A 56,381-nucleotide genomic window follows, 5' to 3' on the forward strand; every position below is an offset into this window, starting at 1 on the left:
CCCGATTGACCCCCGTCGAGTACGAGACCATCATGACCCCACCCGCAGCTCTGGCTGCATAAACCCCGCTGTCACCAGATCATGCAGCAGTCCCATGCGGCGATCCGTGACGGCGACCAGTGTCTTGCCGCAGCCTTGTCCCTTGCTGCCGCCAACCTCTCCTTCGCTCCGCCGACGATCGCCGAAACGGGGCCGAGGGCATCGAGCTGGTCGGGGAAGGCGAGGACACGTAGGTTCTCACCGTCATCGAGGAGCCATCGCAGGATGCGAAGGTACGGCTCGCCATCCAGCGATTCAGGTGCGCAGACGACGCCCGGAGCCTCAAGCGGAGGGGCCGGCGGATGGAGAGCGTCGGCAAGAGGCTCGATCGCCTCCAGAAGACGTGCGGAGGTTTCGCGGGCTGCCTTCACGTCCTTCCGCTTTCCCGGCAGCGGCCATGCGTCGGGGCCAGGGAGTTCGGCGGTGATCCGCAGCTCCCGCGTCAGCGCGTCGACGAGGCTCGTCGACGCGGCGAGAGCGGAGTCGAACTCCGCGCGGGTGTCACGCGCGATGACCTCGGCGTACTGCGCCTCGGCTGCGTCTTCACGTCCAGCGGCTCTCGCCCTTGCAGCGCGGAGCGCGTGATACCCGGTCCATGCCTTGAGGGAGGACAAGAGGGCGTAGGCATCGAAGGCGATCGCCTCGGCGTTCGTCTGCAGATACTCACGGTGGTTGCGTGCGTCGGCCTGACCGATCTGCCTGACGTGGTCGCGGACGTTCTCCTGGTAGAGCTCAAGCTGCTTCTGCAGCAGCGCTCCACTGCCCGCGACGTCCTCCCACAAGGACGTCGGGACCGATTCGATCTCTCGCGCCTGGTCGACCGCGCGATCGATGGCGGCGACGAGCCCCGTCAGTTCGGCCCACTGATCCTTGCGGATGGCGGTAAGGACCTGACTCGTCACCGCGAGGTTGGTCCTGACGAGGCCCGAGACCTCACTCAACATCATCTGAAGGCCGACCATGGCCAGCGCAGGCCCGACCGAGGCCGCGGTCTGCGCCTTGCTCACCGCATTCACGGAGAAGAAGCGGGCCTGACGCAGGAAGCGGCCAGGAACCATCACCGCTCCGAGGTTCCCCCCGTCCTTGACGGCGAGCGTCGCGCCGCTGTTCAGCAGGGCCTGTGTCGTGGCGTCGATCCTGTAGAGACCCTGCACGCTGGCGAACGCGTTTCCGAGATTGCCGACCACGGTTGCCGCGTTCCCGATAGAGGCGAGGATCGCTGAGATCTGCTTGCGGTCTGCAGTCGGCACGATGCCGAAGTCGATCAGATCGGGTTTCAGCTCCAGTGGGACCTCACCGGCGACGACAGCCACCCCTGGGAGCACCTCCACAAGGACCGTCGACGCCGTCGTCGATTCGATGTCCGAGTCGGACGTCGAATCGTCCACAACAGGTGAATCGGCGGTATTGCCCCGGCCGTTCTCCTCAGGCTCGGCGATCTCCATCGAATCCGAAGGGTCCTGCATGCGTTCTCCTCCCCCGCAGGCGCGCGCAACGGCCGGACTTCGTCGGCGTTGGCTGCCGAAGTCTACGGCTCAACGCCCCACGATTCAGCCCGAATCCGACGGACTGATTCCGGACCGGATGGTGCCGGGCATGGGTGCACCCGACGGCGCAAGACCGCCCCCGGCGGCGCTTGTCGGTCGCCCCAAGAAGGGCTACCAGCAGCCGAAGCTTCTTCACTCGCTCATTGGCGGCAGATTGATGAGCTTTGAAAGCTGCGCGGGCAGCTGCCCGGGGGTGATCAGAACCGCCGAAACACGCCTCAGTCGAATGTCAGCCCGCACGCCCTCGGGGCCGTCCCTCACCGTCGCGCGGGCCGGATGAGAAACCTGCACCTGGGGGCCGCGCTGACAGGATCGGCACATGCTTATCACCCCTCGCCCCGGCGCAGAACGGAAGAACATCCGGCAGGTCCTCAGCGGCGTCCACAGCACCGCGATGAACCTGCAGCGGCCGTATCTCACCGCCTTCGAGGGGCTGTGGACGTATCTGGAGTGGGCCACGGAGTCCGCGCGAATGCTGCGCTCCCAGATCAGCGACCGGGACCTCGACGTTCTGAACGTCCGCATCGTCGAAATCGCCGGACTAATTGCTCGCTTGCAGGGACCCAGGGAGCTGACAGAGTGGCGCTCCGTTGCTGGCCAGAGCCTTGGAGGGAAGCATGTCGGCGTCCGAAATCGGGTATCGCGTGGTGCGTCATGGAGACAAGGCGCCGAAGGACGGGACGCTATGGCGTACCGAAGCGGAGTCACGCAGCAGGGTAGCGGCGGGCGATCGTCCAGCGCTCCAGGAGGTTCTGTTCTGCCTGCGTGCCGATCTCGTGGATAGCATCCGCGTGTCCAGGTGGGATGACCTGGGCGATCCGATCACCCGGGAGATGGTCCGCGACGAGATCCGGGATCACCGAGCAACACTGACCGTGGCCGGTGATGTCATCGAACCCGATCACCCTCTACGGAACACCGAGCGAGGTGTTCGCAACCAGGTTCAGGCTACCTGCGCTGCACTTCGGGCTCTTCTTCCTCGCCAACGAGGCAAGCAGGGCCAGTTGGACATCGGCCGCGGCCTGAGCAAGAACGAAGTGGTGCGGCTCGCACACAAGTTGCACGTCGGGTTTCAACTGACGCTGGCGCAGACTGCGGACCTCCTCAACCAAGCGGGCTACATGTGGAATGGCGTGCAGGGTGAGCGGGACTTCAACAAGCAGGTCGTTCACCGGCTCCTCCAAGACGCGTGCTGGGACGACGATGCCCCCCGGACGGTCGATGGCGAGCGGATCCGTACCAGTGGGAGGTCACATCAAGTTCTCCAGGAGTTCGAGGTGATGGCCGTCTACGGACCAGACGACGAACGAGATCACCTCACGCGATCGAGGGACGTCCAGAACATCGCGACGGCGCACGACCACCTCTTCGCCTTCTCCTTCACCCCGAGCACTCCGGACTTCGGGCTCACAGACCTTCTCCACCTCGTGACCACACCCGTGCCTGTCCGCACCCTCTACGTAGCCGACTCTTCCCTCTTTCCCAGCGAATTGGACCGGCTGGTCGCGTACAGGTGGGTCGAGCACTTCGGCGTCCAGGTTCTGGAGGCGGGCAAGTCGGTGAAGTCGACCGTTGAAGGTTCCGGACAAGAGCAAGTTCTGCGGGAGGTGATCAAGACGTTCGCTGCCCTTCGGATGCACGACAGCCACACCGTGATCGAGACCACCCGGTCCATCGATCACGCGAGGGCCGTCGCGAAGCGCCTGCGGAGCCAGGCGGGGTACTCGTATGAGGAGATCGCTCGTCACCTCAGGCTGGAAGCGATTCCCACGCGGAAGCGCAGCGGCGACTGGGGCAGAAGCGCTGTCATGGATCTAGTGTCCGGTGATGTCGCCTCATGAGCAACGCCCGACGTGATGCTCGTCGAGAGCGCGCGCTGACCCGACTTCGCACGCATGCAGGCGTCACGCTGAGCCGGCACGCCCTGTCCCGGGCGAAGGAGCTCGGTTTCGATGAGAGTGAAGTGCTGCGGTGCGTCATGTCTCCCGAGCAAACCTACGGAGGCGACCCGAAATACCCAGGTGCCCGGCGCGTCCACCAGCGTCGAGATTGCGCCTGCGTCATCGACACGGCGACCCGAACGGTGGTGACAGTGCTGCTACGCAATACGGGCCTATGGCAACACGGAACCCATACCAGGTGGGACATGCCTCGTGCTTGGTCAAGTTGAGCGCGGGTCATAGGCTCTCCGCCTCTTTCCAATGTGGAAAAGCACCCCGGGATCTGACTCGTACTCTGCCCGGGGCGCTGTCACGTCGTTTCCCGCCACCCCTGCCGCTCCAGTGCCCGCAGGTCGAACCGCTTCCGCAGGTCGGCCAGCCCTGGTGGCACTTCATCCATGCGGGCACCGGGGAGCGCCGTGTGACCCGTGATGAGAGCGATCCGAGGGTCCGACTCCTCGGCGACCACCTCGTCGTCCGTCTCAAGCGCTTCTTCGATGCGGCCAGGCAGAGACGGAGCCGAAGGGAGGTCGTCGTTGGTGTGCAGCCACTCCATGCCCATCAGCAGCGTCGAGGCGTACGAGTCCTGAGGATGCCCCGACCACACTGTCGGGCAGTGCACCAGGCACGACAGCGGCTTACTTTCGGCCAGTACGTCGCGGTAGCCGTTCTTACCCTTCACAATCAGCTCGTCGATCTGCTGGGCAGGGGCGATCGTGATGCCGAGCAGGGGCTGCTGTTGACACGGCTCAAGTCTCTTACACGGCCATGGCTCAGCCCGTTTACCCTGCAGGCAGTTGTAGAAGGCGTACAGCGGGACCGGCAGGACGTTACCGTTCCGGCCTTCCCGTCGCGCGGCCTCGACCAGCAACCGACTCTGCCAAATCCTGCCGTCTGATCCTCTCCGGATCTTGCGCTTGAGTTCCTCGTAGCGTTCGCCGGGGTGGTAGAGGCGCTTGGCCTGAATCCAGAGACGCACCCACGACAAGTCGCTCCGCTGGATCCACCACTCCCAGTCGGCGCCGTTCCTTCGCTCCTCGTGCGGCTTGAACCTAACCACCCGCCAGAAACGCGGGTCCACATGTGCAAGCTCCGTCAGAAGCAGGTCGGTGAGGGTCGTCTCGTACGCCTCGAACCCAACGGCACGTGCTCTCGCCATGCGGCGGTGCGTGGCACGAGCCTGTTTGGCCAGGGCCTTCGCCAGGTGGCACGCCTCCGGCCGCCCAGCCATCAAGTTCTCGATCACGTGGTGGATGTGCTTCACGGAACCTGTGCGGGATCCCGGTGGTGGAGAAATGGGGGGAAGTGGCGGCGACGTCAATGAATCTCCATGTTGCGGCTCCGCCTTGATCTCTGGACGCTCGCTCGGCGCTGTACTGACCCTGCGCACCTACCGTACGGTCACGACCTGTTCCACATCGACGAGTTGACGAGTCGGAAGGCGGCCAACTCGCGGACACTCGACGCTACGTCACGATATGCCCCAGGAACCACACTGTGAACGCCGACCAGGTGACCACGAAGGCCAGGTACCCAGGGCGAGTGCCTCTGTGGTCCGGTGCGATCAGTGGCCGAGCGCCGACCATGCGGCGTGTCCGAGAGCTGCGAGGCTGGCCAGTACTCCGACGGCCGGCAGGGGCCCAGCGGGTACGTTCCAGGGCAGTGACCCTGTCGCCGAGTTCCTCGACGGCCTTGTCTATCTGGTCGGATCGCTGTGCGATCGGGGCAAGTTGGCCGTTGATGCGCGCCAGCCCGACTTCGAGGGCGCGACGAAGCGCAGCCAGTTCAAGGGCGACCTCTCCGTCGGGCATAGCGTGGCTCCTACGGTCAGTTGGTCGTGGACGTGGATGCGGGGTCGGTTCTCGCCGGGAGCCAGGAGGCGGTCCCGGTACGGCCGAGAAGGGTGCCGACGGCACCCTTGGTGACGGCCAGGCCAGCGGGGATCGCGGCGGTGGCGGCGGACTGGAGAGTGGAGAGGCCCGCGTCGCAGGACAGCGTCACGTGATCCAAGATGCCGCTCAGCTTGCCCGCACCGTCCAGCCCAGTTCGTAGGCCCACGTGGCGAAGATCGCCATGACGGCCGCCTCGGCACGGACAAGCAGCCGGGCAGAACGCAGCGCCTCCTCCGACGAATGTGCGGCAGTCCGTGTGCCGCACTCATGTCGTCCTCCATCTCAACAGGCGCGCCGGCTGCGCGAGGGTGAGGCTGAGGGCCGCATGGTGCACTGACAACGGGCGCAGGTGCTCGCCCGGTTCGGTGCACGCGGCCGACATACGGACCGCGTAGAGCGTGCTCGTTCCTCACGACTGGATCCACTGTCAGAGAAGCCGAAACGACCGTGTTCGCTGTCAAACGCCTTGATTGGATGATAAAAGACACAGTTCGCCACAGGCAGACAGGGAAGATCCCGAAACGACTGGTCAGCAGCTGCGCAGCTATGTCAACCTGCAACACCTTGCAGGAGGACCTGGTCAACGAGGTGATGCCAGTGATCCTGGAGCCAGTGTTCCGCCCTACGAGCCCATGGAGGCGCCCCTGCTCCCGCACCACTCCAACGACCGCTCCCGACCGAACTTGCCGGACCCGGTCTACTGGGTCACCCCGCGTCATCTGGCCGGTGACGACGGTGTGCTCGCCGAGCGGATCGGCGACACCCTGTACGACCTCGGCTGGCGCATGTGGCCCACATCCCGTCGCACCCTTCTCTACGTAAGCCCGGATGGGCTGCGTGGGGCCGAGTGGATCCTCGCGGCCTATCCGTTCGAGCTGGGCGGTCTGCCCGTTGCCTGGCAGCTGAGCGCCCGCGGCCATGCTGCCTCTGCGATGCCGCAGTGGAACGCGTACTTCACCACGGGCGTCTCCTACGAGGCGCTTGCCGATCTCCTCGTGGCGATCGACGCCCGTGAGGCACCCGATGTCGGCTTCGAGGGGCCTGAGACGGTCCTCGATGCGCTGAGTGCCCGGGGTTGGATCCGCGATGTGGATCGCCCCCGCACCACTGCGACAGACCCCGGGTTCTCCGCCTGCCTCTCCCTGGAGACGCTGCCGCCGCTCATCGAGGACGCCGACCCGCGTCCTGACCTGGTGGGCTGGCAGGCGTGGGCGGACCCCGTTCCGGGCGCCCCGTACCTGTGGTGTGCCAGCTTCAGTGCCAGCGTCCCCCATGACCTGGTCGCCGCGTTCGCGTCCTCACTCGCCTCCCCGGTCCCGGTGCCTCGCCAAACTGTGCCCGAGAGCGCTGAGGGGCGGCTCACTGTCATCCGCCGCGACTGACAGCCCCTGCCCCAGAGGATCCGCTGCTGTGCGGCTCGTCGCCGATCTCCCCGAGTGGCAGCGGGTCAGACGTATGAGGCGTGGTCCCTGCGCCTGCCCGATGAGAGAAAAGGAGAAAAGTCGTGTTCTTTCGGCGCGCTCGCGAGGACCGTGCGTTCCGTGAAGCCCAGCGTGCGGGCTACGAGCTGCTCCGGCGGCTGCAGGCCGCCCAGCCGTGGCCCGGCTGCCTCGAGCCGACTCCACAGGCCCCTGCCGCAGAGGAAGTGGCGCTGCCCGTCCTGCCGCCGACGTTGCGGGTGTCGTCGCGCCATGAGGTGGCCGGGGTGATGATGCGCTGGCTGCAGCCGCTCGTCGTCGACGGCGAGGTCCGCACGTGCCCCGGGTGCGGCGCGTACCGGGACTGGATCGTCTTCTGCATGCGCGACGATTCGGTGTGGCTGCGTTGTCGGGCGGGCCACGAGACGAAGGAGCCCGGCCTGAATGCGACCTGGTTCAACCGCAACTCCGGTCCCGTCGACCGGTTCCACCCCACTCTCGAAGAGGGCCTGCGCCACCTCGGCCATTGACGGCCGTCCGCACCGGGACGGCGGTCGTCGTGGTCTCCGTTCCTAGAGCGCCAGATCCCCGCCCTGGTCGCGGAGATGCCTGACGTTCCCCACGGTGTAAGCCCCGTGACATGGGCGGGCTTCACCGCCCTCGCCCCTGGAAGCCGGAGCCAACAAGGCCGGCCGCCAGGGGCGCCGCCGTGTCAGGCCAGGGAGGTCAGGTTCTGGAGGAGCGAGCGGACTTCGGGTGTGAGGCCGTCGAGAATGTCCCGCCTGTAGGGGGTGTCGGGTCGGGCAGCGAGATCTTGGACCGTAGCCCAGTTCTCGGCGACTACCCGGAGAGCCTGCTGCGCTTGCTGGACGGCATTCCGCCGGTGGACGAGGAACTCTTCGGCGCGCTCGTGGGCCTGCTCCCAGGTAATGTCTCCCCGCTCGACGAGCTGGGCCAGGGGCGGGGCGGGATCGCCGTCGGAGAGGCGGAGAGCGTCCGTGTGCTGCACGGACTGCCGGAGCCGTTCTTCGTGTTGCCGCTGGTCGAGTGCCGCTATGGCGTCGTCGAGGGTGCGGAGGCCGTCCACGACCTGTTCGGCGAGGTCGGGGGCATGCTCGCGCAAGCGGCCGTGCTGGGCCTCGATCTCGGCGGAGCGGGCCTGGAGTTCGCGGACGGTGCTGTAGGCGACATCGAGGCTGAGCTTGCCGCTGCGGACCTTCTCGGCGAGGTGGGGGTGGTGCTTGAGGACCGTAGCCGCGTTGGAGAGGCGGGTCAGGCTGATGCTGTGGCCCTTGGCCTGGTGGCGCAGGGAGTGTTCCGAAAAGGAACGGGCCATCGCGACGATCATCGCCTGCTGGCCCTTGCTGATGTGCCGACGGCGCAGGTTATGGGCGAGTATCAGCCCCTTGGGGTCGCTGCCGGTGTAGGTGGTGAAGCGCGGCTCGACGCCGGCGATCTCGCAGGCGTCGAGACGGTTACGTCCGTCGAGGAGGACGCCGTCGGCGCTCAGGACGATGGCCTCGTGCTGTCCCTCAGTCTTGATGGACTCGGCCAGGTCGTGCAGCTCGTCGGCGCTGAGCATCGGGAACACGCCGGCGGTGGGGTGGGTCTGGATGATGTGCTCCTTGTCGGGTGGGGTGCAGGTGGCGCGCCGCAGATGTCCTGCGGCGTCGTAAGACCGGGGACAGGGCTGTTGTCGTTGATCGGTCGTCATCGTGCCTTCGGTGGCTCTCGGTAGCGGGTGCGAGGCGTGCGCGGCCGCTGCGTGAGGGGACTGGTGCTCACCGCGGCCGGTGAGTGCCCGATGGCTGTTGCACGGATGTGGGGGGTCTCGCGGCGGTGGCCCGCGCTGGGGACAGGACGTGGGGGATGTGGGGGCTACGGGCTTGTGCGGCTCGTGCACCTAGGCCGGGGGCGTGACGGTCGCCGAGGCGTTGGATGCGCCAGACGAGAACTTCGGATGCCGATTTGGCGTCGCTCAAGGAGCGTTGCTGGGCTGCCTGTCGGAGGACAGTTACGGGGCTGTGGCCTGCGGCTTCGGCGGTGGCGAGAGCAGCGGTGAGTGCGGGCCAGGCAGCCTCGGTGAGGATCTGTCCGGAGTGGGAGGGCAGAACCTCGTGCAGGGTGCGGGCATACCGGTGGACGGTGCTGTCGGAGGGGCGGCGCCCGGCGAGTACGGCGAGGCTGGTGGGGGCGAGCTGGTCGTAGGCGGCCTGGAGATGGATGAGCGTTTGGCGGGCGGCGGCCACCTGCCGGTCGTGGTGGTGCAGCGCGCTGCGGCGCTGGGCTGCGAGGACGACGAGAATGGCGACGTCCAGGAGCATGGCCAGGCCGGTGTGGTCCGCGGGCTGGTAGCGCATGGCTTTCAGAGCGCCGCGCAGGGCGCGGGCGTGCTGGTGGTCGGCGTGGGCACGGGTGTGGGCGGCGTGCTCGAAGGCGACGGCGGCGCGGTGGAGTTCGGCCTTGAGATGGACGGGGGCGTGGGCGGGCAAGGCGTAGAGAACTTCGCTGAAGACGGTCAGGTGGGCTTGTGCAGCGCTGTCGTCGGCGTGATCAAGGTGGTGGGGGATGCGTTCTGCGGCCGCGGTGGCCTGGTGCCAAGGGCTGCGGCGGTAGTGGCCGACTGGTGAGGCTGCAGTGGCGGTGTGCGCTTCGGCGGCGGCCAGACGCTGCTGGATCTGCGGAAGGGACAGGTCGGTGGCGAGGCTGGAGCCGGAGTACCAGATGGGTGTGCCGTCGTCAGGCAGGGCGACCTTGTAGCCGCCGAGGTCGCCGGAGGGCAGAGTGCGTGTTTCGACTTGAAGGCCGGCGTCGGCGAGCAGGTTGAAGAACTCTTCCAGGTCCTTCGCGTGGGAGAGCGCGGTGCGTACGGTGTGCCGAAGCTGCTCGCGAGCCGTCTTGTGGTGGCCCAGCCGTTTGGCCTTCTCCTGCTCGGCGCGGGTGGGGCGCTTCGTCGCCGGAGTGCCGGTGGCGGCGTCGGGGCCGCGCGGAACCTGGGTGAGGCCGAAGTCCTTCTCGATCTCGGCGAGTTCGGCCATGGCGCGGTGGTAGTCGTTCCAGTTCCGCGGCGGGCGCAGATCGCCGCGGACTTTGGTGGCGACGATGTGGATGTGGTCGTCCGCGTGGCGCACGGCCACCCACCGGCAGCCGTCCGGATCGCCCTCCGGTGCGATGCCGGTCGCATGGACCATGCGCTTGGCGATCGTCGCCCACTCGGCATCGGTCAGGAGGCGGTCCTCGGGCGCGGCGCGCACCGAGCAGTGCCACACGTGTCCCTCGGGTGCCTTGTCGCCAGCCTGCTCGACCCGCAGATCCAGGGCCTTGGTGAGCTGGCCGAGCCGCTGCTTGTGCCCAGGTCTGTCATACGGGCCTGGGTCAGGAACGAAGTCATCCCAGGAAGCGACGATGTGCTGGTCGGTGTGTTCGTTGGCGCGGCCCTTGTCGAAGAGGTACGCCAGGACGCCGTAGGTGTTGTTGCCCGGCTTGACGATGTTCGCGATCAACTCAGGCCGCCTGCCTTCTGCCCGGCTGCCCGGAAAGCCGCCTCGTCGATTGCCCGGACCGTGTCGTGGGCGGTGGCGAGCAGGCGCTCCGCCCGCTGAAGGATCGCGGCGTCCACAGGGTGTGGATCGCCGCCCGAGTTGAGGCGGCGGGCGATCTGGTTGACGTTGTTGCCGATCCGGGCGATCTGCGCCCGCTGGGTGGCGAGCTCGTCGACCGCATCGTCGTAGACGGTGCGAGGGGCGGCGACGGTGATCTCACCGCGGACGCGGGCCATGGTGGCGTCGGCGATGTAGCGGGCCATGGTCACGTGCTCGGCTTTCGCCGCCGACTGGATGTCGTGCTTCTCGTGCGGCGCGAAGCGGGCGGTGACGTGCTCGGAACGCTGCGCGTCGAGGTTCGCGCGACGGTACGGCGTACGCGGCTTGGCCCCCAAGACGAGAGCGGTCGGCTGATTGCCGGCGCCCACTCCCTCCTGCTCCGGCACGCCCTCGTGCCGGAGCTGCTCCTCCGCCACCCCCGGGGCGGAGGAGTTTGCGATGGACCGGCCTATGGACGGTCCATCGCCATTGCTTGCTGTGCTGTTCAGGCCGGTGGTCATCTCCTGCTGAGGGGTGAGTTCGCGGTGCGGATCGTGCATGGAACGGTTCTCCGTGGGGTGTTGGTGCCGGGTGCTTCGCTGTGCGCGGCCCCCATGTCCCGCGCTTGTCTACGCGGGACATGGGGTGTGCCGGAAGGGTGGGCGATCGGTGCGCTTGCCGGGTCAGGCGGTGCCGACGGGGGCTGTGTCGAGGTCCCTTTGCCTCTGGGAGGCGGCTTCGTCGAGTCCGTCGACTGGCTCGGCCTCGAAGCCGTCGTGCGTGACGGGCTCGGTCTGGCTGGTGCGCTCGGCCTGCAGCTGGTCGCGTAGGGCGCGGGCGCGCTTCTGGCCGATCCGTAGTTCGCTGCGCAGACGCTCGGCACTCAGCCGGTCGTCGCTCCAGTCGGCGGTCAGGAGCCGGGCCTCGTCGAGGACTTCGGCGTCGGTGCGGGTGTGCGTGCGGTCTGCGGTCGGCTTGGCGGTGGCGCGGACCCGACCGGTCGCCCGACGCGGGGCGGCTCCGGTCGACTCCACTGCGGCGGCTGACCGGGGCGGTCGGGTAGCGGGGGCCGACTCGTCGGCCTCGGTCGGCCTCGTCACGGGCGCATCGGCGACCTTCACGGGGGTCGACTCGGTCGGCTGCTCGGGGGCCGATTCGGCCTGGTCAGCCATCGACCGCGCGGCCTGCTCGTCAGCTACCTGACTAACCGACTCGGCGAAGACCGCTTCGGCGGAGTCGGCCGACTCGGAGGTGTGGTGCAGCACCTTCGCCACGAGGTCCGACCCGAAGTAGATCGACCCGACTGGGAGCGAGGTCGCCAGCAGCACAAGGGCCCAGTTTGCGGGGTCCCAGTCGGCCAGTCGGCCCCACTGGACCGACTCGGTGTGCAGGGCCGGGATGAGGCCGTGCACGTAGTTCAGCAGGAGGCTGGCGATCGTGTAGGTCGCCAGGACCCGCAGTGCGAACTTGCGGTCGTTACCGGTCAGCACGAGCGTGGCGACCAGCGCGAGGGCCATCAGCCCGTCGATCACGATCGGGTAGAGCAGGGCGGCGGTGGAGTCGGCGCCGATGGCGCGGGCCACGTCGGACAGCGCGTTCCACGAGACCCGGAAGGCCATGAGGACGACGGACACCAGGCCGACGACGAGGGTGATGCGTCCGTTGCGGTTCACGCGACGACCTCCAGCGGGGGCGAGTGCTTGGCGGCCGGGGCGAGCGGGAGCAGGGTGATGCCGGCGTGGATGCCGCGGCTGCCGCTTATGGCTGCCGGGGCGCGGGGCAGGGGAGTGCAAGGGCGTGGGCTCCGGGGTGGGGAGTGAGGCTTGCGGGGTGGGGAGTGAGCGGCGTTCACGGAGGGGGCGTTCACGCGGGCCCCCTTCTAAAGGGGGCCCCGCGCGTGATCGCCTGGGCGCGTGTACGGCGTGGACGCTCGCGTGATCGCTCTACCAGCGGTTTTGCGGTGAACGTGGACGCCGTGAGCGGTTCACGGCGGGGTGTTCGCGTGAGGGCCGCGTGTACGGTCGCGTGATCGCTCTCGTGCGGGCCGATCGGGGTTCAGCCGACGGCGGTGAGGTGGCGTGCGGAGGGGTAGTAGCGGGTCTGCTGTCCGCCTCCGGCTCCTCCGGCGATGCCGTCGGCCTTGGTGGCCAGGCCGCTGTCGACGAGGCGGGCGAGGTGGCGTCGCGCCTTCTCGACGTCGGCGCGTTCGGGGTCGCCTCCACCGATCAGGATGGCCGCCAGGTCGCGGGCGGTCAGCCCGCTGGGGGCGTTGCGCAGCAGGACGGCGGGGTCCTTGCTGGGGTCGACCGTGGTGGTGCCGCGCACGTGGTCGTGGGTGACGTCGAGCGGGCCGATCTCCCCGGTGGGGGTCTTGAGGTGGTGCAGGGTGACCGCCGGGTCGCCTGCCTGGCCGGTGATGAAGAGGACGCTGCCCGCGCCGGCGGTGATCCAGGTGGAGCCGTAGACCTGGTCCAGGGCGGGGCGCTGGCCGCGTGGGGCGTCGGCGGTGGCCTTGCGCTGGTGGTGCAGCTCCATGATCTCCACGCCGCCTCGCAGGGCGCGCATGCGGGCGTTGTGGAAGGCGACCGCGAGGCTGTCGTCGACCATCGTGCTCACCGCGTCCTTGAGGCTGTCGATCACGATGGTGTCGGCGCGATGGGCGGCGGCGAGGTCGGCGAGGAGGTCGGGCTCCTTGTCGAGGGTGGCGGGCAGCGGGCCCTCCCAGACCACGAGACGCTCGCGCAGGATCTTCTCGTCGGTGGGGAAGACGCGGCGGTCCATCGCCCGGGCGATCTGCCGGGGCCGGTCCATGGCCAGGTAGAGCACCCGCCTGCTGGGGGCGACCGGCATCTCCAGGACAGTCTCCTGCAGACCGAGGCGGGCGAAGACCACCTGGTGGGCCAGGGTGGTCTTGCCGACACCCGGAGCGCCGACGATCATCAGGCTCTCGCCCGGCGCCCAGACGGTCTTCTCACGGGTGCCCCACAAGGGCTCGGCGTCCGCGCCGGTCTCCTTGACGAAGGACCACCCGTCCCTGGCGAAGCGGTTCAGGCGCCCCTGTCCCGAGGCGAGTGCCCGCTCACGCTCGGCCCGCATCTCCGCTTCGACCTCGCTGCGTATCGCCTCGGGGTCGGCGCCCGGCTCCTGGGCGCGCTGGACGGTGCGTATCGCGGAGGCGAGCAGGCGGCGGAGGTTGGCCTTCTCGCGGATGATCTCCGCGTGGTACTCCGCGCTGCCGGTGCCGTAGTGCACGTCGGCGAGCTGGTGAAGGTAGGGACGGCCACCGACGCGCTCCAGGTCCCCCTGCTGCTGGAGCACCTCGGTGAGGACGATCGGGTCGGTCGGCTTGTCCTCGCGGTGCTGGGCAAGCAGCGCACGCCAGATGGTCTCGTGGGCCGGCCGGTAAAAGACGCCCTCGCCCAGAACCGGCCGGACCGCGTCGATGATGTCGGCGTTGTGCATGCAGGCGCCGAGGACCGCGCGCTCGGCGTCCACATTGTACGGAGGCTCCGCCGCGTCCCGCGTCGGCTCGGGTTCCCTGAAGCGGGATGGCGTATTCGGTTGGGGATCGGCCATACTGGGCATCGGCTCCTCTGCTCGCGGGCCATATGGGACGGCAATCCCGGACTCCGCGGGTCGATCGCTAGGGATGGCGGTTGAGAGGTTTGCGCTTGAGCCCCCGGCAATGCCGGGGGCTTCATTCATGTGACGTGCGGTCGCACGGACTCCTCGGGTTGGTGGTGTGGTGGGGACCACCAGTATGCCACATGAATTGCGGATTGCATAAGTGTTCTGCATCTCGCAGGAGGCATGCTACTGTTATGAGGTCACTGCGATCGGCAGGAGACTGCTACGAACGGAAGGAGGTGGGCATGTCCGATGAAGGCCCCCAGCAGGGCGTGTTGCTCAGCGGCGAGGCGAACGTCGCGGTGCGCATCAAGCTGGAGCGCGAGGCGCGCGGCTGGAGCACCAACGCCCTGTCCGACCGCCTGAACGAGGCCGGCTTCGAGATGAACCCCTCCGCGGTCTGGCGCATCGAGAACGGCAAGCGCCGTATCAACCTCGACGAGGCCATCGGCTTCGCCGAGGTCTTCGGCCTCGCCCTGCGCAACCTCGTCGGCCCCCCGCAGCTCGCCGCCCAGGCTCGCGCCATGGAACTCATCGACGCCGTTGTGGACGCGTTCCGCGAGACTCAGCGGGCCAATGCCGCCTACACCAAGGCGCGCGATGCCCTCGACGCGTATCTCGCCGAGCACCCGGATATCCGCGAGGAGGCAGACGTGATGGTCTCCAACGCCATGGCCGAGGCGTCCACTAAGCATCTGCTGGAGACGTACGGACCGCAGCCCGGCGAGCATCGCGATGCCGATCCCGCAGACGAGGTGTAGCCGCCGGCTCTTACTCCCGTCCTGGACCCGCAAACCCCCAGTTCGGGCATCTCCCCTCATCCCTAGCGATCGACCGGCAGGCCGGTGTTGCCGCACCACACGTCTGCCAGAAGAGGACTCACCCCTTGCGTCAACCCGCAATACCCCCCGCCTCCGCGGCGACTCTGCACGCCGAGGCAGCCTTCCCGCGCCTCTACCTCCCCGAGGAAGTTGCCGCCGTCCTCGGCTGCTCCGCCTGGTGGGTGAAGGATCGCGCCCGCCGACGGCTCATCCCGTTCACCCGCGTCGGCCGCGCCTACCGCTTCTCGGATGATCACCTCGCCGAGATCATCCGCATGCACGAAGAGCGCCCGGCTCGGAATTCGCAGCGCCCCAGCGGCATGACTGCGTCTGCTCCGCAGCCTCCGGTTCGTCGGCAGAGCGAGGGGCCTGCCCCCGCACGCAGCCTCAAGGCCCGGCCACCGCGCCGCATGCTCAGGTCCCAGTACGGCACCGCCGCTTAACGCACCCCACACGACAGAAGGGAGGGAACTCAGTGGGGTACGCAGAGAAGCGCGCCAGCTACTGGCGCGGGCGGTACAAGATCGAGGATGGCAAGTACGGCACGGTCTCCGATTCCACGGGTGCCGTGGTCAAGTTCGCCACCAAGCGCGAAGCCAAGCAAGCCGCAGACGCCGAAGAGGTCAACGTCCGGCGCGGCCAGTGGCGCGACCCGGGCCTCGGCCAGGAGACCTTCGGCGAGTACGCAAGCCGCTGGTACGAGGCCCAGGACCTGGCCGCCTCGACCATGCAGAACTACAAGCGCCACATCGAGGAGCACCTGCTTCCCGACTTCGAGGACAAGGCGCTCGCCGGCATCCTGCGCACGGACGTCGCCGCCTGGGAGAAGAAGGAGAAGGCCGTGTACGCGGCCTCCAGCGTCAAGACCTGGCGCTCGACCCTCCACCTGATCTTCGAGGACGCGATCGACGAGGGTCTGATCACCTCCAACCCGGCCGCCAGGCGGCGAGGGCGTGGCAAGCGCGCCGGCCGCTCGCGGGACCGCGGTCCGGAGAAGGTCGTCACCGACGCCCTCGGCATCCTCCTGACCGCCGAGCGAGTGGCCCTGCTGTCTGGCCGCGACGACGAGTTCGTCGCCGTGGTCCTCAAGGGCTACACCGGAAAGCGCTGGGGCGAAATCGTCGGCCTGGAAACGGAGTTCGTTCGGCCCGGCGTGTTCCGTGTCGAGTGGCAGCTGTACGAGTTGGACACCGGTGAGCTGGTGCGCTGTCCGCCGAAGGACGACAGCTACCGCAACATCGACTCGATGGGCTGGCTGTCGTCCCTGGTCTTCGACCACATTGCCCGTACGAAGCCGACGCCGTGTCCCTGCCACGGGAGGACGTACGTCTTCCGGGGCCAAGGGGCAGCGCGTACCGGTGGGCACCAGGGCGCGAAGCTGGTCGACGTCGCGCGGCTGGCGGGCGTCTCCACGGGGACGGTCTCCAACGTCCTCAACCGACCCGACCGGGTCGCCGAGGCCACCCGAGTGCGGGTCGAGAAGGCCATAGCCGACCTCGGATTCGTACGGGGCGGCATGGTATCGGAGCACGCGGCCCACTGGCGCAGGAACGGCTTCGCCACCTGGCTGTTCACCCCGGCGGCCTCCGGCTGGTACCCGAAGAAGGCGCCGCAGGAGGCCCGCCCCGTGCCCATCCTCGGCGAGCGGTGGCCCGGCGTCCCCGCACGAGGGCGCGGTGCCACCGATCGCGCCGATGCCTGCTGGCTCCCGATCGCCAAGGGCCTCACACCCCACGGCCTCCGTCACACCCACCGGACGATGATGGAGGACCTGGGCGCCGAGAAGGTGCTCATGGACGAGCGCATGGGTCACCTCGACGGCTCGGTCTCCGCTCGCTACGCCCACGTCACCCCCGGCATGCGAGAACGCCTCAAGCTCGGCCTGACCCAGCAGTGGGAGGCAGCACTCGACGCACGCCTGGCCCTGTGCCCGACGTCACCGGTGCGCGTCCTCAACGACCTCCTGCGCGCACGCGCGGCCGTCCTCCGGTAGCCCCACCCGGTGCCCCACAACACTGTTGTGGGGCACCGCTGTTTTCCGTACGAGTGCGGCAATCCAATGCCCTAAGTTCGGGCCGACGACGTCCGGCACCGGAGACTGCCCGAGGGACTTCACGCGACTCACGGTCGGGCGGAGGTAGAGGAATCGCTCGATGCCCGCTGCAGGATGCCTCCGCGGTCGTCGGTCATCGTCCTGGATCGGCTCCTACGGGCACGTGACTCTGTGACGGTCGCATGAGGGGTGGGACGTGATCTATACGGTGGGGGCGCCAGGTAGTGCCGTTACTCATGCCGTTTCTGACTCGTCGTGGGAATTCTGCTTGTGCTGATACGGCCGATGGTGTGACCCTTCTTATGGACGAGAAGGACGCACGACATGGCATACGCTCGGTGGCGCCACATCCTCATGGAGTCGCAGCGGCACGCCCTCAAAGCAGTGGACGAGTGGAATTGCTCGACTGGCAACTACAGCGACTTCCTCACGCACATGCACAGGGCGTGGCACTACCTGCTCCATGCCGAGTTTCACAAGGCAAAGATCGACTATCACTACAGGGACCCCAAGACCGGTCAGCACCAGCTGATCGACGGTGAACCCAAGGCTTGGGATCTTGACCGGTGCTTGAGGGAGCGTTTTCCCGACCACCAGGATCCCGTGCGCTTGAACGGGGAACTCTTCGTGGCGCTCCGTAACAAGGTGGAGCACCGGTATGAGCACAACCTGAAGATCGCCACGGGCGGCAGGGCCCAGGCGCTCGTCGTGAACTACGAGCAGGAGATAGTCGCCCACTTCGGACCCGAGTACAGCCTCGCCGATCGGCTCCGATTCCCGATGTCGCTTCAGGCCCTCACCGCGGAGGGGCGGGAGCAGCTCCAGGAGGCCGCGAAGAAGCTGCCGAAGCACACCCGCGACCTGGTGGCGAAGTTCGAGGCCGCCATCGATCCCGCTGTGCTCGACGATCTCCGATACGACTACCGCGTGCGGCTCGTGCCCATCATCGGTTCGAAGACCGAGGCCGACTTGGCGATCAACTTCGTCAAGCTCGACGAGCTGAGCGAGGACGAGCGAAGGACCATGGTCCAGGCCGGGCGTCTCGGCACAGTGATCGAGAAGGTCAAGCACGTCGAAGTGGCCGACAAGGACAAACTGCTCCCGGGACGGGTCGCTCGTCTCGTGGAAGACCAGGTGCCCTTCGAATTCAGCGCAAGTCATGAGCACGCGATGATGTGGAAACGCCTTGGGGTCAGACCTGCCACCGGAGCCCCCGATCCCCGTGCCACGAACGCGAAGTACTGCATCTACAGCGAGGCATTCGGGACCTACGTCTACGCGCCCGCCTGGGTGAAGAAGATCGTCAGAGAGATCGGAACCGTCGAGAAGTACCGAGCTTTCTTCGGTAGGGAGCCCCGCATGAAGAAGGTGACCCCGTTTCCGAAGCGGCCGGGAACACCGGATGCGAACGACGCGCAGCAGCACAGCAAGTCCGCCTGACCTCCGGCAGGAGCGCGTCACTCACCAAACAGACTGTCCTGCACGTACTCGACGACCTTCCGCTCCGGGTAGAAGACGGCCAGAAGCATGAACGTCTTGGGATGGGCCGCGATGTTGCCTACAAAGAAGTGGACGGCCCGGTTCGGAGCGCACATCCGGTTGTACCAGCGCTCGCGCAGCGCATCACGGACCCCGCGCTCGCCGTACTTGCGCAGAAACTTGCGGTACGACTGGCCGGCCTCCCAGTCCTTCAGCCCCATGTCATGGGTTGGGCAGTCATCGTCGGCACAGCGGAAGCTGTAACGGAGGTCGAGCGGCACCCACTCCAGCGGGTTCAGCTCCTGCTCGAACAGATCGAGTTGGTCGGCCAGCGCGGCCTTGGACACCGACCAGGGCTCAGCGGGCTCCAGCCGGAAGCGAGTGATTTCGGCGGGCCGGAAGACGCCGAGGGACGTTCCTCGCTTCTCCTGGTCCCGTTTGATGGCGCAGAGCGACGGGGCGATCAGCGGTTCGACATACCGGTACCGCTTCGTCCAGCCGCCGTCGGACGGCACCTCACCCACGATCTCCAAGGTGTCGAGGTCGGGCCGGAGACTCTCCGGGCGTGAATCTCGCTCCGGACGGTGAGGTTCGACGTCGACCTTGATGATCGAGTACTTGGAGAACTGGGCTTCCTCGCTCAGGAGCCGGAAGGGGACCGGGAAGAGCCGTACGTGCTGTGGCTCGCCCTGGTCCAGGCGTATGCCGGCCACACAACTGGTCTCGCGGTACTTGTTGGACAGCTCCGGATACGTCTTGACGGTGATCATGATCGTTGCGCGCTGCCGATTTCGCGATCCCATGGTTGCCCCCTCCACTGATCTCCGGATCCGATTGGAGGAGAGGCATGCGCCACCGGCAAGAGCGCCTGCCAGGACGAGGGGTGAAGTCAGGCCAAGGGAATTACGGGCACGGCGGCGCGTTTACGGACCGTCTCCAGGACGACCTGCCGGTGGCAGCGGCTCTCGTCCTTCTCGAAGCACAGGACCGCGACCCGGGACTGGCGGGCATGCTCCGCGAGGCGCTCAAGATCGGTCTGCGCCTCCTCGGACCGCAGCACCCCACGGAACCGGGCCCGGCCCTCGTCGAGCCGGCCGTCCCAGAACGGCGCCCGGTTGTCCTTGGGATTACCCAGGCCACGCAGGTGCGTGTACTCGATGCCGGCCTCGGCAAGTGCCTCCCCGAGGCGGGTCTTGCTGAAGCCCTTCTTGCGACTGATCGGCGTGAGCCGTACGTCCGCCACGACATCAATACGGCTGTCGAGGAGCGAGGCGACGAAGGAGTCGATGTCCCGGCCTTCGTACCCAGCGGACCAGAGGCCGGGAGCGGCCTTGGTCTCCTGGAAGAGTTCATCGAGGGAGACTTCAAGTGCCTCGGCGACCGCTCCGACCGTGAAGAAACCTGGCTGGATCACTCCCTCGCTCTCCAGACGGGCCAGAGTTCCTACGGCGATGCCGGCTTCCTTGGCGAGCCGTTCCCGCGACCACCCTCGGCCCTCCCGCAGCGTTCGCACGCGCTGGGCGAGTGCTCGGGCGTGGTCGTGGGGACGCGCTGAGTGATGGCTTGCCATGTGTCGTGATCCTAAGGGCGGTTGAGGCAGGCGGGCATGGTGTTCCCGGCCGACTACGGGGATGGATTCGCGAACGCGCAGGTCCGAGAGCCCTCAGCCGCCGCACTTCAGACGGCCTCACCAGTCACCCCCTGGGAGAACCCGACCAAGATCTTCTCCCAGATTTCTCCCAAACGATCTCCAGAAACCCGTCAGGGGCCTGATCCACTTGGTGGATCAGGCCCCTGACCTGGTATTTCTCTGTCGGGGTGGCGGGATTTGAACCCACGACCTCTTCGTCCCGAACGAAGCGCGCTGCCAAGCTGCGCTACACCCCGATGTCGCTGCTGTCGCGGCGACGACGTTTACTTTAGCCCACCGGTGGCTAGAGACGAAATCCGGTTTTGCCGCGGTGGCGGATGGGGTTCGGGCGGGCGTGGTCGAGGGCTACGAGGAGTACGGCCAGGGCGTAGAAGGCGAGACCCAGGAGGAGGGCGTTGCCGAGAACGCGCTTGAAGCCGTCCTGGCCGACGTCCAGGAAGGGGTAGAGGTAGCGGTCGGGGGTGCCCGGGAGGAGCAGCTCGCCCCGGGTGAGGCAGAAGGCCAGGTAGACCATCGGGTAGAGGAGCCAGGTGCTCGCCTGGCGGAGGTGCATGCGGCCGGGGGATGTGAGCAGGAGCCATTCCAGTGCCGCCGCTATCGGGGTCACCGTGGTCAGCATCGCGTGCGAGAGGGTCTGCCCGCCCGTCGCTGCGGCGGCCTCGCCCGTGAGGGCGAACGGGCTCGCCGCGTTCGCCAGGAGCAGGTGGTGCACCAAGGCCGACATGACGACGTAGAGCAGCGTCGCACCCAGTACGGCACCCGGCAGGGGTCGGCTCGCTGTCCATGCGCGGCGGGCCGAGAGCGCCATGACCAGCGTCAGCAGGATGTTGCTCTGGATCGCGAAGGAGCTCAGGACCCTGAACGGTTCGCCGCGGAGCAGTTCCACCGTGACACCCGCGGTCGCCGCGAGGGCGATGATCAGGCGGAAGGCCGCGGCCGCGGGGCGGCGGACCGGGGTGACGACGGCCGTGGCCGGCACGGGGGCGGGCTTCAGCGCCGGCGGGGACGGTATCGCTGGGAGGTCCGGGATGTCCCGGGGTATCGGGGCGGTCATGCCCCTCACGCTGGCAGAAACGGACATCTGGGGCGATGTGGGTGGGGCTGTGCGGGTTACTTACCCACCTGCCCGGCCGGGTAGGTGGGTGAGTGGGCCGGGTGGGTTCGACCCGACCCGGTCCGACCCGGTCCGGTCCGACCGAACCCGTCGCTCACATCGCCCCCTCCCCCCTACCTCCCCACGCCCTCGCGCCCCACCAGCGTCAGCAGTGTCGCCTCCGGCGGGCACGCGAAGCGCACCGGTGTGTAGCGGTTCGTGCCGCAGCCCGCCGAGACGTGGAGGTAGGACGTACGCCCCTGCGCCGTGTGCGTGGACAGGCCCTTCACCCGGTCCGTGTCCAGGTCGCAGTTGGTGACCAGGGCTCCGTAGAAGGGGATGCACAGCTGGCCGCCGTGGGTGTGGCCGGCCAGGATCAGGGGGTAGGCGTCACCCGTGAAGGCGTCCAGGGTGCGCAGGTACGGCGCGTGCACGACGCCCATCGAGAAGTCCGCCGCCTCGGACGGGCCGCCCGCCACCTGCGCGTACCGGTCCCTCTTGATATGCGGGTCGTCCAGGCCCGTGAGCTCCACCGAGCCACCTTCGAGCTTGAGCTCACCGCGTGTGTTGGTCAGGTTGAGCCAGCCCGCCGCGTCGAAACCGTCCCGCAGGTCCTCCCACGGGTTGTGCACCACGCCCTCGGCCGGTGCGTTGCCGTTGAGCCCGTGGCGGCCCTGGGCCCTCTCGAGCAGGTAGAGGGCCGGGTTGCGCAGCTTGGGGCCGTAGTAGTCGTTGGAGCCGAAGACGTACGCGCCGGGGAACTCCATCAGGGGGCCGAGCGCGTCCAGGACCTCCGGGACGCCCTCCGGGTCGGAGAGGTTGTCGCCCGTGTTGATCACGAAGTCGGGGCGCAGGCCCGCCAGGGACCGCAGCCAGCGCTGCTTCTTGCGCTGGCCGCCGACCATGTGGATGTCGGAGACCTGCAGCACACGCAGGGGGCGCATTCCCGGGGGCAGGACCGGGACGGTGACCCGGCGGAGGCGGAAGGAGCGGGCCTCGAAGCCCGCCGAGTACAGCAGTCCGGCGGCGCCAGCCGCCGCGATTCCCAGAGGTACTCCATATCGCGCGCGCATACGACCATCGTGTCAGACCCGGGCCGCCGCCCGTGCCGGGGCGCTGCTCGTGCCGGGGCGCTGCGCCGAAATCCCCTGACGGCACCGGGCATTAGCCGGCCGCCCCGCAAATCGAGGGGCGCCACTCCTGTCGTACCTGCGACAATCGACCCCATGACCACGCTCAAGTCGAAGCTGCAGGAAGACCTCAACGTTGCGATCAAGGAGCGCGACGAGCTGCGCTCCTCGACGCTCCGGCTGACGCTCGCCGCGATCACCAAGGAGGAGGTCGCGGGCAAGGAGAAGCGCGCGCTCTCCGACGACGAGGTGCAGAAGGTGATCACCCGGGAGGCGAAGAAGCGGCGTGAGGCGGCCGACGCCTTCGCGCAGGGTGGTCGTGCCGAGCAGGCCGCGCGGGAGAAGGCGGAGGGCGAGGTCCTCGCCACGTATCTGCCGCAGCAGCTGTCGGACGAGCAGCTCCAGGAGGTCGTCGCCCAGGCCGTCGAGGAGGCGAAGGCGGCCGGTGCGGAGGGGCCGCGGGCGATGGGTGCGGTCATGAAGATCGTGAACCCGAAGGTGGCCGGGCAGGCCGAGGGCGGCCGTGTCGCCGCCGCGGTGAAGAAGCTGCTGGCCGGCTGAGCCTCCAGCACATCTCGGCCGGACGCCGGCTGACCCTTCACCCTGCTGATCCAGTCGAACGACGACGGCCCCCTCCCACCACGCCGGTGGGAGGGGGCCGTTTTCGTCGCGTGAGGTCACGCCACCGCCTCAGCCGAACCGCCCACCGTTGCCGTTCCCCCCGTTCCCCGGCCCCCGGATGAAGCCCTCCGGGATAGAGAACGAGGGCGTGGGCTCGCCGCCGCCACCACCGCCGTTGTTGCCGCCGACCAGGCCGCCGATGAAGCCGTCGTTCCCGCCGTTGCCGTGGTCGCCGTTGCCCCCGTCGTCACGGCCGCGGTCCTCGTCGTCGTCGCGGTCGCGGGGCTTGCTGTCGGGGATGTGGACGGTGTTGAAGTTCTCGACGGGCTTGCCCTCCAGCGCGCCGGACATCATGTCGCGCCAGATCGGACCGGGGACCTCGCCACCGAAGACCTTGCCGTAGGGCCGGCCGCCGATGGTGATGCCGGACATCTTCCGCTTGTGCGCCGGGTCGCCGACCCAGACCGCGCCGGCCATGTTCGGCGTGTAGCCCACGAACCAGGCCGCGTAGCGCTCGTCCGTCGTACCGGTCTTGCCGGCGCTGGGACGGCTGCCGAGGCCCGCCTTCGTGCCCGTACCGTCCTCGACGACGCCCTTCAGCAGCGCGTTGATCGTGTCGGCGGTGTTCTCCGACATCGCGCGCGAGCAGGTCGACTTCGGTACCTCCATCGACGTGGTCTTGTCGCCGACCCGCCGACTGACCGACTCGATGGCGATCGGCGTGCAGTGCATGCCGCGCGAGGCGAAGGTCGCGTACGCGTTCGCCATGGTCAGCGGGGACATCTCCTGGGTGCCGAGGGCGATGGAGGGCACCTGCGGCATCTTGTCGCCGTCGGCCCGCACGACGCCCATCTTCTTGGCCATCGTCGTCACCGGACAGATGCCGATGTCGCTGATCATCTGCACGTAGTAGGTGTTGACCGACTTGGCGGTCGCCTCCCGCATGTCGTACGGGCCCACCTCGGAGGAGTTCTCGTTCTGGAGCTTGGCCGGGCTGTTGGGGTCGTTCACCCACCGCTTGCCGTCACAGGCCGAGACCGGGCTTGGGTAGGCCATCCGGTACGGCGACGAGTACACCTTGTTCGCCGGCATGCCGTCCTCCAGGGCCGCGGCGGCCACGATCGGCTTGAACGTCGAACCGGGCTGGTATCCCATGCCGCCGCCCATCGACTGGTCGACGGAGAGGTTGATCTGCGTCTCGTTCTTCTTGAAGCCGTACGGACGCGACTGGCCCATGGCGAGGATCTTGCCGGTGCCGGGCTGGACGATGGAGGCGGCGGTGGCCACCTCGTCGCTCTTGTAGACGTGGTCCTTGATGGAGCGCTGCGCCGCCTTCTGGGACTGGGGGTCCATGGTCGTGCGGATGGTGAGGCCGCCCTGGTTCCAGATCTTCGCGCGCTGCTCCTTGGTCTTGCCGAAGACCGGGTCGCTCAGGAAGACCTCGCGCACGTAGTCGCAGAAGAAGCCCGCGCCCTTGACCGCCGTGATGCAGCCGTTCTTGGGCTTGCTGACCTTCAGGCCGAGCGGCGCCTTCATCGCGTCGGTGGCCTGCGCCCGGGAGATGTCGCCGACGGCGGCCATGCGCTGGAGCACGGTGTTGCGGCGCTTGGTGGCCTCCGCCTCGTCGTTGACCGGGTCGTACCGGCTGGGCGACTGGACGATGCCGGCCAGCAGGGCCGCCTGCTCCAGGTCGAGGTCCTTGGCGGACTTGGAGAAGTAGCGCTGGGCGGCGGCTTCGACACCGTAGGCCTGCTGGCCGAAGAACGTGATGTTCAGGTAGTTCTCGAGGATCTTCTTCTTGCCCAGCTCCTCCTCGACCTGGATCGCGTACTTGAGCTCGCGGATCTTGCGGCCGATGGTCTGCTGGGTGGCCTGCGCGACCTTCGTCGGGTCGTCGCCCGCCTCCTCGATGAAGACGTTCTTCACGTACTGCTGCGTCAGCGTGGAGGCGCCCTCGGAGACTCCGCCGGTCTGCGCGTTCTTGTTGAGGGCGCGCAGGACGCCCTTCAGGTCGACCGCGCCGTGCTGGTAGAAGCGCGAGTCCTCGATCGCGACGATCGCCTTCTGCATGTACGGCGAGATGTCCTTGAGGGGGACCACCGTGCGGTCGCGCGAGTAGACCGTGGCGATCTGGCCGCCGTCGGCGTCGAGGATCGTGGTGCGCTGGCTCAACGGCGGGGTCTTCATGTTGGCCGGGAGCTCGTCGAAGCTCTCGACCGATCCCTTGGCCGCCAGCCCCAGCGCACCCACTGCGGGGAGCGCGATGCCGGCCAGCACGGCTCCCGCGAGGACACTGACACCGAGGAACTTGGCGGCCTGCTGCGTGGGAGACAGACCACCGCCCGAGCGCTTCTTTGGCATGAGGGCAGCCTACGTTCTCATTCGCCGGACAGGCGTATAGGCCTTGGCCTAAGCTGCTCTCAACTGTCACAGCAGTGAGGTCACGTATCAATACGTCCGACGACCCCGAATCGTTCCGGGTGTTCTCCAACTTTTTTGTTGGGGCCGTGTCCGTATCCGCCTTGTGTGTCATACGGCGTCCCATGTGACGCAGCTGAACTGTCCCGCTTTGCCGGGAAGGTGACGTATGTCGCCAGCTCACTCCCCCGGGTGATCTGCCGCTTACCCATAGTCCGTTCGGGCCATTCAAGATTGGGCCCGAAGGGGGTGTTGCGCTGTGCCCACCTTCCGTAACGTCCTCAACTGGCGGCGGTGAATATGCCGCTGCCGCCGTGGGGGAGCCTCGATTCGGGAGAGGACGGCGCCGGTATGGGCTGGGTTACCGACTGGAGTGCGCAGGCGGCCTGCCGCACTACCGATCCGGATGAACTGTTCGTTCAAGGAGCAGCGCAGAACAGGGCCAAGGCGGTGTGCACCGGATGCCCGGTGCGTACGGAGTGCCTGGCCGACGCGCTCGACAACCGCGTCGAGTTCGGCGTGTGGGGAGGCATGACGGAGCGGGAGCGCCGCGCACTGCTGCGCAGGCGTCCCACTGTGACCTCCTGGCGCCGACTGCTGGAGACGGCGCGCACGGAGTACGAGCGGGGGTGCGGTGTTCTGCCCCTCGACGACGACGAGATCTACGAGAACTACGCGGCGGTGAGCTGAGAAGTTCCCCTGTGGAGTCCCTCTGTGGGGAGCTTCCCAGGTCCGGGTTCGAGGGCCCTGTCCGGGCCCTTCGCCATCGGCTGCGGGTTCTTCGACGGTTGAGCTCTTCGGCCTGTGGGTTCTTCGGCGGTTGGGTTCTTCGGTCTGCGGGTTCTTGTGCGGCGGGTTCTTCGGCCTCCGCGAGTCGTCTTCCGGGAGCGCCCCTCGCGTACGTCCGTGTCAGGCGTCCGTGTCAGGCGCTCGCCTCGGGCGGCTCCGGCTCGTCGGCGGGGTCGGGCAGCTCGCGCTCGTCGGCCGCGAGACGGTCGCCGATCTCGCGCAGTCCCGCGAGGTCGTGCACATCGCCGGGCAGTGCGGCCACTTCCGTCACGGCCACCTCGGGGTGGAGCGCGGTGAAGCGGTCACGCGTGCGCTGCTCACGGGAGAGCAACTGCATGCGATCGGCGTGCAGCCTCAGCAAGCCTGCGGTGAGCTGGTCCACGGACCGCTCGGGGTCCACGGGCTGCTCAGGGTCCACGGACTGCTCAGTGCCCTCGGCATGTGCGGCCTGCTCGGCGTCTTCGGTGGGGGAGCCACCTTCCGGAGCCGGAGCCGGAGCCGGAGCCGATGCCGGTGCCTGAGCTGGTGTTACGGACGTGGGAGAGTCTGAACTGTCGTGTGCGTCGGGGGAGTTACGAAGACTTGCTTTCCCGCCCTCCTGATCCACAATGCGGGGCTCTTCAAGATTTTCCGCGGCGGCGAGCGCCCGCTCGGCCGACAGCCCGTCGGCGCCGCTGCCGTGCACCCGGTTGAGCACCAGACCGGCCAGCGGCATGTCCTCCGCGGCCAGCCGCTCCACGAAGTACGCGGCCTCGCGCAGCGCGTCCCGCTCCGGGGCCGCCACCACGAGGAACGCCGTGCCCGGCGCCTGGAGCAGCTTGTACGTCGCGTCCGCGCGCGTGCGGAAACCGCCGAAGGTGGTGTCCATCGCGGACACGAACGTCTGGACGTCCTTGAGGAGCTGGCCGCCGAGCAGCTTGCCGAGGGTGCCGGTCATCATCGACATCCCGACGTTCAGGAACTTCATCCCGGCCCGGCCGCCCAGTTTCGCCGGGGCCGTCAGCAGCCGGATCAGCCGGCCGTCCAGGAACGACCCGAGCCTCTTGGGCGCGTCCAGGAAGTCCAGTGCCGAACGGGAGGGCGGGGTGTCGACGACGATCAGATCCCACTCGTCCCGGGCGCGCAGCTGCCCGAGCTTCTCCATCGCCATGTACTCCTGCGTGCCCGCGAAGCCCGCAGAGAGCGACTGGTAGAAGGGGTTGCCCAGGATGGCCGCCGCCCGCTCGCCGTCCGCGTGCGCCTCGACGATCTCGTCGAAGGTGCGCTTCATGTCGAGCATCATCGCGTGCAGCTCGCCGCCCGCGGAGTCGTCGATGCCCTTCACCCGGCGCGGGGTGTTGTCGAGGGAGTCGATGCCCATGGACTGGGCCAGCCTGCGGGCCGGGTCGATGGTCAGGACGACCACCTTGCGGCCCCGCTCGGCAGCGCGCAGGCCCAGGGCCGCCGCGGTCGTGGTCTTGCCGACCCCGCCCGAGCCGCAGCAGACCACGATCCGGGTCTGCGGGTCCTCCAGCAGCGGATCGATGTCGAGCAGGCGCGCGGGGGCGAGGTGCGGGCGGGCCGGGTCGTGGGCGTGGGCCGGGTCCGAGCGACTCATGACATCCCCTGCTTCCGACTCGTGACACGCGCTGCTCCGTACTGCCTCATGACACGCCCTGTTCGCGCAGCTCGCGGGCCAGTTCGTACAGCCCTGCCAGGTCCATGCCCTCGGCGAACAGGGGCAGTTCGTGCGACGGCAGGCCCAGTTCGGCCAGCACCGCCCGCTGCTCGTGCTCCAGCGTGTACCGCTCGGCGTACTCCTCTGCCTGCGTGAGCAACGGATCGACTAGCCGCTCGGCGTGCCCGCCGCGCCGCGCACCGCCGAGCCCCGCGGACGACAACGACCTCGCGACAGTGGAACGCGGGACCGTCCGCACGAGTTCCAGGTCCGTCTCGTCCAACACCTCCGGCCGGACCATGTTCACGATGATCCGCCCCACCGGCAGCCGCGCCGAACGCAGCTCGGCGATGCCGTCCACGGTCTCCTGGACGGGCATCTCCTCCAGCAGAGTCACCAGGTGAACGGCCGTCTCCGGCGACTTCAGCACCCGCATCACTGCCTGCGCCTGATTGTGTATCGGGCCGATCTTGGCGAGGCCCGCGACCTCGTCGTTCACGTTCAGGAAGCGGGTGATCCGCCCGGTCGGCGGGGCGTCCATGACGACGTAGTCGTAGGTGAACCGCCCGCTGCGCTCCTTGCGGCGCACCGCCTCGCAGGCCTTGCCGGTCAGGAGTACGTCCCTGAGGCCGGGCGCGATGGTGGTGGCGAAGTCGATGGCGCCGAGCTTCTTCAGGGCCCGTCCGGCGCTGCCCAGCTTGTAGAACATCTGGAGGTAGTCCAGAAGGGCCAGTTCGGGGTCGATGGCGAGCGCATACACCTCCCCGCCCCCGGGTGCTACTGCGATCTTCCGTTCCTCATAAGGCAGCGCTTCCGTTTCGAAGAGCTGCGCGATGCCCTGACGGCCCTCGACCTCGACGAGAAGCGTCCGCTTCCCCTCCGTGGCCAGGGCCAGCGCTAGGGCTGCGGCCACCGTGGTCTTACCGGTACCGCCCTTGCCGCTGACGACCTGGAGCCTGCTCACGTATTCGAGCCTAACCAGTCCGTGCCCGCGCTACGCGGGAGGCTGTGGATAACGGGTGCGGTGGTGGGCCGCGTGGCCCCGTCGGGCAGGGGCTAGAGTCGGCCGCATGACCAAGTGGGAATACTCGACTGTGCCGCTGCTCGTCCACGCCACGAAGCAGATTCTGGACACCTGGGGCGAGGACGGCTGGGAGCTCGTCCAGGTCGTGCCCGGGCCGAACAACCCCGAGCAGCTCGTGGCCTACCTGAAGCGGGAGAAGCAGTAGTGGGCGCCGTCGAGGCGAAGCTGGCCGAGCTCGGCCTGAGCCTGCCCGCGGTGGTCCCGCCGCTCGCCGCCTACCAGCCGGCCGTTCAGTCCGGACCGTACGTCTACACCGCCGGGCAGCTCCCGATGGTGGACGGCAAGCTTCCGGTCACCGGCAAGGTCGGTGCGGAGGTCACCCCGGAGGAGGCCAAGGAGCTGGCACGTACGTGTGCGCTGAACGCCCTGGCCGCCGTGAAGTCCGTCGCGGGTGACCTGGACCGCATCGCGCGCGTGGTGAAGGTCGTCGGCTTCGTCGCCTCGGCCTCCGACTTCACGGGCCAGCCCGCGGTGCTGAACGGCGCGAGCGAGCTGCTCGGCGAGGTCCTCGGCGACAAGGGCGTACACGCGCGCAGCGCGGTGGGCGTCGCGGTGCTTCCCCTGGACGCACCGGTGGAGGTCGAGATCCAGGTGGAACTCGCGTAGCGCACGGACGCGCACCGGCAGCTGTACGCGTACCAGTACCCGGCCGTGCCCGTGCGGGTAGCCCGGGCGTACGTACCGGGTACCTCGGCCGGCACGGCACCGGGGACCCGGCCGCGGGCCGGGGACCGGCCGAGCACTGGGACCGGCCGAGCACTGGGGCCGGCCGAGCACTGGGACCGGCCGAGCACTGGGAACCTGGCAGCGCGCCGGGGACCCCGCCCCCGCACCGGTAGCTCAGCCTGCACCGGAGGACCCGGCCGAGCACCGGCCCCCCGGCCACGCACCGGGTAGCTCAGCCGCCCCTCGTCGGGGGCCCCGCCCGCCCCATTCGATGGCCCCAGCTGCGGATTCCGCGCCCGGGGCCACTCGAACATCCGCCCGTCACGGGATAGCCTCGCGCCCATGGCGAACGGTCAGTGGTACCCCCCGGAGTGGCCGGACCGCATCCGCGCACTCGCGGCCGGCACCCTCACCCCGGTGACCCCGAAGCGCGCGGCCACCGTCATGCTCCTGAAGGACACGGGCAGCGGCCCTGCCGTCCACATGCTGCGCAGACGCGCCTCCATGGCCTTCGCCGGAGGCGCGTACGCGTATCCGGGCGGCGGTGTCGACCCGCGCGACGACGATCACCACGTCCGCTGGGCGGGCCCCACGCGCGCGTGGTGGGCCGATCGGCTCGGCGTCGACGAGACGGCGGCCCAGGCGATCGTCTGCGCGGCCGTACGCGAGACGTACGAGGAGGCGGGCGTGCTGCTCGCCGGGCCGGCGGCCGACTCGGTCGTCGGCGACACCACGGGAGCCGACTGGGAGGCCGACCGGGCTGCCCTGGTCGCCCGGGACCTGTCCTTCGCGGAGTTCCTGGACCGCCGCGGCCTGGTCCTGCGCTCCGATCTGCTGGGCGCATGGGCTCGCTGGATCACCCCGGAGTTCGAGGCCCGGCGCTACGACACCTGGTTCTTCGTGGCCGCCCTGCCCGAGGGCCAGCGCACCCGCAACGCCTCCACGGAGGCCGACCGCACGGTGTGGATCGCCCCGCGTGAGGCGGCGGCCGGGTACGACAAGGGCGAGCTGCTGATGATGCCGCCGACGATCGCGACCCTGCGCGGGCTGGCGGCGTACGAGACGGCCGCCGAGGCGCTCGAGGCCGCCCCGGGGTGCGACCTGACGCCCGTACTGGCCACCGCCCGCCTGGTCGACGGCGAGCTCGTGCTCTCCTGGCCGGGCCACGACGAGTTCACCAAGCACATCCCGACCGGTGGAGCCCCCGCATGACGGACGCAAGCGCCCTTCCCGGCCAGCCCCGCGGCGGGGTCCTCTCGGGGCCCGCCACCGCGCGGGCCGTCAACGTCCTGGCCCCCAACGCCTCGGCGATGACCCTGGACGGCACGAACACCTGGATCGTCTCCGAGCCCGACTCGGACCTGGCCGTGGTGATCGACCCGGGGCCGCTGGACGACGACCACCTGCGCCGGGTCCTCGCCACGGCCGAAGAGGCCGGCAAGCGCGTCGCCCTCACCCTGCTGACCCACGGTCACCCCGACCACGCGGAGGGCGCCGCCCGTTTCGCCGAGCTGACCGGTACCCGCGTGCGTGCCCTCGACCCGGCACTGCGGCTGGGCGACGAGGGCCTGGCCGCCGGTGACGTGATCACGACCGGCGGGCTGGAACTGCGCGTCGTGCCGACCCCCGGGCACACCGCCGATTCCCTCTGCTTCCACCTCCCGGCCGACCAGGCGGTCCTGACCGGCGACACGATCCTCGGCCGCGGCACGACGGTCGTGGCCCACCCCGACGGCCGTCTCGGCGACTACCTGGACTCCCTGCGCCGCCTGCGCTCCCTCACGGTCGACGACGGCGTCCACACCGTCCTGCCGGGCCACGGCCCGGTGCTCGACGACGCCCAGGGCGCCGTCGAGTACTACCTCGCCCACCGCGCCACCCGCCTCGCCCAGGTCGAGACCGCCGTCGAGGACGGCTACCGCACCCCACCCCTGGTCGTCGCCCACGTCTACGCCGACGTGGACCGCTCCCTGTGGCCGGCGGCGGAACTGTCGGTACGGGCCCAACTGGACTACCTGGAGGAGCACGGGCTCATCTGACCGTGCCCGGATACGACGCCGGATACGACGTCGGGCCCCGTCTCGTGAGGAGACGGGGCCCGATGACGTACGGCGGCGGGGGCGTGCGCGTCAGCGCGAGCGCTTCGCGAGGCGCTCCACGTCCAGGAGGATCACCGCGCGGGCCTCCAGGCGCAGCCAGCCGCGCTGGGCGAAGTCCGCCAGGGCCTTGTTGACCGTCTCGCGGGACGCGCCGACGAGTTGGGCCAGCTCCTCCTGCGTGAGGTCGTGCACGACGTGGATGCCCTCCTCGGACTGCACGCCGAACCGGCGCGACAGGTCGAGCAGCGCGCGGGCGACGCGGCCCGGGACGTCCGAGAAGACGAGGTCGGACATCGCGTCGTTGGTCTTGCGCAGCCGACGAGCGACGGCACGCAGGAGGGCCGTGGCCACCTCCGGACGGGCGTTCAGCCAGGGCTGGAGGTCGCCGTGGCCGAGGCCGAGCAGCTTGACCTCGGTCAGTGCCGTGGCGGTCGCGGTGCGCGGGCCCGGGTCGAACAGCGAGAGCTCACCGATGAGCTCACCGGGGCCGACCACGGCAAGCATGTTCTCGCGGCCGTCGGGGGACGTGCGGTGGAGCTTCACCTTGCCCTCGGTGACCACGTACAGGCGGTCACCGGGGTCGCCCTCATGGAACAGCGAGTCACCGCGGGCGAGGGTCACCTCACTCATGGAGGCGCGGAGCTCCGCGGCCTGCTCGTCATCGAGCGCCGCGAAGAGCGGATTGCGCCGCAGAACGTCGTCCACGAGTTCTCTCCTATTCGACCTGCTCAGGGGATCTTGCTCCCCCGTGTACCGAGGGACCGTGGTGCCCATTTTGTCGGGCGGTCCAAACAGTGTGATCTGTCACAAGGATGCCGCACACGTGTCCCGGGGTACGCGGCAGGGGTCCAATTGGGCGCCGATCTTCAGGGGCCGGGGCGGATGTCGGTGCCGGGCCTTAGGCTGGCCGGGTGTCCAAATCGCCGGTGAGAGCACAGGCCGAGGGGGCTGCGCGGGTGGTTGTACGTCGCAATTCCGCTGTGGGCGAACAGAGCCCCGATGGCGGTAGGAAAACGGCGAAAGAGAACAAGACGGAACCGGTGAGGAAGGCGGCTTCCGCGGAGAAGGCCGCGCCCGCGAAGAAGGCGGCTTCCGGGGAGAAGCCCGCGCCCGCGGAGAAGGCCACGTCGGCGAAGAAGGCCGCTTCCAAGCCCAAGAAGGCCGCTTCCAAGACCTCTGTCACCGAGAAGGCCTCGAAGGGTGCCGCCGCGAAGAAGACGCCAGCCGAGAAGAAGGCACCCACCACGAAGAAGGCACCCGCCGCGAAGAAGACGCCAGCCGTGAAGAAGACGCCAGCCGTGAAGAAGGCCCCCGCCGCCAAAAAGGTCGCGGTCGCGCCCAAGAAGGCCACCGCCCGTCTCAAGGGCACCGCCCCCGCCAAGGCCGTCGTCCACCCGCCCGGCGACGAGTCGCCCACCGCCCTGGTCCGCCGGGCCCGCCGGATCAACCGCGAGCTCGCCGAGGTCTTTCCGTACGCCCACCCCGAGCTGGACTTCGAGAACCCCTTCCAACTGGTCGTCGCCACAGTCCTGTCCGCCCAGACGACCGACCTGCGCGTCAACCAGACGACACCCGCCCTCTTCGCCAAGTACCCGACCCCGGAGGACCTGGCCGCCGCCAACCCCGAGGAGGTCGAGGAGATCCTGCGCCCGACCGGGTTCTTCCGGGCCAAGACGAAGTCGGTCATAGGGCTGTCGAAGGCCCTGGCCGAGGACTTCGGGGGCGAGGTGCCCGGCCGGCTTGAGGACCTGGTCAAGCTGCCCGGCGTCGGCCGCAAGACCGCGTTCGTGGTGCTCGGCAACGCCTTCGGCCGCCCCGGCATCACCGTCGACACGCACTTCCAGCGCCTGGTGCGCCGCTGGCGGTGGACCGGCGAGACCGACCCGGACAAGATCGAGGCCGCCATCGGCGCGCTCTTCCCGAAGAGCGACTGGACGGATCTGTCGCACCACGTCATCTGGCACGGCCGCCGTATCTGCCACGCCCGCAAGCCCGCGTGCGGCGCCTGCCCGATCGCCCCGCTCTGCCCGGCCTACGGCGAGGGCGAGACCGACCCGGACAAGGCGAAGAAGCTCCTCAAGTACGAGAAGGGCGGCTTCCCCGGGCAGCGTCTGAAGCCCCCGCAGGCCTACCTGGACGCGGGCGGCAAACCGGCGCCGCCGCTGGGGGCCGGATGAGCTGCCCGAGGCGCCCGCACCAGCCGAGGAACGAAACGCGCCCCCGAGGCAACCCCGCGCCCCACCCGAACAACCCCCCGCACCGCCCGTTCAGGGGATCCCCGGCGTTCGCGGAACGATCTCGGCCCCGTCGGGCGTTGGATGCGGCAGGACGACGGGGGTGGGCATGAGGCGTGCGAGTGACACACAGGGCGGCTCGGTGGCGCTGAGCAAGGACGGGCTGCCCGGCTGGCTGGACCCGGTGGTGCACGCCGTGGAGACGGTCCGGCCGACGCAGCTGAGCCGGTTCCTGCCACCGGAGGACGGCGCGGGGCGGCAGTCCGCCGTGCTCGTCCTGTTCGGAGAAGGAGCGCACGGCCCGGAGCTGCTGCTCATGGAGCGCGCGAGCTCCCTGCGCTCGCACGCCGGCCAGCCCTCCTTCCCGGGCGGCGCCCTCGACCCGGAGGACGGCGACCCGTACGGCGACGGCCCACTGCGGGCCGCCCTGCGCGAGGCGGAGGAGGAGACCGGCCTCGACCCCTCCGGCGTCCAGCTCTTCGGGGTCCTGCCCCGGCTCTACATCCCGGTCAGCGGCTTCGTCGTCACCCCCGTGCTGGGCTGGTGGCGTGAGCCGAGCCCGGTGGGCGTGGTCGATCCGAACGAGACCGCCCGGGTCTTCACCGTCCCCGTGGTGGATCTCACGGATCCCGCCAACCGTGCGACCACCGTCCACCCCAGCGGCCACCGAGGTCCGGCATTTCTGGTCGAATCCGCCCTTGTCTGGGGTTTCACGGCCGGAATCATCGACCGGCTGCTGCACTTCGCGGGCTGGGAGCGGCCCTGGGACCGGGAGAAGCAGGTCCCGCTCGACTGGCGCGCATGACAGGGTGGCCTTCGTGAACGTGCTGGACATCTTGTTGCTGGTCGCCGCCGTGTGGTTCGCGGTCGTGGGATACCGCCAGGGGTTCGTCGTCGGCATCCTGTCGGTGATCGGCTTCCTGGGCGGTGGCCTCGTCGCGGTCTACGTGCTGCCCGTCATCTGGGACGCGCTGACGGACAACGCGGAGGTGAACACGACCGCCGCCGTCATCGCGGTCGTCGTCGTCATCGTCTGCGCCTCCGTCGGCCAGGCCCTCACCACCCACCTCGGCAACAAGCTGCGCAGGCACATCACCTGGTCCCCGGCCCGGGCCCTCGACGCCACCGGCGGCGCCCTGGTCAACGTCCTGGCGATGCTCCTGGTCGCCTGGCTGATCGGCTCGGCCCTCGCGGGCACCACACTGCCGACGCTCGGCAAGGAAGTCCGCAACTCCAAGGTGCTGCTGGGCGTCTCGCAGGCGCTGCCGGACCAGGCGGCCACCTGGTTCGCGGACTTCTCCTCCGTCCTCGCGCAGAACGGCTTCCCGCAGGTCTTCAGCCCCTTCTCGAACGAGCCGATCACCGACGTCCAGCCGCCCGACCCGGCGCTGGCGAACAGCCCCGTGGCGAGCCGCGCCCAGCGCTCCATCGTCAAGGTCATGGGCACGGCACCGAGCTGCGGCAAGGTCCTTGAGGGCACCGGCTTCGTCTTCTCCGGCCGCCGCGTGATGACCAACGCGCACGTGGTGGGCGGAGTCGACGAGCCGACCGTGCAGATAGGCGGCGAGGGCAGGAAGTACGACGCCAGGGTCGTGCTCTACGACTGGCGGCGCGACATCGCCGTCCTCGACGTGCCCGATCTCAAGGCGCCCGTCCTGCGGTTCACCGAGAAGGACGCAAGCAGCGGCGACGGCGCGATCGTCGCGGGCTTCCCGGAGAACGGGGCGTACGACGTGCGCGCCGCCCGTGTGCGCGGCCGCATCACCGCCAACGGCCCGGACATCTACCACCGCGGCACGGTCCGCCGCGACGTCTACTCCCTCTTCGCGACCGTCCGCCAGGGCAACTCCGGCGGCCCGCTGCTCACCCCCGACGGCAAGGTCTACGGCGTCGTCTTCGCCAAGTCGCTCGACGACGCCGAGACGGGATACGCGCTGACCGTGGACGAGATCCGGGAGGACATCACCAAGGGCCGGTCCGCCACCAGGCAGGTGAGCAGCGACAGCTGCGCCCTGTAGGTTCCGCGGCTTACGGGCAGGCCTGGAGGCGGCCTGGAAGCGGCAGGTGGTGGGGTGTCACTCGGGGGAGTGATGCTCAGTCGCGCGTGTGACGCAGACGTACGGAGACCCAGCGGGCCCGGCGGCGGAGGATACGCGGAATCCCGCCCCGGGGGTCCGCGGTCGCCATCTGCGGTGCGCCGCTTCGTCGGTGGGGGTTCGCACCGCCCGCCGAGCGGCGATTGCGGGTTGCGTCACTGTAGTCGTGCGTCCAGCCCATACCCCGACGTGTGCCCCCGCCCCATGGTCGATAACCGCGCCCGGGGCGTCCAATTGGCCTATGCGCCGGGCAATTGGCCGTTCGTCAGACAAGCGTTCACGTGCCGGTGACCGGATGGGAACGGCCGGTCACCGGTCGGGTTCGGGATCCCGCAGCCAGTTGATGAGTTCCGAGGAGAACGCGACGGGGTCCTCCTCGTGCGGGAAGTGGCCGAGTCCGTCGAACAGGCGCCAGCGGTAGGGGGCTTCGACGTACTCGCCGGACCCGGCCGCGCTGCGTGTGCGCATCACGGGGTCGAGCGAGCCGTGCAGATGCAGGGTCGGCACGCGCACGGGCCGCTTCATCCGCCGGTTGAACTGGATGCCGTCCGGGCGGGCCAGGGAGCGCACCATCCACCGGTACGGCTCGACCGCGCAGTGCGCGGCGGAGGGGATGCACATGGCGCGGCGGTACGTCCGCAGCGCCTCGTCCTCGGGCGGGCGCGGCCCGGACCAGTCCTGGATCAGCTCCGCGACGAGCGCCCCGTCGTCGGCGGTGAGCTGCCGTTCCGGGATCCAGGGCCGCTGGAACCCCCAGATGTGTGAACCGGCGCGGCTCTGCTTGACGTCCCTCAGCATGGCCGAGCGCCAGCGCCGCGGGTGCGGCATGGACGACACCGCCAGCCGCCGCACCAGCTTGGGGCGCATCGCGGCGGCCGTCCAGGCGAGGTATCCGCCGAGGTCGTGGCCGACCAGCGCGGCGTCGGGCTCGCCGAGGGAGCGGATGACGCCGGTGACGTCGAGCGCGAGGTTGGCGGGGTCGTAGCCGCGCGGTGTGCGGTCGCTGCCGCCGACGCCCCGCAGGTCCATGGCGACGGCCCGGAACCCGGCGTCGGCGAGCGCCACCAGCTGGTGCCGCCAGGTCCACCAGAACTGCGGGAAGCCGTGCAGCAGCAGGACCAGCGGCCCGTCCCCCAGCTCGGCGATGTGGAAGCGGGCACCGTTGGCGGCGACGTCCCGGTGGCTCCAGGGGCCGTCTAGCAGGACGGCCGGAGCCGGGGGTGTCGCGGGTGGTTGATCCGGAGGGAGGGAGGAGCCCGTCATGAGGACGAGCGTGCCACAGCCTCGATGGCCTCGGGGACCCGGTCCTGCGCCAGCTCCGGCCGCGGGTGCGGCTTGGCCTTCTGCAGCACGACCGCGGTCTCCTTCATCGACGCGGCGACCTTCTGCGGGCCCTTGCTCTTCTTGGCCTTCTTCGCGAAGACCACGCCGACCAGTGCGAGGACACCCGCGACCAGCACGTTCGCCGCGAACGACAGCAGGAAGCAGACCGCGAGGTTCCAGTCGCTCCAGGTGCGGATGCCGTACGCCAGCGCGAAGTTCAGCATCGGCAGGGAGAAGATCAGCACCGCGCCGGCCGCCGAGAAGGCGCCGCCGCTGGTCGCGCCGCGCTTCACGTCCTGCTTGAGCTGCGCCTTCGCCAGCGCGATCTCGTCGTGCACCAGCGCCGACATTTCCGTCGTCGCCGAGGCGAACAGCTGGCCGATGCTGCGTTCGGCGCCGACCGGGCTGCCGTCGGGTGCGCTCATCGCGGTCTCTCCCTCTAGTCTTTTGTACCGTCTCGTCAGATCATGCCGGACCGTCGTGGTCCTCGCCTGCCCCGCCCGGTACTTCGGCAAGCTCGTGGCGCGCCGCTGCCTTCTCCTGGGCGATCCGGCGGTGTTCCGCGGCTTTGGCCTCGTAGCGGACGGCCAGCCGCAGGTGGTAGGCCGGGTCGTCCTCCTCGTAGACGTCCGGGATGCCGTCGGCGTCCTCGTCGCGCTCCTCTTCCTCCCACAGGCGGCGGTACTTGGCGTTGCGGATCTTCAGCAGAACGGTCGCGAGTGTCGCGGCGATGAGCGAGCCCAGCAGGACGGCCGCCTTGACCTGGTCGGTCATCGCCTGGTCGCCGGCGAAGGCGAGTTCGTCGATGAGCAGCGACACGGTGAAGCCGATGCCGGCGAGAGTCGCCACCGCGAACACATCCGCCCAGGCGAGGTCGTCGCTGAGCGAGGCGCGGGTGAAACGGGCCGTCAGCCAGGTGCCGCCGAAGATGCCGAGCACCTTGCCGACGACGAGCCCGAGGACGACGCCGAGCGTCTCGGGTGTGGTGAACACCTCGGCCAGCGCCCCGCCGGACACCGCGACGCCCGCGCTGAACAGCGCGAACAGCGGGACGGCGAGCCCGGCCGACAGGGGCCGCACCAGGTGCTCGACGTGCTCGCCGGGGGAGTGGTCCTCGCCCTCGCGGCGGTGGCAGCGCAGCATCAGGCCCATGGCGACACCGGCGATGGTGGCGTGGATGCCGCTGTTGTACATCAGCGCCCAGACGACGAGGGCGAGCGGCACGTACACGTACCAGCCGCGTACACCGCCCCGCAGCAGCAGCCAGAACAGCAGCAGACCGGCGACGGCGCCGCCGAGCGCGGCGAAGTTCAGGTCGGAGGTGAAGAACACCGCGATGATCAGGATCGCGAAGAGGTCGTCGACGACGGCGAGGGTGAGCAGGAAGGCACGCAGTGCGCTCGGCAGGGAGGTGCCGATGACGGCGAGCACCGCGAGCGCGAAGGCGATGTCGGTGGCGGTCGGTACCGCCCAGCCGTCCAGGGAGCCCCCGCCGGCCATGGCGGTGACGGCGTAGACGAGTGCGGGTACGGCCATGCCGCACAGGGCGGCGACGACCGGGAGCGCGGCGGCTTTCGGGTCCCGCAGATCGCCCGCGACCAGCTCACGCTTGAGTTCGATCCCGGCGACGAAGAAGAAGATCGCCAGCAGCCCGTCGGCGGCCCAGTGCGCGATGGACAGGTCGAGGCCGAGGGAGGCGGGGCCGAGGTGGAAGTGGGAGACGCTCTCGTAGCTGTCGTGCAGCGCGGGGATGTTCGCCCAGAGCAGCGCGGCGACCGCGGCGGCCAGCAGCAGCACCCCGCCGACGGTCTCGGTGCGCAGCGCGTCCGCCACGTAGTTCCGCTCGGGCAACGACAGCCGGCCGAGGACCTTGCGGGGCGTGCTGGGGCGGGGCGTGGGCGCGGTCACGGGGAAAACCTCCGGGCAGTGGGCAGGACGGAACACATGCCGACCAGACTTCCCGGCGCACCATGGAGCACTTGTTTTGCTGAGTTTAGGTACACGTACGGCTGTGCGCATCCGGCGGCCCCCCCGCTGCGGGGGCGAGCCGACGGAGGGCACCTGGTGATCAGGTGCCCTCCGCCGGCTCCGTCATGCCGGTGCCGCGATCAGTCCTCGCTGGGCGCGGCGGGCAGCTTGGCCTGGATGAGGTCCATGACCGTGGAGTCGGTCAGCGTGGTGACGTCACCCAGCTGACGGTTCTCCGCCACGTCCCGCAGCAGCCGCCGCATGATCTTGCCGGAGCGGGTCTTGGGCAGCTCGGCCACCGGCAGGATCCGCTTGGGCTTGGCGATCGGGCCGAGGGTGGTGCCGACGTGGTCGCGCAGCTCGGCGGCCAGGTCCTCGGTCTCGGCGGCCGTGCCGCGCAGGATCACGAACGCGACGATCGCCTGCCCGGTCGTCTCGTCCGCCGCGCCCACCACGGCCGCCTCGGCGACCGAGGGGTGGGAGACGAGCGCGGACTCGACCTCGGTGGTGGAGATGTTGTGCCCGGAGACGAGCATCACGTCGTCGACCCGGCCGAGCAGCCAGATGTCGCCGTCGTCGTCCTTCTTCGCACCGTCCCCGGCGAAGTACTTGCCCTCGAAACGCGACCAGTAGGTGTCGATGAACCGCTGGTCGTCGCCCCAGATGGTGCGCAGCATCGACGGCCACGGCTCGGTCAGCACCAGGTAGCCGCCACCGCCGTCGGGCACCTCGTTGGCCTCGTCGTCGACGACCGTCGCGGAGATGCCGGGCAGCGGCGTCTGCGCCGAGCCGGGCTTGGTGGCGGTCACGCCCGGCAGCGGGGTGATCATCATCGAGCCGGTCTCGGTCTGCCACCAGGTGTCCACGACCGGGGTGCGGTCACCGCCGATGTTCTTGCGGTACCAGACCCACGCCTCGGGGTTGATCGGCTCGCCCACCGAGCCCAGCACCCGCAGGCTGGACAGGTCGAACTTGGCGGGGATGTCGTCGCCCCACTTCATGAACGTACGGATCGCGGTCGGCGCGGTGTAGAGGATCGTCACGCCGTACTTCTGCACGATCTCCCAGAAGCGGCCCTGGTGCGGGGTGTCGGGCGTGCCCTCGTACATGACCTGCGTCGCGCCGTTCGCCAGCGGCCCGTAGACGATGTACGAGTGGCCGGTGACCCAGCCGACGTCGGCGGTGCACCAGTAGACGTCGGTCTCCGGCTTGAGGTCGAAGACGGCGTGGTGGGTGTAGGCGGTCTGCGTGAGGTAGCCGCCGGAGGTGTGCAGGATGCCCTTCGGCTTACCCGTGGTGCCCGAGGTGTAGAGGATGAACAGCGGGTGCTCCGCCTCGAACGCCTGCGGCGTGTGCTCCGGGCTCTGCCGCCCGACGAGGTCGTGCCACCAGACGTCCCGGCCCTCGGTGAAGGCGACTTCCTGGCCCGTGCGGCGTACGACCAGGACGTGCTCGACGATGCCCGCCTTCTCGACGGCCTCGTCCACGGCCGGCTTGAGCGCGGACGGCTTGCCGCGCCGGTAGCCGCCGTCGGAGGTGATGATCACGCGCGCGTCGGCGTCCTGGATGCGGGTGGCGAGCGCGTCCGAGGAGAAGCCGCCGAAGACGACCGAGTGGGCGGCGCCGATCCGGGCGCAGGCCAGCATCGCGATCGCCGTCTCGGGGATCATCGGCATGTAGACGGCGACCCGGTCGCCGGCCTGGACACCCAGCTCCAGCAGGGCGTTGGCGGCCCTGGAGACCTCGTCCTTGAGCTCGGCGTAGGTGATCGCGCGGCTGTCGCCCGGCTCGCCCTCGAAGTGGATGGCGACCCGGTCGCCGAGCCCGGCCTCCACATGGCGGTCGACGCAGTTGTAGGCGACGTTGAGCTCGCCGTCCTTGAACCACTTGGCGAACGGCGGGTTCGACCAGTCGAGCGTCTCGGTGGGCTCCTTGGCCCAGGTCAGCCGACGGGCCTGCTCGGCCCAGAAGCCGAGCCTGTCAGCCTTGGCCTGTTCATACGCCTCCGCGGTGACGTTGGCGTTCGCGGCCAGGTCGGCGGGGGGCGCGAAGCGTCGCTCCTCCTTCAAGAGGTTGGCCAGGCTTTCATTGCTCACGGCATCTGCCTTTCCCAGGGTGTCCGTTGTGTCCCAGGCCACAGCTCATCAGACCCGGGGGTGCGATGACAAGGGCCGACCGCCGATTGGTTTAGACCTGTTGGGCGGTGCTGTCAGGGACCGGGGTCATCCGTACCCACGGACGCCGACCAGGGAAAGTTCACCGCATGTGCCGCCGGTCACCCTGCCCGCGATGACGGGCAGGGGGCGGTCCGGTGCGGGGCGGGGTGAGACGCACCGCACCGGGCGCCATTCACACCGACAGGCCCTGCTCCCGCACGCGGTCGAAGACGCCACCGGTCTCCGTCTCGGTGAGCAGGTACGACTCGGCCTCACCCACGTGGAAGTACATCCCGTGCAACTCCAGGTCCCGCTCGGCCATGGCCCGGGCCACCGAGCCGTGGGCGCGCAGGTGCTCCAACTGCTGGACCACGTTCGTCAGGCAGAGCTGCTCGACCGCGTCCTCGGGGGTCCGCCCGGCGAGCCTGCCCCAGGCCAGTCTGTCGTCGGCCATGCGCTCCAGACTGGGGAGCCCGTGCCGCAGCCACCGCTTCAGCGGGGTGCGGGCGTCGCCGGGCTCGGAGTCGAGCAGGGCCTGCATGGCGCCGCACCCCGAGTGCCCGCACACCGTGATGGAGCGCACCTGGAGCACGTCCACGGCGTACTCGATCGCCGCCGCCACCGAGTCGTCGCCGCTCTCCTCGCCCGGGCGCGGGACGAGGTTGCCCACGTTGCGCACGACGAACAGGTCGCCTGGACCACTGGAGGTGATCATCGAGGTGACCAGCCGGGAGTCGGCGCAGGTCAGGAAGAGCTGCGAAGGCTGCTGCCCCTCTCTCGCCAGCCGGGCCAGCTCGCTGCGCACCAGGGGTGCGGTGTTGCGCTGGAACGCGCTGATGCCCCGCGCCAGTTCGTGCCCGCTGGCTCCGCCGGTGCCCGCCGGGTCCGGCTCGGAGCGGTCCGATCCGTCCGGGTTCTTCTCGGCAGGGGGTGGTGTGGACTGAGGGCCGTCGCACTGGTGGTTGCGCCAGGGTGTCCAGGGGCGGCAGCGGCAGTCGCCGGAGGTGTGCGGCTCGGAGATGCGGGTGCCGGGATGCCGTCCGGTGATCTCCACGGTGCCGCCCTGCGCGGTGTGCGTCCTCTGCCAGTCCTGCAATGTCTCGTACGCGGCGTGGTCCATGAACGACCCGTCCAGCTCGACGACGGTGTCGGCGCCGTGGGGCACGAGATGCAGGGCCCGGCTGAGCCGTGGCACCGCGAGGAACGTCAACTGTCCTCTGACGTGTACGTGATGGACTCCTTCCTTCTCGTCGTGTGTGATGCGGGTGCGGGTGAGGCGGTGCAGGGCGACGCCGACGGCCATGGCGACACCGAGCGCCACGCCCTCCAGGACACCGAGGGAGACCACGCCGAGGGTGGTGACGGCGTAGACCCAGACTTCACGGTGGCGGGTCACCGTGCGGATGTGGTTCAGGGACACCATCTGGATGCCGACGGCCATCACCAGGGCGGCGAGCGAGGCGAGCGGGATGAACTCCAGGATCGGGACCATCAGCAGCGCGGCGATCACTACGAGAACGCCGTGCAGCATCGTGGAGTTCCGGCTGACCGCACCCGCGTGCACATTCGCCGAACTCCGCACGGCGACACCGGCGATGGGCAGTCCGCCGAGCGAGCCGGAGACGATGTTGGCGGCGCCCTGCCCGAGCAGCTCGCGGTCGAGGTTCGAGCGCCCGACCCGGGGCGACAGGCCCGGGCGGCCGGCCACCAGCTTGTCCACGGCGACCGCGCCGAGCAGCGACTGCACGCTGCACACCAGAGTGGTGGTGAGCACGGCGGCGGCCAGGCCGAGCACGGGGCCCTCGGGCAGCCCGGCCAGGGCGTGGTTGCTCCAGGACGGCAGGTCGACCTTGGGCAGGTGAAGCGCGGCGAGGGCGGCGGCCGCGGTGGCTCCGGCGACGGCGACGAGCGCGGCCGGGACCATGCGCAGCAGGCGTCCGGCCCGGCCGGGCAGTCTCGGCCAGAGCAGCAGCAGCGCCAGGGTCAGCACGCTCACCGACACGGCCGCGGGGCGCATGTGCGCCAACTGGGCGGGCAGCGCGCTGAGGTTGTCCGGCACGGAACTCTGCGGCGTGCCACCGAGCACGATGTGCAGCTGGGCCACGGCGATGGTGACGCCGATCCCGGCGAGCATGCCGTGCACGATGGCGGGGCTGACGGCGAGGGCGCCGCGGGCCACGCGCAGGCAGCCCAGGCCGAGTTGGGCCAGGCCGGCCAGGACGGTGATGGCGCAGGTCGTCCGCCAGCCGTAACGCTGGATGAGGTCGGCGGTGACGACGGTGAGACCGGCGGCCGGTCCGCTCACCTGGAGCGGGGAGCCGCCGAGCCGCCCGGCGACCAGCCCGCCCACGGCGGCGGCGACGAGGCCGGCCTGGAGGGGTGCGCCGGTGGCGAGGGCGATGCCCAGGGACAGGGGCAGGGCGATGAGGAAGACCGCGATCGAGGCCGACACATCGGCACCCGCGATCCTGAAACGGCGGGGTCCGCCCGGCGGCGGACTGTGGGGTGGATGGGTGCGCTCGGTGCGGTTCGGATCGGCGGCGCGTGTGGGGACGCAGGCTGACATGGTTTCCCGTCTCCTCCGGGGCTGCGCGGTCGCATATGAAGGGTCCCGCTCGGGGCGGGGTGTGGTCGCGGCGGTCACGGCGCAAATCGGCGGGATGAAATCAACGCTCGGTAAACGGATCGTAATGCAGAGTAAAGGACGGGCATAGACTTTACGGGCAAATGGGCGAATAGATCACTCTGAAGTGTGAAGTGGCCATTTGATCGGCTTGTCGTACTAATTCCTTCTCGAACTCGTGCGAACTTGGCGGCGCTGTCCGCACCCGATAGAAGGAAGAAGGTGGGCGGAACATGGCCGCCACCCACAGGATCGCCGCGAGTTCCGTGATCGCCGCGGTCTGCGCCGCATCGCTCGCCGGTTGCGCGACCGGCACCCCCCGGCAAGAGGCCCCCGACCCGCAGAAGCCGACCCCGGCGCAGGCGCCGAAGAGCGCCGTCCGGCTGATCGGAGACGGCTCCACCGCCTACACCGGCGCCCAGCCGCACCTGCCCAGACCGGAGCGCCTGCGCCCCGGTCAGAAGCCTCCGCAGTTCGTCGTCTTCTCCTGGGACGGCGCGGGCGAGGACAGCCAGAAGCTGTTCTCCCATTTCCGCAAGGTCGCCAAGCGGAACAACGCGACCATGACGTACTTCCTGAGCGGCGTGTACATGCTGCCGGACGAGAAGCGCGACCGGTACCGGCCGCCCCAGCACTCCCCGGGCCGCTCCGACATCGGCTTCAACGACCGCCGCGGCATCGCCGCCACCGCGAAGCAACTGCGCCTGGCGTGGCTCGAGGGCAACGAGATCGGCACCCACTTCAACGGCCACTTCTGCGGCAGCGGCGGAGGCGTCGGCGAGTGGTCCGTCCAGGACTGGAAGGACGAGATCTCCCAGGCCAAGCAGTTCGTGAAGACCTGGAAGACCAACACCGGCCTGACGGACGCGGCCCCGCTGCCCTTCGACTACGACAAGGAGCTCATCGGCGCTCGCACGCCCTGTCTGGAGGGCCAGCGCAACTTCATGAGGGCCGCCCGTGACATGGGTTTCCGCTATGACACCAGCGGGGTGAACGACCAGGTCTGGCCGAAGAAGAAGCAGGGCCTGTGGGACGTGTCCATGCAGCTCGTGCCGTTCCCCGGCCACTCCTTCGAGCAGCTCACCATGGACTACAACTTCATGGTCAACCAGTCGGGCACCAAGACGCAGGGCAACCCCGCCATGCACGAATTCTGGGGCGACCAGATGCGTGACGGCCTGCTGAAGGGCTTCTCACGGGCGTACGACGGCAACCGCGCGCCTCTGATCATCGGCAACCACTTCGAGTCCTGGAACGGCGGCACCTATATGCGGGCCGTCGAGGAGGTCATCGAGACGGTGTGCACCAAGGAAGAGGTGCGCTGCGTCTCCTTCCGGCAGCTCGTGGACTGGCTGGACGCCCAGGACCCGAAGACGCTGGAGAAGCTGCGCACGCTGCAGGTCGGCCAGGCGCCCAAGGGAGGCTGGGCGAAGTTCCTGTCGGACCCGCCCGCCCCGGCACCCAAGGGCGTGCCCGGTGCCCCGGCGGCCAAGGGGTAGTCCTTCGAGCGGACGTGGCCGGGCGCACGCGCGCGTGAAGAGGGCCACGTCCGCACGGGCGCGTGAAGAAGGCCACTTGGCCGCGGCGCGCGGTCCCGGGGTGCGTAGGGTCGTACTCATGAGTACAGCAGGCGCGAGCGCCGATCCCCTCGCGGCCCTGGGGGCGCTGCCCGGCGTGGCCGATTCCGTGGAGTCCGTCCGCAAGGCCGTCGACCGGGTCTACGGGCACCGGGTCATGCGGCGGCGCAGCAACGCGATCACCTCCGAGGCCGCTCTGCGCGGCGCCCGCGGCTCTGCCGCGCTGTCCGGCGCGGACTGGGCCCTGGAGGAGGTGCGCCGGCGCACGGACTTCAGCGGCGACGACGAGGCCCGCACCGTGGGGGCCGCATTGCGGCTCACCGCGGAGGCGGGCCAGTTGCTGTCGATCTGGCGGCAGTCACCCCTGCGGGTGCTGGCCCGGCTGCACCTGGTGGCGGCCGCGGACAAGGCCGACCAGGTGGGACGGCCCCGCAAGGAGGGCGAGCCCGTCGACGAGCCGCTCGTCGGACTGCCGCTGCCGAGCGCCACCGAGGCGCACGGCAGGCTGGACGGCCTGGCTGAGCTGCTCATCGCGGGCGGCTCCGCACCGGCGCTGGTGACGGCCGCCGTCGTGCACGGCGAACTCCTCGCGCTGCGTCCCTTCACGTCGCACAACGGCCTGGTCGCGCGCACGGCCGAGCGCATCGTCCTGGTCGGCAGCGGCCTGGACCCGAAGTCGGTCTGTGCGGCTGAGGTGGGCCACGCGGAACTGGGGCGCGAGGCCTACCTGGAGGCGCTCGGCGGGTACGTCTCCGGTACCCCGGAGGGCGTGGCCGCCTGGATCACCCACTGCGGCAGGGCCGTCGAGCTGGGTGCTCGCGAGTCGATGGCGGTGTGCGAGGCGTTGCAGCGCGGAGCGGCGTGACAGCGCCGACGGTCCGTCGCGCTACGGCGGTGTGACAGGGGGGCGGCAGAAAGCCAGCCGGAACGATGATGCGGCGGTACGAGTTCTCGTACCGCCGCTGGCATGAGCATCGGGTTACCAAGCGTCCTCGATGTGTGCCCATCAGGTCGGGAACTTTGCCCGTCACCTGGTGTGGCTGGCCCGTATTCGACGGGTCGACGTCGCGTGGGTGCCCGGTGTTCATGCTCGGTCCGTGGGGCCAAATGCGTTAAAAGGTGATCCTCTCGGATGTCCTTGGTCTCGCGGGCCGTTGAATCCTTTGTACTCCTGCCCTGCGGCAAGCGGAAGTCCAGGCTGCACTTCTTTACTTTCGGATTCTCGCAGGGCGGGGCATCGCCGCAGGTCAAGCGACCGTGGCCCGGCGTTTGTTCGCGTACCAGACGAGTCCCGCGGTGGCCGCCGCGGCGCCTATCGCCGCGGCCGCCATGAGCGCCGGGCGCGGCGGGACGGAGAACGCGGGAAGGCGCTGCTTCAGCCGGACCGGGCGGTGGAAGTCCAGGATCGGCCACCCGCGCGCGAGGGCCTCGCGGCGCAGCGCCCGGTCCGGGTTCACGGCGTGCGGATGGCCGACGGACTCCAGCATCGGCACGTCGGTCGCCGAGTCGCTGTAGGCGTAGCAGCGGCCGAGGTCGTACCCCTCGGACTCGGCCAGCTCCCTGATGGCCTCGGCCTTGGTCGGGCCGTACGCGTAGTACTCCACTTCGCCGGTGAAGCAGCCGTCGGCGCCCACGACCATGCGGGTGGCGACCACCCGGTCCGCGCCCAGCAGTTCGCCGATCGGCTCGACCACCTCGGCGCCCGACGTGGACACGATCACGACGTCACGGCCGGCGGTGTGGTGGTCCTCGATGAGGGAGGCGGCCTCGTCGTAGATGATCGGGTCGATCAGGTCGTGCAGCGTCTCGGCGACGATCTCCTTGACCTGCTGCACGTTCCAGCCCCGGCACAGGGCGGACAGATATGCGCGCATACGCTCCATCTGATCGTGGTCGGCGCCACCGGCCAGGAAGACGAACTGGGCATATGCGGTACGCAAGACGGCCCTGCGGTTGATCAGACCGCCTTGGTAGAACGACTTGCTGAACGTGAGCGTGCTCGACTTCGCAATGACCGTCTTGTCCAGGTCAAAGAAGGCGGCTGCGCGGGGCATCGAGTGGTTTTCCACGCACCAGAGCATAGGCGCAGCCCATTCGGCGTAAGGTGGGGCGCGTGGGTTTGCCTGAGAAGGCTCTCGGGTACACCATGGAAGTCACGGATCGTTCGCGACCGTGCTAACCCGGCCCGACTCCTCCCCCCCCGAGTCGGCCGTGGGGACGACCCCCGCTCTCCCCCCCGGCGGGGGTCGTCGCATGTCCGGGTGGGTTTTTCTCTCCTTCGCACGGCGTGAAAGCCGCTTCGCGGTTGTTGTGGCGAGGGATTTGTCATGCACCTGACTTGTTACGGTCGGTAGTCGCCGGGCTGCTCTGCGGGGGTCGCACAGAGAGCCTGAGCCGCTCACCGGTATGGGTGACGGCGATATTCACAACCCCTGACACGTCCACAGTTATCCAGCAAGATCCACACGATTTCCGGGATCGCTGCACCGTGATTCCAGCGCACCCCGCTCGCGGCGAGTTCATGGCCGGTTCGAGTACCCGGGTGCGTATGGCCGGTTTCTGTCGGCCGTTCACAGGGAGGCCGCTTGTCGGTTCTTCCCACGTTTGGGAATCGCGGGCCCACGGGGGGCGCGCGAGTCATGCAGCGAAGGGGGATGGAAAGCGTGGCCGGAACCGTCACACACGATCCGCCGCCCGCCGGAGGGCGGCAGGGCGGACCGCTGATCGTCACCGAGGACGGCGAACTCCTCGACGACCTGCTGCGCCTGTGCGCGGCGGCGGGCGCCACACCCGAGGTGCACCACGGAGTGCCCGAGCGCAGGGGCAGTTGGGAGGCCGCGCCCCTCGTCCTGGTCGGCGACGACGCCGCGCGGCGAGTGCGCGGGGCCGTCTGCAGAAAGGGAGTCGTGCTCGTCGGCCGGGACCAGGACGACTCCGGGGTGTGGCGGCGTGCCGTCGAGATCGGCGCCGAGCACGTCCTGATGCTGCCTGACGGCGAGCAGTGGCTGGTCGACCGGATCGCCGATGTGGCCGAGGGCGTCGGCCGGCCCGCCGTCACGGTGGGCGTCATCGGCGGCCGCGGCGGGGCCGGAGCGTCGACACTCGCGTGCGCCCTCGCCGTCACCTCCGCGCGAGAGGGGCTGCGCACGCTCCTCGTGGACGCCGATCCGCTGGGCGGGGGGCTCGACGTCCTCCTCGGGGGTGAGACGGCCGAGGGGTTGCGCTGGCCCGCGTTCGCCTCCTCACGCGGACGGGTCGGCGGCGGAGCCCTGGAGGAGTCGCTGCCCGAGCTGCACTCGCTGCGGGTGCTCAGCTGGGACCGCGGCGACCGGATCGCGGTCCCGCCGCAGGCGGTGCGCGCGGTGCTCGCGGCGGCCCGTCGCCGCGGCGGCACGGTCGTGGTCGACCTGCCGCGCCGCATCGACGACGGCGTCGCCGAGGTGCTCGGCCAGCTGGACATGGGCGTCCTCGTGGTGCCCGCCGAGCTGCGGGCCGTCGCGGCCGCGGGCCGGGTCGCCTCCGCGGTCGGCATGGTTCTGCGGGATCTGCGGGTGGCGGTCCGCGGTCCCTACCCACCCGGGCTGGACGACCGTGAGGTCGCGCGGCTGCTCGGACTGCCCCTGGTCGGCGAAGTACCCGACGAGCGGGGGCTGTCGCGCCCCGACGCGGGCGCGGCGCCACCGGGTGCCGCCCCGCGCGGGCCGCTCGCCCGGTTCTGCAAGGGGTTCTGGGAGCGGGCGCTCGTCGAGGCGGGTGCGGCATGAGCACCCTGGCCGGACTCGACGGCGCGGCGCTGCTCGACGGGGTGCGGCGATGGCTGGCGGAGAGCGGGGCCGAACCGACCCCCGCGCGTGTGGCGCAGGCCCTACGGGACCAAGGGAGGGTCCTCGGGGACGCCGAGGTCCTGGGTGCCGCCGCGCAGTTGCGGTCCGAGCTGGTCGGCAGCGGACCGCTGGAGCCGCTCCTCGCAGATCCGTCGGTGACGGACGTGCTGGTGTCGGCCCCGGACCGGGTCTGGGTGGACCGGGGCGGCGGACTGGAGCTGACGTCGGTGCGGTTCGCGGACGCGGCGGCCGTACGACGGCTCGCCCAGCGCCTCGCCGCGGTGGCCGGACGACGGCTGGACGACGCCCGCCCCTGGGCCGACGCCCGGCTGCCTGACGGAACCCGGCTGCACGCCGTGCTGCCACCGGTGGCGGTGGGCTGCGCCTGCCTGTCACTGCGGGTGGTACGGCCACGCGCCTTCACCCTCGCCGAGCTGGTCACGGCGGGCACGGTGCCGCCGGGCGGGGACCGCATGCTGCGCGCCCTGCTCGACGCTCGGCTGTCCTTCCTGGTCAGCGGCGGTACCGGTACTGGAAAGACCACGCTGCTGAGTGCCCTGCTCGGGCTGGTGGGGCCGGATGAACGGATCGTCCTCGCCGAGGACTCTGCGGAGCTGCGGCCCGACCATCCCCATGTGGTGCGGCTGGAGACCAGACCCGCCAACCAGGAGGGCGCGGGCCTGGTCACCCTCGAGGACCTGGTGCGCCAGGCGCTGCGGATGCGGCCCGACCGGCTGGTCGTGGGCGAGGTGCGCGGGCCCGAAGTGGTGCATCTGCTGGCCGCGTTGAACACCGGCCACGAGGGCGGCTGCGGGACGGTGCACGCCAACGCCGCCGCCGATGTGCCGGCCCGGCTGGAAGCCCTCGGCACGGCCGCGGGGCTCGACCGGGCCGCACTGCACAGCCAGTTGGCAGCCGCCCTCTCGGTGGTGCTGCACCTGGTGCGCGACCGGGCCGGGCGGCGGCGGATCGCGGAGGTGCACGTGCTGGAGCGGGACCCGTCGGGGCTCGTGCGCACGGTGCCGGCGCTGCGGTGGGGAGCGGAGGCGTTCGTACGAGAGCGGGGGTGGGAGCGGCTGCGGGGGCTGCTCCGGGGCGAGGCGAGCGGACCGGGTGCGGCTGTGGTGGAAGGGGCTCACGGCGGGGCCGGTTCAGGGCCGGGTTCCGGTCCGGGCGGGTGTGGCTGTGACGGGGGTGCTTGAGGTGTCGGTGGGTGCGGCTGTGGTGGAGGAGGCGGGTCATGGCGGGGGTGCCTGAGATGTCGGTGGGTGCGGCCGTGGCGTGTATGGGGGCGGCTGTCTGGCTGCTGGGGGAGCGCGAGGAGGCGGCGCGGCGGGCGCGGTTGCTGTTCGCGGACGGGGCAGCCGTCGGGAGCGGGCCGCCCGGGTGGCGGCGGATGACCGCTGGGCTGCGGCGGGTCCGGGGGCGACTGCGGACCGAGTGGTGGTCACCGGTGGCCGGGCTGGTCCTGGCGGTGCTCGGGACGTCGGTGCTGCCGGCCGTACTCGGGGCAGCCGGGGTGCCGCTGCTGCGGCGGGTCCGGCTGGCCGGCGAGGCGCGGCGGGACCGGGAGCGCCGGGCCGACGCGGTGATCGCGCTGTGCGGGGCGCTCGCCGGTGAGGTGCGGGCCGGGCGCCAGCCGGGCGAGGGGCTGCTGCGGGCCGCACGGGACTGCGGCGGGCTCGCGGAGGCGCAGGCGACGGTGCTCGCGGCTGCCCGGTTCGGCGGTGACGTGCCCCAGGCGCTGGCCATGGCGGCCCGGCAACCGGGCGCCGAGGGACTGCGGGGACTCGCGGCGTGCTGGCGGGTGGCCGTGGACCAGGGCGCCGGGCTCGCGGCCGGCCTCGACCGGCTCGCCGCCGCCCTGCGTGCGGAACGGGACCAACGGTCCGATCTTCGAGCCCAGTTGGCGGGCGCCCGGGCCACCGCGGTGATGCTCGCCGGACTGCCCGCCCTGGGGCTCCTCATCGGCACGGCCCTCGGTGCCGAACCCCTCCACGTCCTGCTGCACACCGGTGCGGGACTGGGCTGTCTGGCGACCGGCGGGGCGCTGGAGGGCCTGGGGCTGTGGTGGGTGCGGCGGATCGTACGCGGCGCGGAGACGACGGCATGAGCGGAGAAGTTGTCCACAGGCTGGGGGTGACCATGGGGATCGTGCTGGCCTGCGGATGGCTGGTGCGGTGGCTGCTGGAGGTGCGCAGCCGCAGGAGGATGCGCCGGCGGCTGACCGAGCTGTCGGGGGTACGGAAGGCGGCGGCCCCCGCCCTGAGCCCGGCCGTGCGGAGGCTCGCGCGAACATGGCTGGCCCCGCTGGGCGTGGTGTGCGCCGGATGGACTCTGGTCGGAGGCCTTGTCGGGGCCGCTGTCGGGCTGGCCGGTGCGGTGGCGGTGTGGCGGTGGCGGCTGAGGCAGGAGACGTCCGGCGCGGACCCGGGGGCACCCGACTTCGCCGAGGCAGCCCGGCAACTGCCCCTCGCCGCCGACCTGCTGGCGGCCTGCATCGCGGCGGGCGCGGGCCCGGTGATCGCGGCGCAAGCGGTGGGTGAGGCCCTGGGTGGCCCTGTCGGCGACGCCCTCGCCGGGGGTGCGGCGGAGGTGCGGCTGGGCGGCGAACCGGGCGTGGCCTGGCGGAGGTTGGGTGCCGTTCCGGGTGCCGGAGGCCTGGCCCGGCTGCTGGAGCGGGCCGATGTGTCCGGAATGCCCGCGGCGGTTCCGGTCGCACGGCTCGCCGCGGAGGCCCGGGCCGACTGGGGTCGCGCCGCGACGGCCAGGGCCCGGCGAGCGGGCGTGATGGTGAGCGCGCCGGTCGGACTGTGCTTCCTGCCCGCGTTCATCGCGGTCGGCGTGCTGCCCGTGGTCATCGGCCTCGCCGGCGGGGTGCTCGGAGGGGGTGGTGGGTGAGGCGGCGGCGGACCGGAAGCAGTGAGCGGCGACAACAGAAGCGTGGAATTTCGGACTCTTTCCTACGGGGGTTGAGATGTATCAGGCGGTGCGGGCACGGCTGCGTGCCCTGGTGTGCGGGATGCGGGCGGCGCGGAGGGACGCGGGGATGGTCACCTCCGAGTACGCGATGGGAATCGTCGCGGCGGTGGCGTTCGCGGTGGTGCTCTACAAGGTCGTCACGAGCGGCCCGGTCAGCGCGGAACTCCAGAACATCGTCAAGGAGGCCCTGAATGCGCGGATGTGAGCGGGGCGCGGACCGGGGGTTCGTCACGGCGGAGTCGGCCGTGGTGCTGCCCGTGCTGGTGATGTTCGCGATGGCGTTGGTGTGGGGACTGCTGGTCGTCGCCGCGCAGATCCAGTGCGTTGACGCGGCGCGGACGGGTGCGCGTGCGGCGGCCCGCCAGGATTCGCCGGGCGCGGTCGTGGAACTGACCCGGGAGGCGGCGCCGCCCGGCGCGAAGGTGACCGTCAGCCGGGGCGCGGAGCACGTCCGGGTGACCGTCGTGGCCGAGCCGCCGGTGCTGCGCGGCCTGTCCTTCGCCGTACGCGAGGAGGCCGTGGCGTCGGTGGAGGAGGCGGTGGGCACGTGAGCCGGGGCCGGGCAGGCGCCGGTGTCGGGGGCACCGGTTCGGACCAGGGGTCCGCCACCGTGTGGAGCGTGGGGGCGATCGCCGTGCTGTGTGTGGTGTTCGGGGTCGTCCTGGCGCTCGGGCAGGCCGTCGTCGTCCGGCACCGGGCGGCGGGTGGTGCGGATCTCGCGGCGCTGGCCGCGGCGGACCACTGGGCCGACGGCGGCACGGCGGCCTGCGCCCGGGCCGGCCGGGTGGCCCGGGCCCAGGGCGTGCGGCTCGTGCGGTGCGAGGTGGCCGGGGAGATCTCGGACGTGACGGCGGCGTCGGGACGGGGGCCGTTCACGGCGGAGGTCAGGGCGAGGGCGGGGCCTCCGACGGCTCAGCCGGAGCCCGCGTCGGCCGCCCGGGGGCCCGGTCCGCCGTCTCCTCCTCGTCGGGCGCGCCCTCCCCTGGATCACCCTCCGTCTCCCCCGGAGCATCCTCCCCCGGGTCCCCCTCCTTCTCCTCCGGAGCCCCCTCCAGCAGCACCGTGAGGAGCCGTACCGCCCCCCTCTTGTGCAGCGGGTCGTTGCCGTTGCCGCACTTGGGGGACTGAATGCAGGACGGGCAGCCGGCGTCGCACTCGCAGGAGGCGATGGCCTGGCGGGTGGCGGTCAGCCAGGTGCGGGCGGTGTGGAAGGCGCGCTCCGCGAAGCCTGCCCCACCCGGATGGCCGTCGTAGACGAAGACCGTGGGCAGGAGCGTGTCGGGGTGGAGCGGGATCGACACGCCGCCGATGTCCCAGCGGTCGCAGGTCGCGAAGAGGGGCAGCAGGCCGATCGACGCGTGTTCGGCGGCGTGCAGGGAGCCGCCGAGGATCTCCGGGTTGATCCGGGCCCGGTCCAGCTGGTCCTCGGTGACGGTCCACCACACGGCGCGGGTGCGCAGCGTACGGGGAGGGAGGTCGAGTCTGGTCTCGCCGAGTACCTCGCCGGTGATGAGCCGTCTGCGGAGGAAGGACACGACCTGGTTGGTGACCTCGACGGAGCCGTAGCAGAGGCGGCCGTCGCCCCACGGGATCTCGATGTCCGTCTCCAGGACGGAGATGGACGTGGTGTCGCGGGCGACCGTGGAGTACGGCGGGGCGGCCTCCTCGACGAGGGCGACGGAGTCCTCCAGGTCCAGCGATCGCACCAGGTAGGTGCGGCCCTGGTGGAGGTGGACCGCTCCCTCGTGCACCGTCGAGTGCGCGGCTCCGGCGTCGACCGTGCCGAGCAGCCGGCCCGTGCCGGTCTCGACGACCTGGACCGGGCGCCCGCCCTCGCCGCGGATGTCCGTCAGGTCGGCGGCCCGCTCGCGGCGGGTCCAGTGCCAGGCCCGGGTGCGGCGGCGCAGCAGCTTCGCGGCCTCCAGTTGGGGCAGGAGGCCCTCGCTGGCCGGGCCGAACAGGGCGAGGTCCTCGTCCGTCAGGGGCAGCTCGGCGGCGGCCGCGCACAGATGAGGGGCCAGCACGTAGGGGTTGTCGGGGTCGAGGACGGTCGATTCGACGGGCTGGTCGAACAGCGCCTCGGGGTGATGGACGAGGAAGGTGTCCAGCGGGTCGTCGCGGGCGACCAGGACGGCCAGCGCCCCCTGCCCGGACCGTCCGGCCCGGCCCGCCTGCTGCCACAGGGAGGCGCGGGTGCCCGGGTAGCCGGCGATGACGACCGCGTCGAGGCCGGAGATGTCGATGCCGAGTTCGAGGGCGTTCGTCGCGGCGAGGCCCAGCAGTTCACCCGAATGGAGGGCTTGTTCGAGAGCGCGGCGTTCTTCGGGGAGATAGCCGCCCCGGTACGCCGCGACACGCCGGGCCAGCGACCGGTCGACCTCGCCCAGCCGCTCCTGGGAGATGACCGAGATCAGCTCGGCGCCGCGCCGGGAGCGGACGAAGGCGACCGAGCGCACGCCCTGCACGGTCAGGTCGGTCAGCAGGTCAGCGGCCTCGGCGGTGGCGGTGCGGCGGACCGGGGCGCCCTTCTCGCCGTGCAGCTCGGTCAGCGGCGGCTCCCAGAGGGCGAACACCAGTTCACCGCGGGGGGAGGCGTCGTCGGCCACTTCCAGCACCGGCACGCCGGTGAGCCGACGGGCGGCCACGGAGGGCTCGGCGGCGGTCGCGGAGGCCAGCAGGAACACCGGCGACGCGCCGTAGCGGGCACACAGACGGCGCAGCCGGCGCAGCACCTGGGCGACGTGTGAGCCGAAGACGCCGCGGTAGGTGTGGCATTCGTCGATGACGACGTACTTCAGCGCCTTCAGGAAGGAGGACCAGCGGGGGTGGGACGGCAGGATGCCGCGGTGCAGCATGTCCGGGTTGGTCAGCACGTAGTTGGCGTACTGGCGGATCCACTCGCGTTCCTCGAACGGAGTATCGCCGTCGTACACGGCCGGCCGCACCGAATTGCCCAGCGGATGTGAAAGTTCGTTCACAGAGCGGCACTGGTCCGCCGCCAGAGCCTTGGTGGGGGCCAGGTAGAGGGTGGTCGCGCCGCGTCCGTTCGGGGCCTCCGATCCCTCCAGAAGGGTGGAGAACACCGGCACCAGGTAGGCCAGGGACTTGCCGGAGGCCGTGCCGGTGGCGACGACGACCGACTCGCCGTCCAGGGCGTGCTCGGCCGCGCGTGCCTGGTGGGCCCAGGGGTGTTCGATGCCCGCGGCTCGCACGGCCGAGACGACCTCCGCGCGGATCCGGTCCGGCCAGACGGCATGCCGACCCTCACGCGGGGGCAAGTGCTCCGTATGAGTAATGCGAGAAGCCCTGCTGGGACCGGACGCGAGCCGGTCCAGGACCGCGCCCGGCGCGGGCCTGGAGGCGGGGTCCGTCGGGGTTCGATCGGATCGGTGATTCTTGGCCATCGGCACCGAGTGTGTCACTGGCGTGACGGACAATGGAGCCAAGGCGTCGTGCACGCCTGCCGGTAAGTGATTGAATGCCATCGCGGCTGGCGAAGCGTCCAGGGGCTGAAGCCGAATGCCCCTAGGGCGACCGCTCGATAGCAAGGTGCTGGAGGATCCGTGGACCTGTCCCTGTCGACCGAAACCATGGGCGATCGCACGATCGTCAGGGTCGGTGGCGAAATCGACGTATATACCGCGCCCAAGCTGCGCGAGCAGTTGGTCGAGCTGGTGAACGACGGCAGTTTCCACCTTGTCGTCGACATGGAGGGCGTGGACTTCCTCGACTCCACCGGGCTCGGCGTACTGGTCGGCGGCCTGAAGCGCGTGCGTGCCCATGAGGGCTCCCTGCGCCTGGTCTGCAACCAGGAGCGCATTTTGAAGATCTTCCGTATCACCGGCCTCACCAAGGTGTTCCCGATTCACACCTCGGTCGAGGAAGCGGTTGCGGCCACCGACTGACACCGGTCCCGGGCCCAGCGCCCGGGCCGGCCGTCGTTCGGCAGAGGTGAAGACCGAGGGGGCCCGGGCTTTCGGTGCCCGGAGCCTC

49 protein-coding genes, 1 tRNA gene and 2 pseudogenes are annotated in these 56,381 nt (G+C 70.1%); 26 read left to right on the top strand and 26 right to left on the bottom strand.

Annotated features, from left to right (window positions below; all coding sequences use genetic code 11):
* Window positions 1-71: 71 nt before the first annotated feature.
* The gene (locus tag ACFZDE_RS35335; protein ID WP_391208554.1) at window positions 72-1,505 is read right to left on the bottom strand and encodes a hypothetical protein; all 1,434 of its coding nucleotides are present in this window, start codon (window positions 1,503-1,505) and stop codon (window positions 72-74) included.
* Window positions 1,465-1,725, bottom strand: a pseudogene (locus ACFZDE_RS35340) (hypothetical protein); the annotation flags it as partial. The gene ACFZDE_RS35335 and the pseudogene ACFZDE_RS35340, both read right to left, overlap by 41 nt.
* 478 nt (window positions 1,726-2,203) lie before the next feature.
* On the opposite strand from ACFZDE_RS35340, the gene ACFZDE_RS35345 reads away from it, so the two are divergent.
* Entirely contained in the window at window positions 2,204-3,427 is a 1,224-nt protein-coding gene (locus tag ACFZDE_RS35345) for a hypothetical protein (protein WP_391208560.1), read from the top strand.
* A 409-nt stretch (window positions 3,428-3,836) separates the two neighbouring features.
* Here ACFZDE_RS35345 and ACFZDE_RS35350 read toward each other — a convergent pair whose 3' ends face one another.
* The gene (locus ACFZDE_RS35350; protein ID WP_391208572.1) at window positions 3,837-4,790 is read right to left on the bottom strand and encodes a DUF6615 family protein; all 954 of its coding nucleotides are present in this window, start codon (window positions 4,788-4,790) and stop codon (window positions 3,837-3,839) included.
* A 563-nt stretch (window positions 4,791-5,353) separates the two neighbouring features.
* Entirely contained in the window at window positions 5,354-5,584 is a 231-nt protein-coding gene (locus ACFZDE_RS35355) for a hypothetical protein (RefSeq protein WP_391208584.1), read from the bottom strand.
* Window positions 5,585-6,050: 466 nt separating this feature from the next.
* Here ACFZDE_RS35355 and ACFZDE_RS35360 point away from each other — a divergent pair, with 466 nt between their 5' ends.
* Complete coding sequence (locus ACFZDE_RS35360; RefSeq protein WP_391208593.1) at window positions 6,051-6,800, top strand: DUF317 domain-containing protein; 750 nt, start codon at window positions 6,051-6,053, stop codon at window positions 6,798-6,800.
* Window positions 6,801-6,922: 122 nt separating this feature from the next.
* The gene (locus ACFZDE_RS35365; RefSeq protein WP_391208605.1) at window positions 6,923-7,366 is read left to right on the top strand and encodes a hypothetical protein; all 444 of its coding nucleotides are present in this window, start codon (window positions 6,923-6,925) and stop codon (window positions 7,364-7,366) included.
* Window positions 7,367-7,548: 182 nt separating this feature from the next.
* Here ACFZDE_RS35365 and ACFZDE_RS35370 read toward each other — a convergent pair whose 3' ends face one another.
* From ACFZDE_RS35370 to ACFZDE_RS35390, 5 genes are all read right to left on the bottom strand, one after another.
* Window positions 7,549-8,550, bottom strand: a complete 1,002-nt coding sequence (locus ACFZDE_RS35370; RefSeq protein ID WP_391208616.1) for a plasmid replication/partition related protein — start codon at window positions 8,548-8,550, stop codon at window positions 7,549-7,551.
* A 67-nt stretch (window positions 8,551-8,617) separates the two neighbouring features.
* Entirely contained in the window at window positions 8,618-10,339 is a 1,722-nt protein-coding gene (locus tag ACFZDE_RS35375) for a relaxase/mobilization nuclease domain-containing protein (RefSeq protein ID WP_391208630.1), read from the bottom strand.
* Complete coding sequence (locus ACFZDE_RS35380) at window positions 10,336-10,977, bottom strand: plasmid mobilization protein (protein ID WP_391208635.1); 642 nt, start codon at window positions 10,975-10,977, stop codon at window positions 10,336-10,338. The genes ACFZDE_RS35375 and ACFZDE_RS35380 overlap by 4 nt, the downstream gene beginning before the upstream one ends.
* 123 nt (window positions 10,978-11,100) lie before the next feature.
* A complete protein-coding gene (locus tag ACFZDE_RS35385; RefSeq protein WP_391208644.1) occupies window positions 11,101-12,090 on the bottom strand; it encodes a DUF2637 domain-containing protein in 990 nt (329 codons plus the stop codon).
* 382 nt (window positions 12,091-12,472) lie between these two features.
* Window positions 12,473-14,002 (bottom strand): DnaB-like helicase N-terminal domain-containing protein, encoded by a 1,530-nt coding sequence (locus ACFZDE_RS35390; protein WP_391208651.1) that lies wholly within the window; start codon window positions 14,000-14,002, stop codon window positions 12,473-12,475.
* Between the two features lie 287 nt (window positions 14,003-14,289).
* Here ACFZDE_RS35390 and ACFZDE_RS35395 point away from each other — a divergent pair, with 287 nt between their 5' ends.
* The 4 genes from ACFZDE_RS35395 (at window position 14,290) to ACFZDE_RS35410 (ending at window position 18,358) form a co-directional block, all read left to right on the top strand.
* Window positions 14,290-14,805, top strand: a complete 516-nt coding sequence (locus tag ACFZDE_RS35395) for a helix-turn-helix transcriptional regulator (RefSeq protein WP_184905376.1) — start codon at window positions 14,290-14,292, stop codon at window positions 14,803-14,805.
* 125 nt (window positions 14,806-14,930) lie between these two features.
* On the top strand, window positions 14,931-15,308 hold the full coding sequence (locus ACFZDE_RS35400) for a helix-turn-helix domain-containing protein (RefSeq protein ID WP_391208672.1): 378 nt from the start codon (window positions 14,931-14,933) through the stop codon (window positions 15,306-15,308).
* Window positions 15,309-15,340: 32 nt separating this feature from the next.
* Complete coding sequence (locus ACFZDE_RS35405; protein ID WP_391208682.1) at window positions 15,341-16,858, top strand: LacI family DNA-binding transcriptional regulator; 1,518 nt, start codon at window positions 15,341-15,343, stop codon at window positions 16,856-16,858.
* Between the two features lie 384 nt (window positions 16,859-17,242).
* A complete protein-coding gene (locus ACFZDE_RS35410) occupies window positions 17,243-18,358 on the top strand; it encodes a DUF3644 domain-containing protein (RefSeq protein WP_391208694.1) in 1,116 nt (371 codons plus the stop codon).
* Between the two features lie 17 nt (window positions 18,359-18,375).
* Here the strand turns inward: ACFZDE_RS35410 and ACFZDE_RS35415 are convergent, their stop codons facing one another.
* The 5 genes from ACFZDE_RS35415 to ACFZDE_RS35435 all read right to left on the bottom strand — a co-directional run bounded on the left by ACFZDE_RS35415 (window position 18,376) and on the right by ACFZDE_RS35435 (window position 22,214).
* Window positions 18,376-19,167: a hypothetical protein gene (locus ACFZDE_RS35415; protein ID WP_391209768.1), complete on the bottom strand. Its 792-nt coding sequence runs from the start codon at window positions 19,165-19,167 to the stop codon at window positions 18,376-18,378.
* A 119-nt stretch (window positions 19,168-19,286) separates the two neighbouring features.
* Complete coding sequence (locus ACFZDE_RS35420) at window positions 19,287-19,967, bottom strand: DUF488 family protein (RefSeq protein WP_391208700.1); 681 nt, start codon at window positions 19,965-19,967, stop codon at window positions 19,287-19,289.
* Window positions 19,968-20,210: 243 nt separating this feature from the next.
* Window positions 20,211-20,284 (bottom strand) — tRNA-Pro (locus ACFZDE_RS35425).
* 47 nt (window positions 20,285-20,331) lie between these two features.
* Window positions 20,332-21,102, bottom strand: a complete 771-nt coding sequence (locus ACFZDE_RS35430) for a Pr6Pr family membrane protein (protein ID WP_391208705.1) — start codon at window positions 21,100-21,102, stop codon at window positions 20,332-20,334.
* A gap of 173 nt (window positions 21,103-21,275) precedes the next feature.
* Window positions 21,276-22,214, bottom strand: coding sequence for a metallophosphoesterase (locus tag ACFZDE_RS35435; RefSeq protein WP_391208713.1), 939 nt, complete (start codon window positions 22,212-22,214; stop codon window positions 21,276-21,278).
* 153 nt (window positions 22,215-22,367) lie between these two features.
* Here ACFZDE_RS35435 and ACFZDE_RS35440 point away from each other — a divergent pair, with 153 nt between their 5' ends.
* Window positions 22,368-22,832, top strand: coding sequence for a GatB/YqeY domain-containing protein (locus ACFZDE_RS35440; protein ID WP_391208720.1), 465 nt, complete (start codon window positions 22,368-22,370; stop codon window positions 22,830-22,832).
* A gap of 129 nt (window positions 22,833-22,961) precedes the next feature.
* On the opposite strand, the gene ACFZDE_RS35445 is transcribed toward ACFZDE_RS35440, so the two are convergent.
* The gene (locus ACFZDE_RS35445) at window positions 22,962-25,253 is read right to left on the bottom strand and encodes a transglycosylase domain-containing protein (RefSeq protein ID WP_391208727.1); all 2,292 of its coding nucleotides are present in this window, start codon (window positions 25,251-25,253) and stop codon (window positions 22,962-22,964) included.
* Window positions 25,254-25,661: 408 nt separating this feature from the next.
* Here ACFZDE_RS35445 and wblA point away from each other — a divergent pair, with 408 nt between their 5' ends.
* A complete protein-coding gene (gene wblA / locus ACFZDE_RS35450; protein WP_248509996.1) occupies window positions 25,662-26,000 on the top strand; it encodes a WhiB family transcriptional regulator in 339 nt (112 codons plus the stop codon).
* Between the two features lie 232 nt (window positions 26,001-26,232).
* On the opposite strand, the gene ACFZDE_RS35455 is transcribed toward wblA, so the two are convergent.
* Together ACFZDE_RS35455 and ACFZDE_RS35460 are read right to left on the bottom strand one after the other, a co-directional pair.
* Window positions 26,233-27,696, bottom strand: coding sequence for an ArsA-related P-loop ATPase (locus ACFZDE_RS35455; RefSeq protein WP_391208741.1), 1,464 nt, complete (start codon window positions 27,694-27,696; stop codon window positions 26,233-26,235).
* Window positions 27,697-27,742: 46 nt separating this feature from the next.
* The gene (locus tag ACFZDE_RS35460) at window positions 27,743-28,720 is read right to left on the bottom strand and encodes an ArsA-related P-loop ATPase (protein WP_391003573.1); all 978 of its coding nucleotides are present in this window, start codon (window positions 28,718-28,720) and stop codon (window positions 27,743-27,745) included.
* A gap of 106 nt (window positions 28,721-28,826) precedes the next feature.
* Between ACFZDE_RS35460 and ACFZDE_RS35465 the strand changes: the two genes are divergently transcribed.
* The 4 genes from ACFZDE_RS35465 (at window position 28,827) to ACFZDE_RS35480 (ending at window position 31,545) form a co-directional block, all read left to right on the top strand.
* Window positions 28,827-28,985 carry a DUF4177 domain-containing protein gene (locus tag ACFZDE_RS35465; RefSeq protein ID WP_097218487.1) on the top strand — a complete coding sequence of 53 codons (159 nt, stop codon included), beginning with the start codon at window positions 28,827-28,829 and terminating at the stop codon, window positions 28,983-28,985.
* Window positions 28,985-29,446 carry a RidA family protein gene (locus ACFZDE_RS35470; RefSeq protein ID WP_030846166.1) on the top strand — a complete coding sequence of 154 codons (462 nt, stop codon included), beginning with the start codon at window positions 28,985-28,987 and terminating at the stop codon, window positions 29,444-29,446. Before ACFZDE_RS35465 ends, ACFZDE_RS35470 begins: the two co-directional genes overlap by 1 nt.
* Before the next feature lie 402 nt (window positions 29,447-29,848).
* Window positions 29,849-30,718 carry an NUDIX hydrolase gene (locus ACFZDE_RS35475; protein WP_391208766.1) on the top strand — a complete coding sequence of 290 codons (870 nt, stop codon included), beginning with the start codon at window positions 29,849-29,851 and terminating at the stop codon, window positions 30,716-30,718.
* On the top strand, window positions 30,715-31,545 hold the full coding sequence (locus ACFZDE_RS35480; protein ID WP_391208774.1) for an MBL fold metallo-hydrolase: 831 nt from the start codon (window positions 30,715-30,717) through the stop codon (window positions 31,543-31,545). The genes ACFZDE_RS35475 and ACFZDE_RS35480 overlap by 4 nt, the downstream gene beginning before the upstream one ends.
* Window positions 31,546-31,635: 90 nt before the next feature.
* Here the strand turns inward: ACFZDE_RS35480 and ACFZDE_RS35485 are convergent, their stop codons facing one another.
* Window positions 31,636-32,310, bottom strand: a complete 675-nt coding sequence (locus ACFZDE_RS35485) for a Crp/Fnr family transcriptional regulator (protein ID WP_010031945.1) — start codon at window positions 32,308-32,310, stop codon at window positions 31,636-31,638.
* Between the two features lie 335 nt (window positions 32,311-32,645).
* Between ACFZDE_RS35485 and nth the strand changes: the two genes are divergently transcribed.
* The 3 genes from nth to ACFZDE_RS35500 all read left to right on the top strand — a co-directional run bounded on the left by nth (window position 32,646) and on the right by ACFZDE_RS35500 (window position 35,857).
* Complete coding sequence (gene nth, locus ACFZDE_RS35490) at window positions 32,646-33,782, top strand: endonuclease III (protein WP_391208793.1); 1,137 nt, start codon at window positions 32,646-32,648, stop codon at window positions 33,780-33,782.
* Between the two features lie 166 nt (window positions 33,783-33,948).
* The gene (locus tag ACFZDE_RS35495; protein ID WP_391003583.1) at window positions 33,949-34,644 is read left to right on the top strand and encodes an NUDIX domain-containing protein; all 696 of its coding nucleotides are present in this window, start codon (window positions 33,949-33,951) and stop codon (window positions 34,642-34,644) included.
* Between the two features lie 13 nt (window positions 34,645-34,657).
* Complete coding sequence (locus ACFZDE_RS35500; protein WP_391208820.1) at window positions 34,658-35,857, top strand: MarP family serine protease; 1,200 nt, start codon at window positions 34,658-34,660, stop codon at window positions 35,855-35,857.
* Window positions 35,858-35,933: 76 nt separating this feature from the next.
* Here ACFZDE_RS35500 and ACFZDE_RS35505 read toward each other — a convergent pair whose 3' ends face one another.
* From ACFZDE_RS35505 to ACFZDE_RS35530, 6 genes are all read right to left on the bottom strand, one after another.
* A complete protein-coding gene (locus ACFZDE_RS35505; RefSeq protein ID WP_391208836.1) occupies window positions 35,934-36,116 on the bottom strand; it encodes a hypothetical protein in 183 nt (60 codons plus the stop codon).
* A 128-nt stretch (window positions 36,117-36,244) separates the two neighbouring features.
* Window positions 36,245-37,198, bottom strand: a complete 954-nt coding sequence (locus tag ACFZDE_RS35510; protein ID WP_391003588.1) for an alpha/beta fold hydrolase — start codon at window positions 37,196-37,198, stop codon at window positions 36,245-36,247.
* On the bottom strand, window positions 37,195-37,683 hold the full coding sequence (locus ACFZDE_RS35515) for a phage holin family protein (protein ID WP_391003590.1): 489 nt from the start codon (window positions 37,681-37,683) through the stop codon (window positions 37,195-37,197). Before ACFZDE_RS35515 ends, ACFZDE_RS35510 begins: the two co-directional genes overlap by 4 nt.
* A gap of 40 nt (window positions 37,684-37,723) precedes the next feature.
* On the bottom strand, window positions 37,724-39,166 hold the full coding sequence (nhaA, locus tag ACFZDE_RS35520) for a Na+/H+ antiporter NhaA (protein WP_391208856.1): 1,443 nt from the start codon (window positions 39,164-39,166) through the stop codon (window positions 37,724-37,726).
* Between the two features lie 200 nt (window positions 39,167-39,366).
* Entirely contained in the window at window positions 39,367-41,322 is a 1,956-nt protein-coding gene (gene acs, locus ACFZDE_RS35525) for an acetate--CoA ligase (protein WP_391208868.1), read from the bottom strand.
* A gap of 253 nt (window positions 41,323-41,575) precedes the next feature.
* On the bottom strand, window positions 41,576-43,948 hold the full coding sequence (locus ACFZDE_RS35530) for a SulP family inorganic anion transporter (RefSeq protein WP_391208877.1): 2,373 nt from the start codon (window positions 43,946-43,948) through the stop codon (window positions 41,576-41,578).
* 290 nt (window positions 43,949-44,238) lie between these two features.
* On the opposite strand from ACFZDE_RS35530, the gene ACFZDE_RS35535 reads away from it, so the two are divergent.
* Entirely contained in the window at window positions 44,239-45,504 is a 1,266-nt protein-coding gene (locus ACFZDE_RS35535) for a hypothetical protein (protein ID WP_391003598.1), read from the top strand.
* 118 nt (window positions 45,505-45,622) lie between these two features.
* The gene (locus tag ACFZDE_RS35540; protein WP_391208889.1) at window positions 45,623-46,447 is read left to right on the top strand and encodes an oxidoreductase; all 825 of its coding nucleotides are present in this window, start codon (window positions 45,623-45,625) and stop codon (window positions 46,445-46,447) included.
* A gap of 382 nt (window positions 46,448-46,829) precedes the next feature.
* On the opposite strand, the gene ACFZDE_RS35545 is transcribed toward ACFZDE_RS35540, so the two are convergent.
* Window positions 46,830-47,663, bottom strand: a complete 834-nt coding sequence (locus tag ACFZDE_RS35545; RefSeq protein ID WP_391208894.1) for an HAD-IB family hydrolase — start codon at window positions 47,661-47,663, stop codon at window positions 46,830-46,832.
* A 573-nt stretch (window positions 47,664-48,236) separates the two neighbouring features.
* Here ACFZDE_RS35545 and ssd point away from each other — a divergent pair.
* The 7 genes and pseudogenes from ssd to ACFZDE_RS35580 form a co-directional block, all read left to right on the top strand.
* Window positions 48,237-49,346: a septum site-determining protein Ssd gene (ssd, locus tag ACFZDE_RS35550; RefSeq protein ID WP_391208906.1), complete on the top strand. Its 1,110-nt coding sequence runs from the start codon at window positions 48,237-48,239 to the stop codon at window positions 49,344-49,346.
* Window positions 49,343-50,608: a TadA family conjugal transfer-associated ATPase gene (locus ACFZDE_RS35555; RefSeq protein WP_391208919.1), complete on the top strand. Its 1,266-nt coding sequence runs from the start codon at window positions 49,343-49,345 to the stop codon at window positions 50,606-50,608. The genes ssd and ACFZDE_RS35555 overlap by 4 nt, the downstream gene beginning before the upstream one ends.
* A 38-nt stretch (window positions 50,609-50,646) precedes the next feature.
* Window positions 50,647-51,519, top strand: coding sequence for a type II secretion system F family protein (locus ACFZDE_RS35560; protein WP_391208929.1), 873 nt, complete (start codon window positions 50,647-50,649; stop codon window positions 51,517-51,519).
* Entirely contained in the window at window positions 51,516-52,307 is a 792-nt protein-coding gene (locus tag ACFZDE_RS35565; protein ID WP_391208948.1) for a type II secretion system F family protein, read from the top strand. The genes ACFZDE_RS35560 and ACFZDE_RS35565 overlap by 4 nt, the downstream gene beginning before the upstream one ends.
* A 76-nt stretch (window positions 52,308-52,383) precedes the next feature.
* On the top strand, window positions 52,384-52,593 hold the full coding sequence (locus ACFZDE_RS35570; protein WP_078899406.1) for a DUF4244 domain-containing protein: 210 nt from the start codon (window positions 52,384-52,386) through the stop codon (window positions 52,591-52,593).
* Window positions 52,580-52,939, top strand: a complete 360-nt coding sequence (locus tag ACFZDE_RS35575; RefSeq protein ID WP_031103557.1) for a TadE family type IV pilus minor pilin — start codon at window positions 52,580-52,582, stop codon at window positions 52,937-52,939. Before ACFZDE_RS35570 ends, ACFZDE_RS35575 begins: the two co-directional genes overlap by 14 nt.
* A 95-nt stretch (window positions 52,940-53,034) precedes the next feature.
* Window positions 53,035-53,232, top strand: a pseudogene (locus ACFZDE_RS35580) (Rv3654c family TadE-like protein); the annotation flags it as partial.
* Window positions 53,233-53,272: 40 nt separating this feature from the next.
* On the opposite strand, the gene ACFZDE_RS35585 reads toward ACFZDE_RS35580, so the two are convergent.
* The gene (locus tag ACFZDE_RS35585; protein ID WP_391208969.1) at window positions 53,273-55,873 is read right to left on the bottom strand and encodes a DEAD/DEAH box helicase; all 2,601 of its coding nucleotides are present in this window, start codon (window positions 55,871-55,873) and stop codon (window positions 53,273-53,275) included.
* A gap of 78 nt (window positions 55,874-55,951) precedes the next feature.
* Here ACFZDE_RS35585 and bldG point away from each other — a divergent pair, with 78 nt between their 5' ends.
* Window positions 55,952-56,293 (top strand): anti-sigma factor antagonist BldG, encoded by a 342-nt coding sequence (gene bldG, locus ACFZDE_RS35590; protein ID WP_003991900.1) that lies wholly within the window; start codon window positions 55,952-55,954, stop codon window positions 56,291-56,293.
* The last annotated feature ends 88 nt before the right edge of the window (window positions 56,294-56,381 follow it).

The organism is Streptomyces sp. NPDC007929, assembly GCF_042959065.1.
GTDB lineage: Bacteria > Actinomycetota > Actinomycetes > Streptomycetales > Streptomycetaceae > Streptomyces.

Bases quoted from the DNA above. Each gene is read 5' to 3' on its own strand.
- ACFZDE_RS35335 (WP_391208554.1), bottom strand. From the start codon at position 1,505: ATGCAGGACCCTTCGGATTCGATGGAGATCGCCGAGCCTGAGGAGAAC.
- ACFZDE_RS35345 (WP_391208560.1), top strand. From the start codon at position 2,204: ATGTCGGCGTCCGAAATCGGGTATCGCGTGGTGCGTCATGGAGACAAG.
- ACFZDE_RS35360 (WP_391208593.1), top strand. From the start codon at position 6,051: ATGGAGGCGCCCCTGCTCCCGCACCACTCCAACGACCGCTCCCGACCG.
- ACFZDE_RS35370 (WP_391208616.1), bottom strand. From the start codon at position 8,550: ATGACGACCGATCAACGACAACAGCCCTGTCCCCGGTCTTACGACGCC.
- ACFZDE_RS35380 (WP_391208635.1), bottom strand. From the start codon at position 10,977: ATGCACGATCCGCACCGCGAACTCACCCCTCAGCAGGAGATGACCACC.
- ACFZDE_RS35390 (WP_391208651.1), bottom strand. From the start codon at position 14,002: ATGCCCAGTATGGCCGATCCCCAACCGAATACGCCATCCCGCTTCAGG.
- ACFZDE_RS35395 (WP_184905376.1), top strand. From the start codon at position 14,290: ATGTCCGATGAAGGCCCCCAGCAGGGCGTGTTGCTCAGCGGCGAGGCG.
- ACFZDE_RS35410 (WP_391208694.1), top strand. From the start codon at position 17,243: ATGGCATACGCTCGGTGGCGCCACATCCTCATGGAGTCGCAGCGGCAC.
- ACFZDE_RS35415 (WP_391209768.1), bottom strand. From the start codon at position 19,167: ATGATCACCGTCAAGACGTATCCGGAGCTGTCCAACAAGTACCGCGAG.
- ACFZDE_RS35420 (WP_391208700.1), bottom strand. From the start codon at position 19,967: ATGGCAAGCCATCACTCAGCGCGTCCCCACGACCACGCCCGAGCACTC.
- ACFZDE_RS35430 (WP_391208705.1), bottom strand. From the start codon at position 21,102: ATGACCGCCCCGATACCCCGGGACATCCCGGACCTCCCAGCGATACCG.
- ACFZDE_RS35435 (WP_391208713.1), bottom strand. From the start codon at position 22,214: ATGCGCGCGCGATATGGAGTACCTCTGGGAATCGCGGCGGCTGGCGCC.
- ACFZDE_RS35440 (WP_391208720.1), top strand. From the start codon at position 22,368: ATGACCACGCTCAAGTCGAAGCTGCAGGAAGACCTCAACGTTGCGATC.
- ACFZDE_RS35445 (WP_391208727.1), bottom strand. From the start codon at position 25,253: ATGCCAAAGAAGCGCTCGGGCGGTGGTCTGTCTCCCACGCAGCAGGCC.
- wblA (WP_248509996.1), top strand. From the start codon at position 25,662: ATGGGCTGGGTTACCGACTGGAGTGCGCAGGCGGCCTGCCGCACTACC.
- ACFZDE_RS35455 (WP_391208741.1), bottom strand. From the start codon at position 27,696: ATGAGTCGCTCGGACCCGGCCCACGCCCACGACCCGGCCCGCCCGCAC.
- ACFZDE_RS35465 (WP_097218487.1), top strand. From the start codon at position 28,827: ATGACCAAGTGGGAATACTCGACTGTGCCGCTGCTCGTCCACGCCACG.
- ACFZDE_RS35475 (WP_391208766.1), top strand. From the start codon at position 29,849: ATGGCGAACGGTCAGTGGTACCCCCCGGAGTGGCCGGACCGCATCCGC.
- ACFZDE_RS35480 (WP_391208774.1), top strand. From the start codon at position 30,715: ATGACGGACGCAAGCGCCCTTCCCGGCCAGCCCCGCGGCGGGGTCCTC.
- ACFZDE_RS35495 (WP_391003583.1), top strand. From the start codon at position 33,949: ATGAGGCGTGCGAGTGACACACAGGGCGGCTCGGTGGCGCTGAGCAAG.
- ACFZDE_RS35505 (WP_391208836.1), bottom strand. From the start codon at position 36,116: ATGGGCTGGACGCACGACTACAGTGACGCAACCCGCAATCGCCGCTCG.
- ACFZDE_RS35510 (WP_391003588.1), bottom strand. From the start codon at position 37,198: ATGACGGGCTCCTCCCTCCCTCCGGATCAACCACCCGCGACACCCCCG.
- ACFZDE_RS35515 (WP_391003590.1), bottom strand. From the start codon at position 37,683: ATGAGCGCACCCGACGGCAGCCCGGTCGGCGCCGAACGCAGCATCGGC.
- ACFZDE_RS35530 (WP_391208877.1), bottom strand. From the start codon at position 43,948: ATGTCAGCCTGCGTCCCCACACGCGCCGCCGATCCGAACCGCACCGAG.
- ACFZDE_RS35535 (WP_391003598.1), top strand. From the start codon at position 44,239: ATGGCCGCCACCCACAGGATCGCCGCGAGTTCCGTGATCGCCGCGGTC.
- ACFZDE_RS35540 (WP_391208889.1), top strand. From the start codon at position 45,623: ATGAGTACAGCAGGCGCGAGCGCCGATCCCCTCGCGGCCCTGGGGGCG.
- ACFZDE_RS35545 (WP_391208894.1), bottom strand. From the start codon at position 47,663: ATGCTCTGGTGCGTGGAAAACCACTCGATGCCCCGCGCAGCCGCCTTC.
- ssd (WP_391208906.1), top strand. From the start codon at position 48,237: ATGGAAAGCGTGGCCGGAACCGTCACACACGATCCGCCGCCCGCCGGA.
- ACFZDE_RS35555 (WP_391208919.1), top strand. From the start codon at position 49,343: ATGAGCACCCTGGCCGGACTCGACGGCGCGGCGCTGCTCGACGGGGTG.
- ACFZDE_RS35560 (WP_391208929.1), top strand. From the start codon at position 50,647: ATGGCGGGGGTGCCTGAGATGTCGGTGGGTGCGGCCGTGGCGTGTATG.
- ACFZDE_RS35565 (WP_391208948.1), top strand. From the start codon at position 51,516: ATGAGCGGAGAAGTTGTCCACAGGCTGGGGGTGACCATGGGGATCGTG.
- ACFZDE_RS35570 (WP_078899406.1), top strand. From the start codon at position 52,384: ATGTATCAGGCGGTGCGGGCACGGCTGCGTGCCCTGGTGTGCGGGATG.
- ACFZDE_RS35575 (WP_031103557.1), top strand. From the start codon at position 52,580: ATGCGCGGATGTGAGCGGGGCGCGGACCGGGGGTTCGTCACGGCGGAG.
- ACFZDE_RS35585 (WP_391208969.1), bottom strand. From the start codon at position 55,873: ATGGCATTCAATCACTTACCGGCAGGCGTGCACGACGCCTTGGCTCCA.